Below are 43,326 nucleotides of genomic sequence, written 5' to 3' on the forward strand. Positions count from 1 at the left end.
GCTAAGAACCAGATCCCGTTACGATGCTATTTAGCCGATTCTTTACAATACCAGGCGCTTTTCTATACAAGTTAAGATGTCTCTAAAATCCTCTTGAAATTCGCGGCATATTACTGCTGCAATTTTATCCATAACTTTCTCGCGTGGCAGTCCAACGTGACTAGATATTTCATGAAATTCGTTGTGCTTTCCTGCCTGAAGGCCGTACTCCATCAAGTCTGAAACTTCTTCCTGATCTATAGATAGTGAAGCTCCGATTTTATCGGAAACTTGTTTCGCTTTCTGCAACATCCATACTTCAGGCCACGCTTCCCCGGGAAGATAGCAAACTCTATCAGAAAACCAAGTATCAAGATTGTTTAATGGCACTTCAAACATGCGTCTCGCGACGCCAAGATTATCTCTGATCTTTTCTGATTGATCACCATCGAATACTGCTAAATATTCCCGCTGATCCTCTCTAATTCGTGCCGCTGCAATTTGCCTTGAAATTGCAGCGGCTGATCCAACTATTAAAACTTCAACGCGTGCCCTTAAAGCACTAGAGAGAGCTTCGAGGACTAATGAGCGTGCAACATCGTCCTCTACCATTACATATAGTTCAGCTCTTGCTTCATCGCCCATTTTCCTAAAAGCAAACTCAGGCGAAATACCCTGTGTGACTTTAGTCTTGCCCGCAACGCTTTCCACGAAAAATCTTGCGTCGTCAGGTAAGCTCTCGAAAACGTTTCTTGAATGCGTAGTGCAGATAATCTGTGTAGAGGTTTCTTTGCAAACTTCCTTCAATTTACGCATAAACAATTTCTGAGCTCGGGAATGTAAGCCAAGCTCTATTTCGTCCAGTACAAAAAGTGCTCCCTCGCCCGCAGCGTATATGTTTGAGAAAATTTCAAATAAAGCATTCTCTCCGGCACCCATATTAAAGCCGGAGTAGGTAACTCCCGCGCAGCGTACTACAGGTAAACTATAACGTGAATGCTCCAAATAACGAAAGTCATCGTATTTCTTGCTAAGAATATATCCAACCGATTCAGCGACCTTGTCCTCCCACCCCTTTTTTGCAACATCTTTAAAAACCCTTGAGTATGACCTGGACTGACTTCTTTCGCTGTGAGGAACTATTCTTTCAATTCCAAGAAATAAGACATTTCTGTCAACTCTCTTATGATAATCATTCCATTTTCCGCCTTTCGCTTTTTTTCGGGACTGAGCGCCGATACCCTTGCCATCTGGCATTCGTTGAGTTTTTGCCCACTTGTCGTATGCTATGTTATATAGAATTTCAATTCCTTGAGGAGCAACCTCTTGGGCGTGCTGTATGAAAAAGTCAGAGAATGTATAATAATTGACTTTTCTCCTGGGAAGAGAAAAGCCTTTAGGGGAATTATGAAAAGCACAACATGCCATCGCTAATATTGTTGATTTTCCTGCGCCATTTACACCAGCAAAAGCAACTATCGGGTAGTCAAAGCTGAGGGACAGGTTATTTACTCCTCTAAGAGAGCCTTTATTAAGATGTATTCCTCGCAGTAATGCCTTCGATAAATCGTTTGAAAACCATGACCTCAAGTCTTTATCTATCTTGCTCTCTCTGTACTTCATATATCCCCCTGATTGTTCGAAATAAATTACAAAAAAAGACCCATTGGCGGCTTTTCAAATTCAAATCTGCTAACAGTCAAATTTCCAGTGGAATTGGTGTAAAACGGACAAAACGGAGTCAGATTTACTTACGAAGTTCCTCTGCACTTCGGGAACTGGACGCAGCCTAGGAAGTGCTCGCCGGTGCGCCGGTTCCTTCTCTGCACAAGCGCGCTGCCGCAGCGCGGGCAGCCGGGGGCGGGGATAGCCGCAGAGGCAGTGGACTCCGTGGCAGCAAAGACGGGTTCGACGCGTGCTGCTTGTGGTGCCGGTTGCGATGCGGCGTGTAGTTGCACCGTTCTAATCATTTCCAGCAGCCGCTCGCCACCAATCAACTCAATCGGTTTGCCCTCAGCAAATCGCTCTGCGTCCTTCGTGTAGCTGCCGATGCAAGCGATCTTCACTGCATGCGCCTGGTGATGGGCGAGCAGGCCGAACATTTCGCGCACGACGCTGACGCCGACCTGTTGGCGCTTCCATTGCTTGCATTGCACCAGCGTGCGGCGGCCGTCTTTGCGCAGGATCAGATCGATGCCGCCGTCTGCGCCGCCTAATCCGGTCTCTTCGACGCTGTAGCCCTGGCGACGAAACGCTTCGCCCACCAACTGTTCGAACTGGCGCCAGCCACCGGCTGCCAGACTCTCCAGGGTGGTGCGTGTTTCCAGAAAGCGTCGCCGCCGGCGTACGCCCAGATAGGAACACAGCGCGGCCAGCCAGCAGATGCCGAGCAGCATCCACGCCCATGGCGCGAACATTCCATTCGATTGCTGGGCTATCCCTTGCGACAGCATCCCGCCGTGCTGGGAGAACCACCAGCCGATGCCGTAGCGCACCCCAAGATACGCAACGATTCCCGCAATGAGTCCGAGCGGCCACGGCAACGCGGCCAATGTTTCAAACCCGCTCTGTTTCTTTCTGCGTCCCATGCAAGAACCCCCATCCCAGGTTCGAACATACCCGCTGAAACGCGCGTTGTCAGCAAGCTAAGGATCTGGTTGCGATCTGCAGCCCATCAGATGGCGGAGATGAGGGGCCTCAATGCAACAGGCTTACGCAAACGCCAATGCTTGAGTCCGCTCGCGCATCTCGCTGCTGGTTGCGTTGGTATCCGCGAGCCGGTCGGCGTTAACGGATGAGTGAGTCGCAAGCGTCACAGGCGTTCTGGAAACCGCTCATCGGTTCCCAGGTACGGAAGTCATGTTCGCCAACGAAGTGCGCATGCTTTTGCGCAGCGTGGGCCACCGCCCATCCCGTGCCCGAGACCTTCGTGGCCACAGCCGATCTGTGGAGAGGCGGCGGTGCACGGCGATGCGACTAGCGCTTGATGGCGCGACCGAGCGGGCTAGCCTGCCCGGTCACGCAATGCGCGTCCCCGCGCCAGTCGACGAGGACGCGCAGGTCGACTTACTTGATTTCCACCGCGCCCACGTCGCAAACGGCGGTGCTGCGGGCAACGCCACGCTGGTCGATGTTGCGGCAGGTGTTGCCGAGATTGCGCACCGGGCTGTTGGCCGCGGGCAACTGGGTGAGCGTGGGGCCGCCGTTGGAAGCCGGTGCAGCCAGCAGCGGATCGGTTGCGCGTGCGAGGCCGGAGGTGATGCAACTGTAGCGCAACCCGCCTGCCGCCGAGTATTCGATCAGGTTATTGCCGGTGCTGCTCTGGTCGCTGCAGAAGGTCCGCTCGGTCTTGGAGTACAGGATGCTGTTGCGGATATCGAAGCCGCTACCGAACAACGTAGACCCGGGGGTGTTCTCGGCGAAGGTCACATTGTTGAAGTGCACCGTGGTCTTGCCCTGGTCGCCATTGGACGGCTGCCAACCCACATGCTGGATTGCAGCGCCCACACCCTTTGCGTAGTTGCCGTAGAAGGTGCTGTTGCTGACGTTGCAGGACGGGCCGTAGCAGTCCATATACAAGGCGCCGGCGTTGCTCTTTTCGGCGCGGTTGGAAATGAAGCTGGTTTCTTCGACGTTGATGATGCCCGGCGTGGTGATGGTGGTGCCGGAGTGCGTGGTATCGCCGAAGCCAAGGCTGATGCGCGCGCCGCCGGCCGGGCCGCCGTAGGCGATGTTGTTGGCAAAGGTCGAATAGCGCACGTCGATGGTGTCGGGCGCATAGGCCCACAGCGTCGCGCCGCCGCCGCTGTTGGCTGCCGTGTTGTTGCTTACCACAGCGCCGCAGACCGAGAGCGTGGCGCCGCCGGCCGCCGCGTTGAGGTAGCCGGCGAGCGTGGCGCCGTCGGTGTCGATCGCACCGCTGTTGCCGAACTGGTCGGCATCCGGGAAGCCGGCCGGCGCATTGATGGCCTGGTTGCCGACGAACTCCGAGTTGACGATGGTCAGGCGGCTGAGCTGCGTGTAGAGGGCACCGCCCAACCACGAGGTGTTCTTGGAGAAGGAGCTTTTGACGATGGTCACGTCGGTATCGCTGCCGGCAAAGATGGCGCCACCACCGATGCTGCTGCGGTTGCCCACGAACTGGGTGTTGATCACTTCCAGCTTGCCGCGGTAGTTGACATTGATCGCGCCGCCACCCCAGGTGCCGGGCGCGTACTGGGTGTTGGATGTCGGCTGCACGGAACTGCCATTCTGCAGCGTGAGGTTGCGCACCGATAGCGCGTTGCCGTTGTGCACCTGGAAGATGCGCACGGCCTGGCGGCCGTCCAGGGTGATCTTGCCCTGGCCATCGATCACCGTCGGCGTGCTGGAGCTGACATTGATGGTCTGGTTGACGGCGATGCTGGTCGCACCCGTACCGCAATTGAAGGTGACATAGCCGCCTTGCGCTACCGCAGTGGCGAGTGCGCTGGCGGTACAACTGGCCGCGGTGCCGTTGCCGACGACCACACCGGCGTTGGAATGCACCCAGGGCTGAGGCGTGCCGCATTGCGCCACCGATGGCACGGCGGCGATGGCCGCACTGGTGGTGACGAGGGCAAGAAGTCCTGCCGTCACAGCGGTGACGTGAAGTGTTGAACGCATGGTGATGTTCCTGCTTGAGAAAGGGATCGGGGGAAAGGCGCGCTGTCAGCGCGCTAGGTCAACGGTCTCGATGACACATTTGCTACGAGCCGCGCTGCTGTTATCAGGGCGTTGCATGGTGCGCGATCGCACGCGTCGGTGTTCGAACGTAGCCTCCAGAACACCATGCGTCGATGTGGCGCCATCGCGCGAGCGCACATCGCTTCGTGCAGGCGGACCCTTGCGAGGGCAGCACACACGATGTTGCACTGCTGCATGCGATCACGACGCTGTGGGCAATGCGTCGCGGCATCGCGCGTTACCATGCAGACTTCTCGATTGTGTTGCGCTATTGGTGATACCTCACGCACCCCGCATGCACGATGGCACGCCGGCCAGCCGCTTCCAGTTGCCTGCCGGTCCGTGGGTCTCGGTCTTCGATGCACTGTGCGCGTGTTTTCCGGCGATCGCGGCCGAGCGTTGGCGCGACCGCTTTACACGCGGCCTGGTGCGTGACGCCAACGACCGCGCCTTGGCGCTATCGGCGCCCTATCGCGTGGGCGCGGAAATTCGCTATTTCCGCGAGGTCTGTAACGAGCCGGTCATTCCCTATGTCGAGACAGTGGTGCACGCCGACGCGGAACTGGTCGTCGCCTGCAAGCCGCACTTCCTGCCGGTCGCACCCGCCGGTGCGTACGTGCGCGAAACGCTGCTGACGCGACTGGTGCAGCGGCTGGAGAACTCCGCGCTGGTGCCATTGCACCGCATCGATCGCGAGACCGCGGGGCTGGTACTGTTCTCGGCGAACCCGGCCACGCGCGGTCTCTATCAGGCCTTGTTTCGCGAGCGGCGCATCCGCAAGCACTATCTCGCGGTCGCACCGCCACTCACAGGGCTGAGGTTTCCGTATGTGCACCGCAGCCGGCTGGAGCCGGGCGAGCCGTTCTTCCGCATGCGCGAGGCAATGGGCGAACCGAACAGCGAGACGGTGATCGAGGTGGTCGCACGCAACGCGGACAGCTGGACGTACCGGCTGGAGCCGGTCAGCGGGCGCAAGCACCAGTTGCGCGTGCATATGGCCGCGCTCGGCGCGCCGATCCTGCACGATCGTTTTTATCCCGACCTGGAAGCCCAGCGGCCCGATGACCCGGAACGCCCGCTGCAATTGTTCGCACACGCGCTGGCATTCGATGATCCGATTAGCGGGGAGCCGAGGGAGTTCACCGCGACTGTTGGGCCGATGCACATGAGAGCAGACTGACCGAAGGAGTGGGGCGTGCACCTTGATCCGATGCGCGATGGTGGCGAGGTATCTGCCGGAAAGTCGATTGCCCGCGTGGCATGGGCATTGTCGTGGCTTGCGCTGGCTGTCGCCGCCGCCGAATTTGTGCGCCACGTGTACGTGAAATATGCCGCACTGGACTCGCCAGCGTATGGCATTTCCTCACCCGCCGCGGTTGGCTGTGGTGCCATCTTGGCGGCGGTGCGCTGGGCATTGCGCTCGGCACGTTGCAGTTCGCCACGCAACGCTGGCGCAAACAGGTCTGGGTGCATCGCTGGGTTGGGCGTGCGTATTTCGCCGGCATGCTAGTGGCACTGTTTGGCGCCACTGCGTTGATCGTTACCTCGCCTGCGCCGATGGCGATCCGCGTGGCCTTCGCGGCGACGGAAGCGGCATGGCTCGTGGTGGCGGCCTTGGGCCTGGTGTCCATCCGTCGCGGACATCTCGGTCGGCATCGCCGCTGGATGATGCGGGCGTATCTGGTAACACTGGCGCCGGTCGTGTTTTGCATCGCGCTCTACGCGGCGGTTGTGGCCGGCATGGCGCCGTCGCCTGCCACAACTGCAACGCTGCTCTGGGCCAGCTGGCCGGTGCCGTTGCTGCTACACGCCGTTGCAAGCGGTAGTGCAGATGCCAGAGGCCAGGGCGCGCGTCTGGGTGCTGCCCCGGCCGGTACCGGCATCGCACGGGATGCCGGCTGAAACGGTTCCGGCGCACCGCGCCGGTGGGGCCTCAACGCACCTTGTACAACACCGCCGCGCCGGGCCGGGGCTCGAACATCGGCACGGTCTGCTGCTTGAGCGCGGTGCCCGTGGCGTCCCACACCAGCGTTTCGACCGGGTAGTCGTCCTTGCGGGTCATCGCGCCGATCTGTTGAACGATCACGGTCTTGGCGGCCGGCACTTCCGGGTTCCAGGCGAACACGCCCGGGCGGCCGTAGAACACCGCCGGCGCAGCAGCATCCAGACGGCGGTCGGGGCACATCACCAGGCCCCGTTCCAGCATCACGCGCAGCGCGCCCACGGGCACGGCCTTGACGGTGGGGCTGGTGCGCTCGGTGCTATGGCCGGGGCAGACATTGGCCGAGCGGGTAATCATGTCTTCGGCGACTTGCCGGTCGGATTGGGCCAGCGCCGGCACGGCGGTGGTGGACAGGGCAAGCAGGGCAACAGCGGACGTCCAGTTCATCGGCGACTCCTCATGAGATGGCACTCCAGAAACGGCGGCCCGGGTCCCCCGGCGCCGCCAGCAACGCGCCCAGATGCTAGCAAGCCGTTTGTTAAAGGCTGCCGATGGCAATACCGGCTGACTGACGCAGCGGCTGTCGGGAGACTCCTGATTGAGCGCGGTCAGCCACACCGTTAGCGTGCGCGCTGGACACTGCCGGACTGCACCGTGGAACGCGCCGACCTGATTGATTCACTGCTCATTGGCATGCGCCGGGCCGAAGCCCTGCGTGCGCAACCGTCCAGCTACAGCACTGCGCATAGCGCGCAGATGGCTGTCGATCATGGCAAGGCCGCCGACGCCGAGCTGGTGCTGTCGCTGTTCAACTTCAGTCCCGAGCATCTCAAGTTGCTGGGCAGTGCCGGAATCGAGGCGCTGGGCGAGATCGTCTGCCACGCCTGGGCGCTGCACGGCGGCAATAACGATGCGCTGATCCGCTGGTTTCGCGAACCGATGACCGCGCTGGACGGCCAGACCCCCGCCGCGTCGGTCCGTGTCGGCAGCCTCAAGGTGTTGCTGCTGGTGTTGCGCCAGCAGGTGGCGTGGGAGCTGCCCACGCGCTCGGCGTGAGCCGCTGACAAAACGATTGCGTTCACGCCTGGCGGGCGTGGTCGGTGCTCGGTGCAGGCTCACAGACCGGTGATAGGCGCGTCGTCCATAGCCACCTGACGATTGCTCGCTACGTGTTGTTAGCCGCTCTCAGTGGCGAGGCGATGATGTGCGCGTTGCGTAGTGCCATGCATCTTGCGCGTCTTGCACAGCACGTTGGGCACTGGATTGCAGCAGGCAGTGCGATGCGCCGGGGAGTTGCTGTATGCAGCAGCCTTGCACGATGGCGCTGCTGCGCCTGCGGTGTTGCACCGCAGGCGCCGACGATCGAGTGCATCGGCCCCACGAAACAGCTGCGCGCACCGCCGCGGCGCCACTCGGCGGTGCGAAGGCGTACTTACTGCTTCGGTCGTGCCACTGCGTACATTTCCGCGGCGATCTTCTTCATCAGGGCGTTGCCGTCGTCGCCTTCCTTGTACAGGTCGAAGTGGCTACGGCCTTCCAGATAGCGGAAGTCGCTCTTGGCGCCCAGGCCGTCCAGCACCGCCTGGAATTTACGTGCTGCGCCATCCAGGTAGAACGTGTCGGCGGTGCCCACGATCAGGTGGATCTTGCCGTCCAGATCGGGTTTGAGCGTAGGCCACTGCGCGGCCACGCGCGCAGAAATGTCGTAGTGGGTGCGCCAGTAGGCCACCACGGCCGGGTCGACCTTGCCGGTGTCGCGGTCGAACATCGGCACCGGCCGGCCGTCGGCGCCACGCGGGGAAAACACCCACTCGAAGGACGTGAGCTGGCCGCCGTACGGGCCGAGCACGCGTTCCAACTTGGCGAAGGTTTCCAGCTCGGCCACCACCTTGACCCCATCGCGGACCAGCGGGAACTGGCTACCGTCCGGGCGCCGGTAGACGTTGGTATTGGGCGCATACAAGTCCGGGCCGGTGAAGTCGTGGAAATCGCTGGAATCGGGCGAAGTGGACCAGGTGCCGCCGAACAGCCTGGGGTAGCGCGTCTGCAACCACAGCGTGGCCCAGCCGCCGGACGAGTGCCCGGTCAGGAACCGGCCGCTGGCCTTGCCATCCATCCTGTACTGCTTCTCCAGTGCCGGGATCAGCTCCTCGGTGAGCGCGGTGCCCCACGGGCCGTTGTTGACCGAGTCGGCGAACTCGTGGGTGCCGGTGGGCGTGGCCTGATCCAGGAACACCCAGATCATCGGCGGGATCTGCTTGGCCGCCATCAGGCTCCAGGTGGACGCAATGCTGCCGGCGAAGCGGTTGTAGTTGCCGCCGAAGCCGTGGGTGACATAGACGGTGGGGTAGCGCGTGCGCGCCTTGGCGTCATAGCCGGGTGGGGTGAGTACGCGTGCGCGCAGCGAGACCGGCCGGCCCCAGAACGCGCTCAGCGACGGGCTCACCATCGAGGCATCGCTGGTGTGCAGTTTGGCGTCTGGCACCGCATCGCGCACCGCCTGCGGCGCGCGGGGCGACACCTGCCACGGGTCGTTCGAGACAGGCAGCTGCGTGCTGAGCGTCAGTGCCGGGAGCGCCGCGCCTTTGCCCAGGGTGACCGGCGTCACCGCGCTCAGCAGGTCGCCGCCATCGCGGCCGCTGTAGCCGTAGCTGTGGTCCGGGTCCAGCACGGCCTGGAACAGATAGGCGCCCGCCGGCAGCGCGGAAAACCCGCTGGGGTAGGCGATATTGTCCAGATCGATCTGCACGCTGGCCCCCGGCGCAAGCACGGCGACCTCCTGCGCGGCCACCGCGGTGGCGGTGGGATGGAACGGGTTGGTATCCACCTTCTCCACCTTGCCGTCCTTGGCCTGCGTCTGCGCGTCCTTGGCCAGGGTGGCGAACACCAGCAGGCGCCCGGAGGCGGGCTGGTCGGTGGCGCCGCCCAGGGTGACGCGCAGCAAACGATGCGCGGCCACCGGCGCGGCCGCATGTGCGGCGCAGGCGCACAGCAGGCCAACGGCCAGACTCATGCGAGGGGCGAGAGGGTGCAGGGACATGCGGATCCTTTGGAACGTAGCCGGATGGGGCAGGCGCACACGGCCTAGCGCAGACTGTAACTACTTTCGGGTGCCTTTGGACCTCAAGTGAGAGGAAATTCTACCCATCCGACTTGAGGTACCTAAGGATGCCTTGCTTGTCTAATTCCTCGACTGCAGCTTTGACAAGCTAGCACCGATTCCATCATTTCTTACTTGCCGGTTACTAGTCTCTTTGTGGTCATAAAGAGACTTCTGATAAAGTTGCGAGCAATATCTTCTAAAAAAATTAAAGCGCTTCTATGATTGTTTATCACTATACTAATGCAAGTACATTGCCGCTCATATTAAAAAATAAAACGCTGCGCTTCACTCGTGCTGATTGTTTAGACGATGCGGCTGAGGTGCCATTTGCTAGCAAACACATAGACGCTCGATTTTTCTATGTAAGTTCTTGGTCATTAAAGAGTAAAGAGCACTCGGGTCTATGGCATCGTTACGGTGATATGAGTCGAGGTGTTCGGATTGGGTTTTCAAAGTCCCCATTTGTGTGGTCAACAATAACGGAATGGTTTGGAACAAAATCTTTCACGCATCCAAACGGGAGCATGAGATCTGTGCCGCAGAGCTATGGATTCATGATCCATGCTGTAGAAGCGCCATTTGAGGTAAAAACACTGTTTGGAAATGGGCACATACTTGTTCCGGATCCGTCTGCGAATGCCGAGAAATTCGGAGGGGAAATTTCTTACGTGGATGATCCAGAAGCAGAAGCTTCTAAATTTTCTCGCGGCGATCCAACTTCAACAACATTATTTGGACGTGCCTCTGATATTGCGCGTATCAAATCCAGAGAATGGGAAGATCAAGAGGAGTACCGATACGTATTAATGGCGTTCGAAGGGCCAAAGTTAATTTTTGCCAAAGATCCTTCAAAATATAGAGATGCGGTGCTCAAGATGATGCAGGAGAGAGGGGCTGGACATTCAAATCCACCAGAATCTCTTTACATTGACATTCCAATCTCTGATAAGGCTATTGAGGAAATGGAAATTATACTTGGCCCAAAAATATCAGCCGCAGACAAAGACGCTGTGCGTGAAGCTTTAAATGCTTTTGCCCCGGCCGCACACGTAAAAGAGAGTGCAATAAAAATTCGATGACGCGAGTTCCGTTGTAAGTCAGGATGATGATTTAGATAAAGTTAAATATTTAAGAGGAGTGCTCGAATGGATCCGAATTTTGCCAAGGTTGCCAGGGCAATCATGAATAATTTATGGTCACGCCCTAAAAATCTGACCCATAATCCATCCTAAATCGACTCACCTTGCTTGCGGGTCTCCGTCATTTTGATAGCGTTGCGCGTGTTGACGATGTCTTTCAATTTCTGGAAGGGCCTAGTGGCCGCCCACCTCCATTTCGGGGTTAGGCGTTGTTGCTACCACTGCGGCGGCCTTTGCTGATAACGGTCAAACATCTAATTCAAGCTATGTGATCAGCCGTGTTCGCGTCCAAACTCCACACTGCATCACGCAACGACGTCGTTGAGACGATTTGCCGGGTTTGCGAGGTATGTGTCTTCAACGATGAGTACACCAAGCAGCGTGGCCGGCTAGGTGGCGGAGGTGTGGCGTTGCCCACACACACGCATGTCGTCATCGGACGCAATCGATCATCTGCCGCGTGGCGTTATGCACAGGTGCCGTTGCGACTGTCCATCCAAGGCGCAAGCGGCAGCAGGCGAACAGCCGCTGTCGGAACCTTGCATCACACACTAAGGAGTGATCGAAATGACACAGAAAACCAACTCTCGCGGTGCCATTGTGGCAGGCGGCCTCTCACTCGTCGTGGCCGCGTTGTGTATGGAGGCTGCCATTGCAGCACCGGTCACCGGGAAGGAAACGGTCACGCTGAGCCATGTTTTCGCCACGCTGCAAACCGGCCAGGAAGACAAGAAGCCCGAAGACATTGCGGCGTGTCGCAAGCAGGTCGCGGCAGCTAGTTCCAAATATCTGGGAATGGTGGTCACCACCAAGTATTCCATCGACGCGCAGTCCCTGATCATGAGCGCCTCTTCGTCGCTTCCCTCACCTGTCGCGACACAGCCGCTAATGCTGACGGTGCCGCTATCCCCGTTGGGCTTGTCTGGCGAGTATGCCTTCGGCGCATTTCGACCGAGCGCCTTGCCTAACACCTATGTGCTGTTTTCGATCGGGCTGAATTTCAAGGGCCCCACGTCGTCGGTGCTCGTCCTCAACAGCGACAAACCCTATAACTGTCTGGTCACCAGCAATCCGGCGCCGTTCAATGGAACACTGGGCACGCAGTTGGGCAAAGACCAAGGGCGCTGATCCCTGCGAGATGCTTATTGCTGCCGAACGCGCTGATTAAATAGCCGGCGCGTTCGGTTGCAGTGTGCTCGCGATGCGCAACGTGACCGCGATTTCGGTGGTGGTTTCCGGACAACAGCGGGATTGCCTGCCGACCTGTGTGACAGACACAGGTCCATGCATTACCGATACGGCCCCGGCCCGCGCCACACCGGTTCGCCCTGGCGGTAGACCTCCATCATGTTGATGACCTCGCGGGCATCGCCGATGTTCTTCAATTCCGGCGAGTCCGGCGGCAGCAGGCGGCATTTGCTGGAACCGCGTTTGAGCGCGACATCCAGCGGGCAGACCATGCGTTGCTGGGTGCCGGGCAGGATGATGGCGATTTCCTGCATGCCCTGTTCCTTCCAAGCGCGCAGCTGGGTTTCGCTGCGCACGTCGTAATAGACCTGGAAGCCGCCGATATCCAGGCTGGGCTGAGCGTTGTTGCGGTCGTTGCGGCGGCCCTGGCTGATGGTGGGCGTGTTGGCCATGCCTTCTTCGGCGCCGTCGGCGGGCTCTTCGAGCATGCCCGGCGGGCGACCGGTCCAGGTGTCGGAGCGGCGCTGCGGTGGCGACGACGGTTCGGCCGGTGGCTGCGGCGGGGTGGGGCGCTGCACCGGTTGGGTACGGCGCTGCTCGGTCAAGCTGCCGCGGCGGGTGTTGCCCTGCGGCGGCACCGGGTTCCTGGCGTTCTGGACCAGTGTGGATTGCAGCGGCGAGGCGGCCGGTGGCGGCTGCACCGGCGCGGGGGTCTGCGAGGGCGGTGTGGGCGTCGGGGAGGGCGTGGGTTGCTGCGGCTGATCGGTGTCGCCGACGAAATCCACCTTGATACGTCCACCGCTGGCCGAGCCCTGCGGCGGAGTCATGGTGGGGGTGGAGGCCGACAGCAGGATCAGCAACATCAGCACGTGCAGCAACGCGCTGATCAGCGCGGCAATCCACGGTTCGATGCGTTCGATCAGCGGTTCGCTGCGGGGCAGCCAGTCGCTGGGGGCCAGATGCACGTGCAGCACCTGCAGGGCATCGTCGCGTACGCGATAGACCAACACGTACGGGGTTTGCTTGACCACCCACTCGCGGGTGCCGGCCACGCGGCCAGCGTGACCACGGCCGGGTTGCTCGGCCAGGGTGCGGGTGGCTTCCAGCACCTGCCGTGCCATCGCCGCGGCAATGGTCGGGTTGAGTGCGTGGTAGTGATCCTGGGCGTGTGCAAGCTGCGTGGCGGCCGGGACGGTCCAGTCACGCCGTAACATCAACGCCCCATCTGGCGAACAGTGCGCTCACCTGTGCCGGCGCCGTCACCGCGCCCTGATCTGCAGCGGCAATGCCGTCCTGCACCGCGGCCTGGAAGCTGGCATCGGCCACGACGCGGACCACGTCGGCCCATTCGGCCGTCTCGGGCAGCGTGTCGATCAGCGTATGGGCGTGGTGCTTGATGGCGGACATGGCACTGCGGTGGGGGGAGCACTGCGCGCAAGTCTACCCGCGCAGCTCCTGTTCGCGTGTGGCAGCCGCTGGCGTGCGCTTGCGGCGTTCACCGGCCAGGCGGACAGCGCATCCGCGGCAGCCGCCGCGGTGGCACATCGCCATGCTGCATGGTCGGTTGCCGGGCGACCGGCGGCCCCGCTGCCGCCTGCAGAAAGTGACGCTTGGCATCTTGTTCGGGCCGATGGCTGGTTTCATTCTGCGTCTGTCGCTTCACCTCATCCGCAAAGGACTCGCCATGCCCGCCGCTGCCATCGCACCCCTGACACCGTATCTCTCCATGGCCGCCATCGGCTACCTCTACTACCGGCGCATCCGGCGCAGTTTCGGCCGGCAGCAGTGGAAGCCGGCAAGCACGGCGGTGCGCGGGGTGGTGCTACTGATCGCGGTGGCAGCACTGACGTTCGCGGTGTACGGGTTGCCGCAGGTGCGGCTCGGCATGGCCGCAGGCACGCTGGTCGGCATCGGCTTGGGCGCGCTGTCGCTGCGCCATACGCATGCCGAATGGGTGGATGGCCATGGGTGGTACACGCCCAATCCGTGGATCGGCGGCGGCTTGACGCTGGTGTTGCTGGGACGCCTGGCCTGGCGCTGGGCCGATGGCGCGTTCAATGCGGGTGCGGCGGCGGCCGGTTCGCAGGCCAGCCCGCTGACCCTGGGGATTGCCGCAGCACTGGTGCTGTATTCGCTGGTGCACCTGGGCGGGCTATGGTGGCGTCTGCGCCAGTTGCGCCTGCAGCAGGCCTAACTCACGCAGCGCACCTCGATGCGCCTTTGCTTAGACCTGGGAGCGAAACGGACGCACCAACTTCTCGCCCAGCTTCTGCCGCAGCGGCCGTGCGTGCCAACGTTCCAGCGTGTAGCGCTCGGCCTGCTGCAGGTCGCGCTCGAAGGCCTCGGTCATCTGTGCGGCCAGCGCGCGGTCGTAGACATTCAAGCTGGCCTCGTCGTTGAGGCGGAACGAGCGGATGTCGAAGTTGGTCGATCCCACCGAGACCAATAGGCCATCGATGATCAGCAACTTGGTATGCAGCATGGTGGGCAGGTATTCGTGGATGTCGATGCCGGCCTGCAGCAGCGGCTCCCAGCTGGCCTTGGACGCCAGCCGCACCGAGATCGCATCGATATGCTTGCCAGGCAGCAGCACGCGAATCTTGACGCCGCGGCTGCGGGCTTCCAGCAGCGAACGGGTGATCAACGCATCGGGAACGAAATACGCCGCAGCCAGGTCGATCGAGGTACGCGCGGCAGCGATGGCGATCAGATACATCAGATGCATGCTTTCGCTGCCGCCCGAGGGCGAGGCCACAAATAGCTGCGCGTCGCTGTCGCCTGCCGGTGCCAACTCGGGGTAATACTCGGCGCCGTTGAGCACCCGGCCGGTGGTCTTGATCCAGTTGTCGTTGAAGGCGGTTTGCACCTGCGCCACCACCGGGCCTTCGATGCGGTAATGCGAATCGCGCCAGTGCTCCGGGTCCTGCGCATCGCCCATCCACTGGTCGGCCACGCCCACGCCGCCGGTGAAGCCGATACGGCCATCGATCACCAGCAGCTTGCGGTGGGTACGGTTGTTGACGCGGTGCAGGTTGTACCAGATCAGTGGACGGTAGCGATGCACTTCCACGCCGGCCTCGGTCATGGCCTCCACCAGCGCCGGGTCCATCTTCAGGCTGCCGCCCCAATCGATGGTGACGCGTACCTTGACCCCGGCACGTGCGCGCTCGGACAGCGCCTCACTGACCTCGCGACCGATCTCGCCGGACCAGTAGATATAGGTTTCGAAGCTGATGGTGCGCTGCGCGCCACGGATGGCCGCCAGCATGGCCGGAAAGATCTCGCGGCCGTTATGCAGCACCTCGATCTTGTTGCCGGGCAAAATGGCCGGGCCGAGCAGCACCGACATCTCGCGCTTGAACTGCGGGTCCGAGACGTCGTAACAGTGGCTCGGGATGTGCTCGAGCTTTTTTTCGGGCGTGGCGAAGTTGAGCGCCAACAGGCCGATCGCCAACGTGATGACGATCGTGCCGACGATGATCCAAAGCATGCATCCAGCTCCTGTTTCCCTGCCATTCGCGGCCCCGAGCGGCCAGGATTCTGGCAAGGGCGGCGGCATGGGGGGCGTGAAAGGTGGGCAGCTTACCGGGCCTGCCGCGCGTTGCTCTGGCGGTCGCCGGCTTGTCCCGCCCGCTGGCTCAACGCGGGCGAATCAAGAACGTTGCCGGCACATGCGCGGTGAGCCACACGCCGTTATCGGCCTGGAAAAACCGCATCCCATCGCGGTGCATGCGGCCGGCCTCTACCTGCAAGACGACCGGCACGCCGTCGCGCTGCCCGACCGATGCGGCCGTGTGCACGTTGTTGGACAGATGCACGTGGTGGCGTTGGCCGGGGCGCAGTCCTTCGGCCATGATCGCGTCGAGAAACCATGTGGCAGTGCCGTGATACAGCACCTCCAGGTTCTGGACATGGGAGTCGCCTTTGCGTTGGGAAGAGAAACCACCTTAGGCGTGGGGAATTGATGGGTCTATGCCATAGAATTCGAATGAGTTGATGTGGAATGGCCACCAATGTCCAAGCCCACGTTCAATGACCTGGCTGCGTTCACCAGCGTGGCCGTGCATCGCAGTTTTCGGCACGCGGCCACCGAGATGGGGTTGGCGCCGTCCTCGCTCAGCCATCTGATCAGCGCGCTGGAACGCAACCTCGGCGTGCGCCTGCTGCATCGAACCACGCGCTGCGTCTCGCTGACCGAAGCGGGCGAGCGCTTGTACGCAAAGCTGGTACCGGCGCTGCAGGACGTCGAGCAGGCGTTGAGCGAACTGGATGCCTTCCGTAGCGGGCCGACCGGCACGGTGCGCATCAACGCGCCCGAAATGGTGGTGCGGCTGTTGCTGCAGCAGGTGGTGCCGGACGTGCTGGCACGCTATCCGGCGCTGTCGGTGGACCTGGTGAGCGAAGGGCGGCTGGTGGATATCGTGGCGGCCGGTTTCGATGCCGGCATTCGCCTGGCCGAGTCGGTGCCGCAGGACATGATCGCGGTGCCCTTCGCAGGCCAGACGCGGTTCATCGCCATCGCTGCGCCTGCGTATTTGCAGCGTGCTGGCTGCCCCAAGGCGCCGGACGATCTGCATCGTCATGCGTGCATCCGTCATCGCATGCCCAGCGGAAAGCTGTATCGCTGGGAGTTCGAGCGGCGTGGCCAGGAGCTGGTGATCGACGTGCCGGGACGGCTGACGCTGGACCAGATTCTGACGATGAGCGAAGCCGCTGAAGCCGGTCTTGGCATCGCCTATGTGCCGGAGTACGCGGCGAGTGACGCATTGGCGCGCGGTGCGGTGGTGCGCGTGCTGGAGGAGTGGTGCCCGGATGTGCCGGGATTGGCGCTGTATTACCCGGGACACCGACAGATTTCTCCGGGCCTGCGCGCGTTTATCGAGACGCTCAGGCAGGTGCTGCCTTAGGCAGCGCAACGTATCGAATGCGGGCGCGAGCATGCCTTTCGGCAGACGGTGCGGATGCAGAGCGGACGCAGCGAGCCAGGTGCGCGCGCCGTCGTGTTGTCCGCTGCCTTGCCTGGCAGCATTCGCTGCTATCGTCCGCCGCATGAGCAAGCCTGCTGCCACCATCCGTTGCAAGGCGACGCTGCTGCAACCGGCAGCGCCTGCCGGGGCATCTGGGCGGTTCCTGCTGCTGCCTGCTGCCGCAAGCAAGAAGCTCCCGACGCGCAGCATGGTCGCCGTTGCAGGCATCTTCGCCGGGCATCCAGCGCAGGCGACCTTGCAGCCCGACGGGCAGGGTGGGCATTGGCGCAAGGTGGAGCGCGCGCTGCAGCGCGCGTCCGGGGTTGCTGCTGGCGAGACGGTGACGCTGGCGATTGCGCCTGTCGAAGAAGAGCCCGAGCCGCAGGTGCCGGAAGATCTCCACGCCGCGCTGGCCGACCACCCGAACGCGTGCGACCTGGGACGACATCACCGCAGTGGCGCGGCGCGACTGGATCTTCCGGATCCTGTCGGGGAAAAAGCGCAGACGCGGGTCAAGCGGATGGCGACCACCTGCGACATGCTCGCCTCCGGCAAGCGGCGTGCGTGCTGTTTCGATCGGTCGGGCATGTACGGCAAATCGCTTGCTGCGCCGACGCCGAAAGCGGGCTGAAGCGCGAACAGTGAGCTCAGTGGGCGTCGCTGTGGAGCAACACAAGCAGCCGCTCCGGGTGTCTGCCACCTGACCACACACCGGACGGACTAGCCGCTTGCACGGCGCCTGCCTATGCGCCGAAATGCTTACATGCGTCACACAAGCGCGCACCTATACTCCGGGGCTGCCCCACCGAGAGGTTCTGACCGCATGAGCGCACCCCCATCGTCTCCGATCGCCACCGGGTCTGGCCCAGCTGCCGGTAGCCTTCGCCGCTCGGTGTCCAACACGCTCAAGGGCTCGGCCGGCAACCTGGTCGAGTGGTACGACGTCTACGTCTACTCGGTGTTCGCCACGTACTTCGAGTCGCAGTTCTTTTCCAAGGAAGACAAGAACGCCACGATGTTCGTGTGGGCGATCTTTGCGATGACGTTTTTGATGCGGCCGATCGGTGCGTGGTATTTCGGCCGTTTCGCCGACCGCTACGGCCGGCGCCTGGCGTTGACGATCTCGGTGTCGATGATGGCGCTGTGCTCGTTCGTCATTGCGATCACGCCGACCGTGGCGACGATCGGCATCGCGGCGCCGATCATTTTGTTGATGGCGCGCCTGCTGCAGGGATTTGCCACCGGTGGCGAATACGGCACCAGCGCCACGTACATGTCGGAGGCGGCGATTCCGGGCCGGCGTGGGTTCTTGTCCTCGTTCCATTACGTCACCCTGGTGGGTGGGCATGTGCTGGCGCAGACCACCTTGCTGGTGATGCTGCAGTTCTTCGATGCATCGCAGGTGTCCGAATGGGGCTGGCGCGTGGCGTTCGGTCTGGGCGGCATTGGCGCGTTGGTGGTGTTCTGGCTGCGTCGTACGATGGACGAGTCGCTGAGCTCCGAATCCATCGCCGACTCGCGCACGGGCAAGGCCAAGGCCTCCGGCTCGATGCGCGAATTGTTCGTCAACCAGTGGCGCCCGTTGCTGCTGTGCTTCCTGATTACCGCCGGCGGCACGATTGCGTTCTACACCTATTCGGTCACCGGGCCGAAGATGATCCAGACCGCGTTCGCCGGTGGCGACGTGATGGCCGGCACCATCATCAACCTGGTTGCGCTGACCGTGTTGATGCTGATGCAGCCCGTCGGTGGGTGGTTGTCGGACATCGTCGGGCGCAAGACCTTGCTGGTGTTCTTCGGCATCGGCGGCGTGCTCTACACCTGGTTCCTGGTGATGGAACTGCCCAAGCAGACCGACTGGCTGACCGCGTTCGCGATCCTCACCGTAGGCTTTGTGATCCTGACCGGCTACACCTCGATCAATGCGGTGGTGAAGGCGGAATTGTTTCCCACCCATGTGCGCGCGCTGGGCGTTGGTCTTGGCTATGCGTTGGCGAATTCGGCGTTCGGCGGCACCGCGCCGTTGCTGTATCAGGCCTCGTTGAAGACCGGCCACGTGACCGAGTTCGTGATCTATGCGACCGCAGTGATTGCCGTGTCGTTGGTGGTCTACATGTTCTTCCTGACCAACAAGGGCAGCAATTGGCTGGACGACGAGGCGGCGATGCATCAGCGCAAGCGGTGAGCTGTTGCGCGTGGGCTGAGCCATTGCCTTCTCCCGTCGGGACATTGTCCTCCTGTATGGGGAGAAGGTGCCCGAAGGGGCGGATGAGGGGCGCCTCAGGTGACTGGCCTAACCAGCGATGACAAACGCGTCGCCACGCGCCGGCAAAGCGAAACAATCGGCTGCTGCCGTGCATCGATACAGTCGACCCTCACCCCAACCCCCGCTCCGCGCCCCGGCCCGCGCTTGCGGCGCGGGCGCTCCAAGGCACGCGCGCCAGTGGCGCGCAAGCTGTGCCTTATCGCCCCGAGGGGAGAGGGGCTAAAGCAGACGGCTCGTGCTTGATGTCTTCGCGCCGCTGTACTGTCTCTGCAAACAGGCTGCAACGCAGCCCAATCAACCCCAATAGCGCTGCATCGCGATGCGCGCCAGCTGGCACCTTGCCAACACGTGCCAGCGACACATCCAGACGCTCACGCAGCGCATGCGGGCCCGACAACGGCCGCTTGTGCGCAGCCTGCTGACGGTAATGCTTGGCAACCTCTGCCAAAATCGCGTCCACCGCCTCCTTGCTGGTTTGCGGCAACCCATGCCGCGCGCTGCGCAGTTGCAGGATGTTCAAGCCCACGCGTACTTCGTTGAGCATATCCACCGAAGCCAGGTCGCTGCCTTCCGGCGTCAACGCCAGCCGCGGTGCGAGCAGACCAAGCAGATCCAGCATGCGTGCGGCAAATTGCTGACGGTCCTGCGCACCGCGTCCGTTGGCGGCATCGGCCAGCGTGCGCCAGCCTTGCCGCACCAGGCGGCGTGCGCTCCATTCGGCACCGACCGAGCGGAACAGACGCGTCAGCACCACCGCAAATCCAATCCCCAGCACCATTGCCACCGCTGCATTGACGAAGCTCTGCAGGTTGGCGTTGTAGGTGTTCTGCAGGCTCAGCAGCGCGGTCAGGTTCACCACCAGCGGCAATGCGATCAGCATGCTCTTGGGGCGATGCAGCAGCACGCCCAACGGCAGGAACACCGCCGCAAGCACCACCACCAGCACCGGGAAATCGTGGATGGCCGGGAAGATGCCGAACAGATAGATGCCAGCGACCAGGCTGGCCACCACCGCCCAGGTCAGGAACGACAGCATGCTCGGCGCGGGGTCGTCCTGCGCGGCGAAGAACGCGGCAGTCACGGCGGCCATCATCGCGCCGTTGCCGCCGCCTTCCCAGCCGATGCCGATCCACAGCACGCAATACGCCATCAGCGCGACACCGGCGCTCAGTGCGGAAAACGCGGCCATGCCGAAATCGAGATGGCGCGTGGTGCGGGCGGCTGCAGCACTGTCAGTGGTGGTTGGCGAGGACCAGCGCGATGGCTGCCAGAGCGCTTCACGTGTTGACGTAGGTCGTTCGATATCTTGCGGCGATGCGTCCAGCTGCGCAGGCGAGACCGCAGGCGCAGCGCTACCGCGTTGCCAACCCAGGCGCCGTAGCAGCGACCCAGCCATCGCAGAACGCGCAGCTGCGTTGTCCGATGCATTGTCGGCATGCATCGAGGCCGCAGATGTCGTAGACGGCGTTGCACGCAGCGCAACCGGCGCGGTGCCTTGCACCAGGGACTGCTGCAGCGCGCGGCAGTCTTGCCACAGGTCGAGCAGCTCCTGCAGGCGCAGCAGCAGGCTGTCCAGCAGCAGGCGATCGATGTCCTGGTTCACCACCGGGCGCAAGGCCTGGATGCGCGCACGCACTGCGTCAGCCTTTTGATCGACATCGATAGTGCCGGTGTCCTCGACATGATCCACCCACGCAGCAACATCCTCCAGCAACGCCGCAAGCTCCGACGCGTGCGCCGCGCCATCGCGCTGCAAGGCATCCAGGCGGTCGGCGATCGACGACAACAGCGGCAGCAGCATCAGCATGCGTGCGCGCAGTTGTTCCAGCGTGGAAGCGGCGCCGGCATGGCGTGGGTCATCGTGACGGACGAAGGCGATCAAGGCCTCGAACTGCACCAGATCCGCCGCCAGCCGGTTGCGCGGCGTGTGCGAAGCGCGGCGCTGCAGCACCAAGCGGCACCACTGCGCCGCGTCCTGCATCCAGTGGTCGATGCGTGCGATGAGCATCGGCCGCACCGAGGCGGGGAACACCAGCGAGGCAAACAGCACCGCCATCACCGTGCCCAGGATGATCTCTTCGCTGCGTGCCACCACCGTGTCGAACATGCCTTCGGGCGAGGTGACTGCCGGAAAGCCGATGAAGGCGGTGGTGTAGCCGGCCAGCAAGAAGGCATAGCCGCGCGGGCCGCGATTGAGCAGCGCCAGGAACAGGCAGCCCGACAACCACAGCGCCATTGCCGCGCTCAGCAGCAAGGGCGTCTCCACCAGATTCGGCAGCATCACCAACGTGGCCGCGCCGGCCAGCACGGTGCCGAACACGCGATACACGCCCTTGGCGCGGGTGGGGCCGAGCAGCGGTTGCGAGACGATGTAGACGGTGGCCATCGCCCAGTAAGGTCGCGACAGGTTGCCGGCCAGCGCGACAGACAACGCCGCGATCGATGCAGCGAAGGTCTTGGCCGAAAACAGCCAGGCCTGGCGATCGCGCAGCAATGTATTCATCGCGCGGCAGTGGCCGCAGTGGCGGCGCTACGCGCGTCGGTCTCCCAGCCGCCGCCCAGCGCCAGGAACAGCTGGATCTGATCCTGCGACACCTGCGCCTGTGCATTGGCCAGCGTCATGTCGGCGGTGGCCAAGGTGCGCTCGGCATCGAGGCTCGAGAGGTACGGCGTGCGCCCGCCCTGATACAGCCGGCGGTTCTGCGACGACGCCAGTTCGGCCTGTTGCTGCGCCTGTTCCAGCAGATGCAGGCGCTGCAGATCCTGCGCATAGCGCGACAGCGTCGTCTGCACTTCGCGCAAGGCCTGCAGCACGGTGTTGTCGAACTGCGCCAGCGCGGCGTCGGCGCCGGCTTCGGTGGCGCGCACGCGGGCACGCGCACCGCTGGAGGGCAGCGTCCAGGAGATCAGCGGGCCGAACGACCACGCATGCGTGGCAGGCTCGCCGAAGTCTGCCAGCAGGCCGGTAGCGCCGATCGAGCCGCCCAGGCGGATGTCCGGATACAGCTCGGCGGTGGCCACGCCGATACGCGCGGTAGCCGCGGCCAGCCGGCGCTCGGCCTGGCGCACGTCCGGGCGGCGCGCCAGCAGTGCGCGGCCATCGCCGATCGGGATCGGTTGCCGCAATGCAGGCGCGTGCGCGCAGTCGTCTACACCGGCCGGCACCTCGCCGGGCGTCCTGCCGAGCAATGCTGCCAACTGGTAAACGGCGGCCTGGCGGCGCGCGCGCAGCGGCGGCAGCGACGCTTCCAGCATCGCCACCTGCGCGGTGGCGCGCGCCAGATCCGGCGGCGTGCCGCGACCGGCAGCGATCAGGCGCTGAGTGACCGCGCGGCTGCGCTGTTGCAAGTGCAGCGAATGCTCGGCCACCTGCAGCTCATGGTTGGCGTGGCAAATCTCCACATAACTGCCGGCGACCTGAGCCGCCACACTCACGCGCGCCAGATCGATCGCCGCCTGCGCCACGTGTGTATCGGCGTGCGCGGCTTCGGCGCCGCGTTGCAGCTTGCCGAACAGATCGAACTGGTAGGACACGCCGAACTGGCCATCGGCCAGGTTGAACACCGGCAACTTTTCTTCCTGCAAAAACGCTTCGGCCGAGACCTGCGCGCGGCTGACGCCAGCTTCCACCTCGACATCGAAACCACCCGCATCCATGGCCTGTTCGTACACCGCAGCGGCGCGGCGCAGGTTGGCGCTGGCCACCTTCAACTCGACGTTGTCGCGCAGGGCCTGTTCGATCAGGCCATCCAGCATCGGGTCCCGATACAGCGCCCACCAGCGCGCCGGCAGCGCTGCGCCGGGTTGCACATGGTCGTTGCCGGTGTCCAGAAACGCGGCATTGGCGGCCGGCCGCTGATAGGCCGACTCGGCTGGTACGGCATAGTTCGGGCCGACCGTGCTGCAGGCAATCAGCGTGGTCAGCAGTGCGGCCAATCCCAGCGGGCGACACACGGCGCGGTTCATGGCGCTGCCTTGGCCTGCACACGGGCAGGCGGGGCGACCGCGGGCGCATTCGCCGTGTCGGGCAGGATGCTCACCGTGGCGGTGCGACCGGCGATCAGGTGCACATGCGCAGGCACGCGATCCAGCGCGATGCGCACCGGGATGCGCTGCGCCAGCCGCACCCAGTCGAACGCCGGGGTGACATTGGGCAATGCGCCGGCGCTGCCGCTGCGGTAGCGGTCTTCGATGCCGGCGGCGATGCTTTGTACATGCCCGTGCAGCGTGACCGGCTCACCCATCAGCTGCACGTCCACGCGCTGGCCGGGGTGCACGCCCTGCAGGCGGGTTTCTTCGAAATAGCCGTCGACCCGGAACGAGCCGGTGTTCAGCACCGCCACCACCGGACGCCCGGCAGTGACGTAATCGCCGACGCGCACGGTGCGATCGCTGACATGGCCATCGGCCGGGCTACGCACCTGGGTGCGATCCAGGTTGAGCTGGGCCAGATCCACCGCCGATTGCGCAGTGGCGACGGCAGCCTGCGCCTTTTGCACGTTGGAGCGGCGCACTTCGGCATCTTCGGCGGCGACCAGATCCTGCAGGCTGCGGTCGCGCGCGATCTCGCGGCGCAACTGGGTCAGCGTGGCCTGGCGCTCGGCCAGCGCCGCGTGCGCCTGTTCCAGCGCGATTGCGTAACGCGCGCGGTCCACCACGAACAGCAACTGCCCGCGCGCGACCGGCTGGTTGTCGGCCACCGCCACCGACTCCACCAGCCCAGACACATCCGGCGCCACCTGCACCACATCGGCGCCCACGTGCGCATCGCGCGTCCACGGCGCCTGCATGTAATAGCGCCACAGGTGCTGCAACACCAACGCGGCCACCACCACCATTGCCAGGGTCAGCAGCGCCGGCCCCGCGGTCTTGATCAGCTTTTTCACGATTGCATCCAACGGGTAAGGACAAACAGGTCGCCCAGCAGCGCGATGTACAGCGCCAGGTTGAACAGCGCCGGGTGCCAGATGTAGCGATACGCGCCGGCGCGGGTCAGCAGCGCGGCGAGCGCGCTGTTGAGCAGGTAGGCCAGCGTCATCAACGCCAGCAAGGTGGGCACGAACACACCGTAGAAACTGAATTCACCGTACATCGGGCACATGCTGGGAAACGAACACCAACGCCCGGCACAGCGCGCCGGGGCATCGAAAGGTCACAACGGGCGTCGCGCGCGACGCCGACAGCCGACTCAGTCGGCCTGGCCCAGCCGCGCATGCGCCTGCGCGATCTGCTCCCACAAGGTCAGCACCACCTGCACATCGGCCTCGCTGAGCGTGCCGAACACCTGCGCACGCAGTGCATCCAGGCAGATCTCGATGCGGCCGACCAGCGCCTGGCCTGCATCGGTCAGCCACAGCTGGTTGGCACGACGGTCGCTGCTGTCGGCTTCGCGGCGAAGCAGGCCCTGGGCCGCCAGCTTGTCCAGCAAGCGCACCAGGGAGGGGCCTTCCATGCCCAGTTGCTGGGCCAGCGTCACCTGGCGGATGCCGCCGCCGGAGCGGCCGATCATCAGCAACGGGCCGGTGCTGGCGCTGGACAGCCCAAGGTCGGCAAACGCCTGGTCGGCCAAGCGTTGCCACTGGCGGGCAGCCACCAGCAGACCGTAACTGAGCTGAGCACGGGGAGACAGGGGGATGCGCGTCATAATAGTTAGGATGCTATCAATTCAGAAATGAATCAATAGTCACTGAACCTTTGCAAGCTGATGCAACCGCACCTGGGGGCAGCCGGGCTGTCCTCGGGTACCATGCTCGCCCCCTTTGGGTGCACTTGCATGAGCCAGTCCGACCAGCCCGATTCCACCGTGACCCAGACCCAGGCCGAAGAGGCCGTGCGCACCCTGCTGCGCTGGGCCGGCGAAGACCCCAGCCGCGAAGGCCTGCTCGATACACCGCGCCGGGTGGCAGAAGCCTATGGCGACTGGTTCAGCGGCTACCGCAAAGAACCGCGCGAATACCTGGAACGCACCTTCGAGGAAGTGGCCGGCTACGACGAACTGATCGTGCTGCGCGACATCTCCTACGAAAGCCATTGCGAACACCACATGGCGCCGATCATCGGCAAGGTGCACGTGGGCTACCTGCCGCGCGGCAAGGTGGTGGGCATCAGCAAGCTGGCCCGGGTGGTGGAAGGCTACGCGCGCCGCTTCCAGGTGCAGGAAAAGATGACCGCGCAGATCGCCCAGTGCATCCAGGACGTGCTGCAGCCGCGCGGCGTGGGCGTGGTGGTGGAAGGCGCACACGAGTGCATGACCACCCGCGGCATCCACAAGCGCGGCGTCAGCATGGTGACCTCCATGATGCTGGGCAGCTTCCGCGACGACGCGCGCACCCGAGCCGAATTCCTGCAATTCATCGAAGTGGGCGGCAAGCGTTGAGGCAGTCGCTGCAGCGCCTATGAAGCATCAGGCACGTATCGCCGGCTATCGGCAATTGCGCGAGCAGCCGGTGTGGAAACTGCTCGCCGCCGACCACGCGCCCGAGCTGATCGGCCTGCTGCAGACGGTGCTGATGGATGGCGAACGCCGGCTGCCCTCGGCTGTCTTGCATGAGCGTTTGCAACGCCAGCTGGATGCCTTGCGCGCCGACGAGCTGTCGCGCGAACTGCCGCGCACCGCACAAGCCTATCTGGCGCATTGGTTGGCACAGGGCTGGCTGGAACGCCGCCTGCCCGAAGGCGCGGGCGAAGAAGAATACGAACTCTCGCGTGCCGCGACCCAGGCCATCCGCTTCATCGTGGGCCTGCGCGACAGCGGCAGCAGTGCTACCGAAAGCCGCCTGTCGCTGGTGATCCAGCAGCTGGTGCAGCTGGCCGGCCAGACCGAAGCCGACCCGGAAGTACGCCTGGCCGCCTTGCGCGACGAACGTGCCCGCATCGATGCCGAAATCGAACGGGTGGCCTCGGGCCGCGTGGCGGCGCTGGATGGCAAGCGCGCGCTGGAGCGTGCACGCGACCTGATTCATCTCTCCGACGAACTGGCGGAAGACTTCCATCGCGTACGCGACGATTTCGAGCAACTCAATCGCCAGTTCCGCGAGCGCATCATCGACGACGAAGGCGCGCGCGGCGATGTGCTGGAGCAGTTGTTCAACGGCGTGGACGTGATCGCCGACAGCGAGGCCGGGCGCACCTTCGAGGCGTTCTGGAGTCTGCTCAACGACACCCAGCAAAGCAGCCAGCTCGATCAGGCCCTGGACGCCCTGCTCGCACGCGGGTTCGCGCGCAAGCTCGATCGTCGCGAACGCGCGTTCCTGCGCGGACTCACCGGCACCTTGCTGGAGCGCGGCGGCGAAGTGCATACGGTGATGCAGCACTTCGCGCGCAGCCTGCGTGGGTTCGTGCAGAGCCGCGGGTATCTGGAACAGCGCAGGCTCAATCAGCTGCTCAAGCAGGCCCAGGGCGAAGCCCTGCAGTTGCGCGACAGCCTGCATGCCGCCGCCGCCACCGGCTACACCCAGGCGCTGAGCAGCAGCCGGCTGCGTTCGTTGTCGCAATGGCGGCTGCACGACCCACGGCTGACCCAGGTCGATGGACGCGTGCACGCTGCCGATGCGGCGGATATCTCGCTGGACAGCGTGGGCGACCTGGTCGCGCAATCGGAGATCGATGTGCGCACCTTGCGCAACGATCTGTACGTGCTGCTTGGGCAACAGCCGCGGCTCACCATTGGCGATGCACTGCAGCAGCGCCCGGCCGCGCAGGGGCTGGGCAGCGTGATCGGCTATCTGTCGCTGGGCACGCGCCACGGCATGGTGGTCGACGGACAGATGGAAACGGTGCAATGGGAAGGCGGCGACGGCGCGGTGCGGCGTGCGCGCATTCCCTTGGTGTGGTTTACCCGGGAGAAACGCAATGAACTGGTCTGAGCAGGCGCGGTCCGACATGCACGAGGACGACGAGGACGCCGCCGGCAGCTCGTCGCCGCTGCGCGCCAGCGATGTCGCCGGCGACGCACCGGGCGGTGCGCTGTTTTTGGGCGACACCGGTACGCTGCCGTTCGACGCGCGCCGCGCGCTGTGCCAGTTGCTGGCAGGGCCCAGCATCGATGCGCAGCGGCACGGCGCGTTATGGCCGGCGCTCCTGCGCAACGAGGCGGCGATTCGCCGGGTGTTGTGCGAGCTGTTCCTGGAGCTGGTGCTGGACCGTGACGGCGGGGTGGCGTTCACCCGCCAGGCCGACACCGCCGAGCTGGAATCGCCCTCCCTGCTGCGTAGCGCGCCGCTGACCTTCATCGAGTCGGTGCTGCTGTTGTTTCTGCGCCAGCAGCTGGCCGAGGCCGATACGCGTGGTGAGCGCGCGGTGGTGGACGAGGCGCAGTTGGTGGAGGCGTTGTCGGTGTACGAAAAGAACGTCTCCACCGACAAGGCCGGGTTCACGCGGCGGGTGATGACGGCCATCGGCAAGATGCGCGATAACCAGTTGCTGTCGCGCTTGCGCGGTAGCGAGGAGCGGTACGAGGTGTCGCCGGTGTTGAAGTTGTTGTTCTCTGCAGAGGATGTGCAGGCGTTGGTGTTGGCGTATCGGGAGTTGCGAGAGGGGGAGGTTGCGCTGGATTGATGCCTCTTGCGCCTGGGACAGCATTTCCCTTCTCCCTCGGGGAGAAGGTGCCCGAAGGGCGGATGAGGGTGTGATTGCAGGCAGTGTTTGATTGTTGCGGGCTGTGTTTGAGTAAGGCAGAGCTTTCACGCCCTGTCGGGCGCGAGTCGCTTTTTCTTTGCTTGTGCAAAGAAAAAGTAACCAAAAAGAAAGCACACCCCGTCCTCGCGCCCTGCGCGCCTGCGGCGCTGCGGGTGCGCAAGTCCGGCAGAAATTTTTGTAAGGGACATCCCTGTCCCTTACAAAAACGACGCGCATCCTTGCGCGCCGCCCTGCGGGTTGTATCTGCCGGCCTTGCCGCTGCGGTATGGGGCCCCGAAATGCAAACTGCGGAAGCAACAGCAACAGCAACAGCAACAGCAACAGCAACAGCAACAGCAACAGCATGCATCAGCAACAGCAACAGCATGCATCAGCAGCACGATGTTGAAAGCAGCAAAGCAGCAAAGCAGCAAAGCAGCAAAGCAGCAAAGCAGCAAAGCAGCAAAGCAGCAAAGCAGCAAAGCAGCAAAGCAGCAAAGCAGGATGTAGCGATGCAGTAACGATGAAGGGGCGATGGTGGCCGCGGTCGGCCGACGTGGACAAGGTTGGTGGTGCAGGTGTTCGAAAAATCCGCAACGGTTGTCGCATTCGTGCGCCCTCCACACCAGTTGGTTCAAAGAACCTGCTTTTTTCAGGAGCGAGTCCGGTCGCGAAGCCGCTCACGCATTCCATCCACTGCTCAAACTCGAACCGCATTCCGCATTCCGCACCACAAAGAAATGCTTCACCGTTCGTGATGGTCTGTCCTTGGCGTCCCTGTCGTTCCGTTTTTGGTGAGTGAGCAATGAATTCCCAGTCCAACCTGTCGCCGGCGTCGCCGGGTGCTTCCTTGTTTGCCGAGACGCTGGCCGAGCAGCGTGCGCAGCAGTTCCGCATGCGGCGCTTGCAGGTGCACAACTGGGGCACGTTCAACGGCTTGACCGAGGTGCCGATCGCCGAGAAGGGGTTTCTGTTCGTCGGGCGGTCGGGTTCGGGCAAGTCCACCTTGCTGGATGCGATGTCGGCACTGCTGACACCGCCGAGCATCGTCGACTTCAACGCGGCCGCGCGCGAGGCCGAGCGTAGCGGGCGCGATCGCAGTCTGGTGTCGTACGTGCGCGGTGCCTGGGCCGATCAGCAGGACAGCGCCTCCGGCGAGATCGCCACGCAATACCTGCGCAAGGGCGCCACCTGGACGGCGCTGGTGCTGGAATACCGCAACGCGCAGGGCGAGGCGGTGAGCCTGATTCGCCTGTTCTGGATCGCCGGCAGTGGCAACGCGGCGGCCGACGTGCGCCGCCACTACATGGTGGCCCGGCGCAGCTTCGATGTGGCCAGCGAGCTGGATGGTTTCGACCTGGACCTGCGCAAGCTCAAGGCGCGGCTGGGCGAGGAGGTGGCGCATTTCGACGGGTTCGCCGGCTATGCCGAACGTTTCCGGCACGCGCTGGGCATCGGCAACGAGATGGCGCTGCGGCTGTTGCATAAAACCCAGTCGGCCAAGAATCTGGGCGATCTCAATGCGTTCCTGCGCGGCTTCATGCTGGACGAGCCGCGCACCTTCGAAGCGGCCGATCGGCTGGTGGAGGATTTTGCCGAACTCGATGGCGCGCACCATGCGGTGGTTACCGCGCGGCGCCAGGTGGAAACGCTGACCCCTGCGCGCGAGCACCATGCGGCGCTGATGGCGTTACGCCACAGCGTCGGCGAGTTGCGCGAGCTGCAGTTGGGCGTGGACAGCTACCGCGAGCAGCAGCGGCTGGCCTTGCTGGATGAGCGCTTGCAGGAGCTGGACAACCAGGACCGCGGACTGGCCGGCGAAGAAGGCCAGCGCCGCGAATCGCTGGACAACCACGAACAGAAGCTGGCCGGGCTGGAACGCGAGCAGCGCGCCGCCGGCGGCGAGCAGATCGAAGAACTGGAACGCGAGCGTGCGCGCGTCGAGCGCGAGCGCGACGAACGCCTGCGCCGCCGTGCGCAGATCGAACAGGCCTGCCGCCAGCTCGGGACCGCCCTGGCGGCCGGGGCCAGCGGCTTTGCCGCGCAGATCGCGCATGCGCAAACCGTGCTGGACAACGGCAAGCACGACGCCAGTGCGCTGGACGACGCGATCGCCGAACGCATGGGCGCGCGCCGCGACGACGAGCGCCGCTTTGCCGAGATCCGCGCCGAGCTGGATGCGCTGAAAAAAGCGCCATCGAGCATGCCCGCGCCGATGCAGGCCCTGCGCGCACGGCTGTGCGAAGACACCGGCATTGCCGAGGCCGCGCTGCCGTTCGTTGGCGAGTTGGTGCAGGTACGCGAGGACCAGATGGCCTGGCGCGGTGCGATCGAGCGGGTGTTGCATGGCTTCGCACAATCGCTGCTGGTGGACGAGCGGCATTACGCGCAGGTCAGCGAATGGGTCAACCGCACCCACATCGGCACCCGACTGGTGTACTTCCGTGTGCGTCGCAACGACGAGCTGCACTCGCGGCGGGTCGATCCCGACGCGCTGCCGGGCAAGCTGCAGCTGCGCGGGCATGCCTTCACCGAGTGGCTGCGCAACGAGCTCACCCGCCGCTTCGACTATGCCTGCGTTGAGAACGCCACCGCGCTGCGCAACGCCGACCGCGCCATCACCCGCGAGGGCCAGGTCAAGCATCCCGGCGATCGCTATGAAAAGGACGACCGCCACGCGGTCAATGACCGCAAGCGGTGGTTGCTCGGTCACGACAACCGCGACAAGCTCAAGGTGTTCGAGCGCGAAGCGCAGGCGCTGGCCCAGCGCATCGCCAGCTGCGATGCCGATGTCGCAGCGCTGCGCAAACAGCGCGAACAGGACCAGGAACGCCAACTCGCTGCGCACACGCTGGTAGAGCGCGACTGGGACGAGATCGACGTCGGCCCCAAGCTGCAGCGCCTGACCGATATCGACGAGCAGTTGGTGCAGCTGCGCGAAGGCAACAGCGGTTTGCGCGCGCTCGGCCAGGCCATCGATACCGCACGCACCTTGCGCGACCAGGCCAAGCGCACCTATGACGATGTGCGGCTGGAGCGCGCGCAACTGGCGCGCGAGCGCGTGCGGCTCGAGCAGCAACACGCGGCGTGCGCTGGCCGCGCCGGCACCGCCACGCTCACGCCCACCCAGTTGCAGGGGTTGCGGGAACGTCTTGCCGCATTGACCCCGCTGTCGCTGGACAATCTGGAAGCGCATTTCCGCGTGGTCGAGCGTGGCCTGGCCGAGCAATTGGCCGAAAGCCAGGGCCGCGACAGCCGGCTCAGCGCACAGCTGCTGGAATGCTTCCGCAGGTATTGCCAGCAATGGCCCGAAGACAGCGGCGACTTCACCGTGAGCCTGTCCAGTGCCGACGATTTCCTCGCGCGGCTGGACCGGCTGGAAAGCGACGGCCTGCCGCGGCACGAGCACCGCTTCTTCGACTTGCTGCAGACTCAGAGCAAAAACAACCTGCTCGCCCTGCAACGCCATACCGCCGAGGCCCACAAGGGCATCAAGCAGCGCATGGATGAGGTCAATGCCAGCCTGGAGCAGGTGCCGTTCAACCGCGACACCATCCTGACCATCGAGGTCAGCGACCGCCGCCTGGCCGAAGTGCAGGAATTCCAGCAACAGCTGCGTGCGGTGCTGTCGCATCAGCAGACCGAAGACCGCGCCCTGGCCGAGGCGCAGTTCGCCACCTTGCGCACTTTGGTGGCGCGTCTGGGCGCGCAGGAGCCGGACGCGCGCCGCTGGCGCGAACAGGTGCTGGACGTGCGCCTGCATGTGGAATTCATCGGCGTGGAATTGGACGCGCAGAGCCGTGCGCAGGTGGAGATCTACCGCAGCGGCGCCGGCAAGTCCGGCGGGCAGCGGCAGAAACTGGCCACCACCTGTTTGGCGGCAGCATTGCGCTATCAGCTCGGTGGCGAAGATGGCGAACTGCCGCGCTATTGCGCGGTGGTGCTGGACGAAGCCTTCGACAAGGCCGACAACGAATTCACCGCGCTGGCGATGAACATCTTCGAGAACTTCGGCTTCCAAATGGTGGTGGCCACACCGCTGAAATCGGTGATGACGCTGGAGCCCTTCATCGGCGGTGCGTGTTTCGTGGAGATCAGCGGCCGGCATAACTCCGGCGTGTTGTTGATCGAATACGACGAGCAGGCACAGCGCTTGAAGTTGCCCGAGCGCTCGCGTGGCGACGAGCCGGCGGTTGCCGATGCTACGGACGCTGCGCAATCGATCACGGCTGCGAGCGAGCCTGCAGTAGTGCAGGGCACTGCAAATGCAGATGACATGGGAGCTCGCGGCGTCTCAACGCACCCGACATCGCCTGCGGTCGACGAGACGTCGCTCGCAGTAGAGAAGGCGCGCAGCAACAAGCGTGAACCGTCAGTAGCGACGGAGAACAAGCAGAGCAAGAAAACCAGGACCGCATCGCCTACGCGCGCTGCGGCACAGGCTCAAGCAAGAAAGACCGGCACATCGCCCTCACGCACATCGGCGGTGACCAGCAAGCCGGCATCGGACAAACGCGCAAGGGGTGGGTCGCACGCGCAGGCGGTGCCGTCGGCAGGAACTGTGTCCGCGCCTAACGTGGTCAAGTCCGCGCGTTCTTCAAAAGCGGGCAAGCCGATCGCGGCGCCACGCACATCCAACGTCACATCGAAGAAGGCCGTCTCTGCATCTGCGGCAGCGAAAGCCGCCACCGCCAAGCCGCGTACAACAGCCGTGTCGACGGGGCGACCAGCACGTGGTGCCGGCAAGACACCCTCGGCACGTGCGGCGGCGACACCGTTGCCGGCCAAAAAGCGCGGCGCCAAGGCAGGCACCCCGCAGACACGCGGCAAGCGCTGACACAGTGCACGGGTGGTGCCACCGGCTCAGGTGGCGTCACCGGCTTCGATCAGCGAGCTCCCGTGACTAGTGCAGCAGATCCCAGCCCATCTTGCCGATCAGCACGATCACCAGCACCAGGAACAGTTTGCGGATCAATGGCGTGCCACCGCGTAACGCCATCCGCGTGCCAGCCACCGCGCCGGCCACGTTCGCTGCCGCCATCGGGATGCCGATCGCCAACATCACTTGCCCGCTGGGCAGGAAGAACGACAACGCCGCCAGGTTGGTGGCCAGGTTGACCACCTTGGCTGCCGCCGAGGCGCGCAGGAAATCCAGCCCGAAAAAGCGGATGAACAGGAAGATCAGAAAGCTGCCCGTGCCCGGGCCGAAGAACCCGTCGTAGAAGCCGATTGCCGCCCCCATCGCCAATGCGGTCGCCAGTTCGCGACGGCCGATCTGGCGTGGCCGGTGCAGCGCACCGAAATCCTTCTTGATCAACGTGTAGAGCAGCATCGCGATCAGCAGCACCAGGATCAGCGGCCGCACCGCTTGCTTGGGCATCAGGCTGACCGCCGTCGCGCCCAGGAACGAGAACGTAAATGCTGCCGCCGTTGCATACAGCACCGGCCGCCACGGGAAGCGCACCGTGCGCGCATACCGCCATGCCGACGCACCGGTGCCGAACATTGCGCTGAACTTGTTGGTGCCCAGAATCAACGATGGCGCCTGCTGCGGCAGTGTTGCGAACAGGCCCGGCAACTGGATCAGTCCACCGCCGCCGACCGCCGCATCCACCAGCCCGGCGACGAACGCAATGCACAGCAGCCACGGCAATTCGGTGGGAATCGATTCCAGCAAGGCCACGCTCCGCACGACGGGGGCGACAGCATAGCCGCCGCTTTCCGCTTTCCGCTTTCCGCTTTCCGCTTTCCGCTTTCCGCTTTCCGCTTTCCGCTTTCCAATCCCCAATCCCCAATCCCCAATCCCCAATCCCATCCCGCACAATCCCCGCATGCCGACCTCCACACCTACCGACCCCTGTCCCTGCGGCCGCCCTGCCGATTACGCACGCTGTTGCGGCCGGTACCACGCCGGCGCCGCCGCGCCCGATGCCGAAACCCTGATGCGCGCGCGCTACAGCGCCTATGTGCGTCGCGATCGCGCTTACCTGCTGGCCAGCTGGCACCCGTCCACGCGCCCGGCGGAGCTGTCGCTGGACGAGGGCGGGCGCACCACCTGGCTCGGCCTGACCGTGCAGCGCACCCTGGAGACCGGTCCCGAAACGGCCGACGTGGTCTTTCTGGCGCGCTATCGCATCGGTGGCGGCAGCGCGGTGCGCATGACCGAACACAGCCGTTTCGTGCGCGACGCCGGCCTCTGGTACTACCTCGACGCGCGCTGAGCACTGCGCCGACCGGTCGCCACCGCACCCCAACCGGACGCAGCCAATCAAGGCGCCCGCCTCAACGGGCGGTCCGCGAAGCCCGTTCGGCCCGACGAACGGTATCCACGCACGGAATTTGTCGACGCCACGTTCGCAGCCGATCCCGGAAGCTTGCCGCGCAGGCGAACTCCGCCGCGGCGGGACTTGGATCATGGCAACCTTCAATCTCTGGCAATGGGCGCTGTTGGCGGCGGTCGTGTTCGCGATCGTGTTGCCCGCCTGCGTGGCCACCGCGCTGATTCGGTTCGGCCCGCGCCACGATGCACCGCGCCGTGCTCGCATGCGCCGAATGGCCGAAAGCGCCCCCTCCACGCCGGCGCTATCGCTACTCACCGGGATCACCGGTGACGGCAGCTGAGCCTGTCGGGCCGGCGGCAACTCCGCCCACTCGGCGCCGCAAGCCTCACCGAAGACGCATCAGCCATCGCCATCCTGCACCCCTGTCGCCAACCAGGTTGGCTATGCTCGGCGGCTCGACTTGCCGCGCAGGAGCACTCCACCGCATGACGTCCGCCGACCCGCCGGCCATCGCGCCATGACGCTCCCCCGACGCGCATTGCCGTTGGTGCTGGGACTGCTGCCGCTGGCGGCCTGTGCCGATCCGGCCTTCGATCGCTGCCTGGCGGGCCTGCAGACCCAGGCAGCCAGCAAAGGGGTGGACGCCGCCAGCTTTCAGCGCTTCACCGCCGGGCTGGCGCCGGATCCCAGTGTGCTGCCGCTGTTGGATGCGCAGCCCGAATTCACCACGCCCATCTGGGATTACCTGGCCAGCCTGGTCGACAGCCAGCGCGTGAGCGATGGTCAGGCCATGCTGGTCACCCACCGCGAGTTGCTTAGCCGTTTGTCAGAACAGACCGGCGTGGATCCGGCCACCATCGTGGCGGTGTGGGGCGTGGAGAGCGATTACGGCCGCGTCACCGGCAAGCGCCCGCTGCTGGTGTCGCTGGCCACGCTGTCGTGCGCAGGCCGTCGTCAGCCATTCTTCCGTGGCGAATTCCTGGCCTTGCTCGGCCTGTTGCAACGCGGCGATCTCTCACCGGAGGAGCTCACCGGCTCCTGGGCCGGTGCCTTCGGGCAGACCCAGTTCATGCCCTCGACCTATGCGCGCATCGCGGTGGACGGCGATGGCGACGGCCGCCGCGATCTGGTGGCCAGCATTCCCGACGCCCTGGCCTCCACCGCCAACTACCTGGTCAAGGCCGGCTGGGAACGCGCCCGCCCGTGGGGCAGGGAAGTCACGCTGCCGCGTGGGTTCGATGCCAGCAAGGCCGGGCGCACCCGTCGCCAACCGCTGCAGGCCTGGCGAGCCGCCGGCCTTCGCGGCACCGACGGCAAGCCGCTGGCGCCGACCGGCCTACCCGGCGAAACGCCCGCAGCCCTGCTGCTGCCGGCCGGCGCCACCGGCCCGGCGTTCCTGGTGTTCCGCAACTACGACGCGATCTACGCCTACAACGCCGCCGAAAGCTACGCGCTGTCCATCGCGCTGCTCGCCGATCGCCTGCGTGGCGGCCCTGGCCTGGTCGCGGCCTGGCCAACCGACGACCCCGGTCTGGGCCGGCCCGAACGGCGCGAATTGCAGCAGTTGCTGCTCGCCCGCGGCTACCAGATCGGCGAAGCCGACGGCATGGTCGGCAGCGCCACCCGCCGTGCCATCCAGGTCGAGCAGACCCGCCTGGGCCTGCAACCAGCCGATGGCCGTCCCGGCCAACGCATCCTCACCGCGCTGCGCGCCGCCGCGCCGGTCGCTGCCGCCATCCGCGGCACCGCGTTCAAGCTGCCGGCCGCATACCCCGCGTTCGCCCAATCTCCCAGCGTCCACAAGGCATCCCCCATGTCCGACACCACCGGCCTGACCACAGGCGATTTCCACGGCTTCCCCTCGCTGCTGATCGACACCCCGTTCTCCACCGCCGCCATCAGCCTGTTCGGCGGCCAGTTGCTCTCGTTCGTGCCCAAGGGCGGGCAGGACGTGATGTGGCTGTCGCCCATCGCCCAGCAACCGCCCACTCCGATCCGCGGCGGCGCCCCGGTGTGCTGGCCGTACTTCGGCCGCCAGGACCAGACCGGCGATGTACCTGCACATGGCTTCGTGCGCACCGTGGCGTGGCAACTCACCGAAAGCCGCCGCGAAGACGACGGTACCGTGGTGCTCACCCTCACCCCGCCGCGCTTCGACGACCTGGCGCTGCGCCTGCGCATGACGCTGCACATCGGCCGCACGCTGGAGCAGCGGCTGATCACCGAAAACACCAGCGCCGCCCCGGTCCGTTTCACCCAGGCGCTGCACAACTATTTCCGCGTCGGCGACGCGCTCAAGGTCAGCGTGCAGGGCCTGGACGGGCTGGACTATCTGGATAAATACGAGAACTACGCCACCGCCCACCGCCAGCGAGGCGACTGGAGCCTGCGCGACCCGCGCGATCCCGGCCGCAGCGACCGCATCTACACCAACGCCGGCGGCCGCTACACGCTCACCGACCCGGTGCTAGGCCGCCGCATCGTCATCGCCACCGAAGGCAGCCGCTCGCTGGTGGCCTGGAACCCGGGCGAAGAAGCCGGCAAGAAGATGGCCGACGTGGGCGAGGGCTGGCGCGACTACGTCTGCCTGGAAGCGGCCAACGCCGGCCCGGACGTCATCGAGCTCGCCCCCGGCGCCAGCCACACCCTGAGCCAGACCATCAGCGTCGAGTAACGGCGACACCTTCCGCGACACGAGCGGGGCAGCAGAGCGCAGACGCCAGCGCCCAACCCTTCGCCCCTCGCGACATTGCCCTCCTTCACGGGGGAGAAGGTGCCCCGAAGGGGCGGATGAGGGGACGGGCGCCGCCTCGGGCATCAGGAACGAAATCAGCCCTACGCCTGCACTCACCCCAATTCCCGCTCCAAGCCATGGAGCGCGGGCGCTCCATGCACGCGCGCCAATGGCACGCACGCCGTGTCTTATCGCCCCGAAGGGGAGGGGGCTTCGAGCTAACCACGTTGCTCATTGCGCCAGACCTGTCGTCAGCTAGTCCCGTTTGCTACCGGCACATTGTCCTCCTTCGTAGGGGGAGAAGGTGTCCGAAGGGGCGGATGAGGGGACGGGCGCAGCCTCGTGCAGTTGAATAACAAGCACGTCTCGCCCGTATCGTTGCGTTGCCTCAGCCTCACCCCCTGTCCGGCGCGGAGAAGAGCTTTAACTGCGTCGCGTCGATCTTGTCTCGCCCAACAGACCGAGCGCTTCTCTCGTTACACTCGCCGCTTCGCCCCACTGCGCCGCGCGATGTCTCTCTTTCCTGATTCCGCTCCTGCCCCGGGGCGCCGCCGTGCCGCGCTGATCTTCATCTTCATTACCGTCTTGATCGACGTGCTGTCCTTCGGGGTGATCATTCCGGTGCTGCCGGATCTGGTGCGCCACTTCACCGGCGGCGACTACGTGGTGGCCGCCGGCTGGATCGGCTGGTTCGGTTTCCTGTTCGCCGCCATCCAGTTCGTATGCTCGCCGCTGCAGGGCGCTTTGTCCGACCGCTTCGGACGCCGCCCGGTGATCCTGCTGTCGTGCCTGGGTCTGGGCATGGACTTCATTCTGATGGCCATCGCCCACACCCTGCCGATGCTGCTGCTGGCGCGGGTGATCTCCGGCGTGTGCTCGGCCAGCTTCTCCACCGCCAACGCCTACATCGCCGACGTCACCCCCGCTGACAAGCGCGCCGGCGCATTCGGCATGCTTGGTGCCGCGTTCGGCATTGGCTTTGTCGCCGGCCCGTTGATCGGTGGTTGGCTGGGTAGCATCGGGTTGCGCTGGCCGTTCTGGTTTGCAGCCGGCCTGTCTTTGTTGAATGTGCTGTATGGCTGGTTCGTGCTGCCCGAATCGCTGCCCGCCGAACGCCGCACCGCGCGGCTGGATTGGTCGCACGTCAATCCGCTGGGCGCACTCAAGCTGCTGCGCCGGTATCCGCAGGTATTCGGCCTGGCCTCGGTGGTGTTCCTGGCCAACCTGGCGCACTACGTCTATCCCAGCATCTTCGTGCTGTTTGCCGGCTACCAATACCACTGGGGGCCGCGCGAAGTGAGCTGGGTGCTGGCCGGGGTTGGCGGGTGCAGCATCATCGTCAATGCGTTGCTGGTCGGCCGCTTGGTGCGCTGGCTCGGCGAACGGCGGGCCTTGTTGCTGGGCCTGGGCTGCGGGGTGATCGGCTTTGTCATCTATGGGCTGGCCGACAGCGGCGCCGCGTTCCTGATCGGTGTGCCGATCAGTGCGTTGTGGGCCGTCGCTGCCCCGTCCGCGCAGGCCCTGATCACCCGCGAGGTCGGTGCCGACGCGCAAGGTCGCGTGCAGGGCGCGCTCACCGGTCTGGTCAGCCTGGCCGGCATCGCTGGCCCGCTGTTGTTCGCCAATGTGTTCGCCTGGTTTATCGGCAGCGGTGCACCGCTGCATCTGCCCGGCGCACCGTGGTTGCTGGCCGGCGCGCTGCTCGCCGCAGGCTGGGGCATGGCCTGGAAACGGGCAGGGCGTGGTACCGGCGCCGCGCCCGCAACGCAGGCATAACGCCAACCTATTCAGCTTGTGCTCGTGTCCGCTTTTTCTGATTTGCGCGCGCGCTGCTAGGCTGGTGTCCCTCGTGCCGCGCCACTGCCTTGAGCTCTTATGTCTTCTGATGCCCTGGCAGTTCCGCTATCGGCCGCACTCGCGCTGCGCCATGCGACCCAGGACGCGCATCGCCTGGTCGAGGCAGTCCCGCTGATGCAGGCGTTGGGGCAGGGGCAGGTCGATTCGGCTGCCTATGCGCAGATCCTGCGTCGTCACCATGCGTTGCTGAGCGGCTTCGAAGCGCAACTCAGCGACTGGCTCACCACCCTGGTCGGCAATGGCTGGCATTACCGCCGCCGTGTACCGGCCTTGCGCGAGGATTTGCGCGCGCTCGGCCAGCCACCGGACCTGCCGGTTGCCTTGCCCAGCATCGCCGACGATGCCGCGCGCTGGGGCATATTGTATGTCATCGAAGGCGCGCAACTGGGCGGCCGGATGATCGCGCGCAGCGTGCGCAAGCAGCAGCCCGCGCTGGCTGGCGCCCTGCGCTATTTCGAGCTGGCCGACGACGACCCGGCCGGCTGGCGCCGCTTCCAGACAGCGCTGGATCGACGCCTCGACACCCCCTCCGCGCGCGACGCCGCCATCGACGGCGCGCAGGCCATGTTTTCCCACTTCCATACCTGCCTTGCAGCGGAGCCGCACGCGTGACCCAGACCACCGAACCACTGGACATGGATGTGTGCGCGCGCGAGCCGATCCACATCCCCGGCCTGATCCAGCCCTATGGCGTGCTGCTGGTGATCGAGCCGGCCGACGGCCGCATCGTGCAGGCCAGCAGCACCGCCGCCGACCTGCTCGGTGTGCCGATGGACGCGCTGCTGGGCATGCCTTACACCGAGGTGTTGGAACTCCCCGACGCACAACCGTTCGCCGTGGACGATCAACCGCAGCACCTGCTGCATGCCGATGTGCGTTTTCCGCAACGCAGTGCGCCCACCGATCACCCGTGGGTTGCCGCCTGGCACCTGTATCCGGAGCAATGGCTGATCGAAATCGAGCCGCGCGACGCGCGCCTGATGGATGTCACTCTGCGCGAAGCGTTGCCGCTGTTGCGTAGCATCGAGCGCGATTCGGGCATCGAAGAAGCGGCGGTACGCGCGGCCAAGGGTCTGCGCAGCATGATCGGCTTCGACCGGGTGATGGTGTACCGCTTCGACGAAGAGTGGAACGGCGACGTCATTGCCGAAGCGCGCCAGCCCGAACTGGAGGCCTATCTCGGCCTGCATTACCCAGCCACCGACATTCCCGCGCAGGCGCGCGCGCTGTACCTGCGCAACCGCGTGCGTCAGATCGCCGATGTGCGTTATCGGCCGTCGCCGATTGAACCCACCGTGCATCCGCGCCTGGGCACGCCGGTGGACCTGAGCGATGTCAGCCTGCGCAGCGTCTCGCCGGTGCACCTGGAATACCTCGCGAACATGGGCGTCACCGCCACCCTGGTGTCGTCGATCGTGGTCAACGACGCGCTGTGGGGGCTGATCGCCTGCCATCACTACAGCCCGCACTTCACCAGCCACGCCATGCGCGATGCCACCGATGCGGTCACCCGCGCGCTGGCAGGGCGCATCGGCGCCTTGCAGGCAGTGGCGCGTGCGCGGCTGGAATCGGTACTGCTGACCATCCGCGAAAAGCTGATCACCGATTTCAACGACGCCGAGCACATGACCGTCGAGATGCTGGCCGACATGGCGCCGGACCTGATGGACGTGGTGGATGCCGACGGCGTGGCGATCTTCCACGGCGGCGAGATCAGCCGGCATGGCAGCACTCCGGATGCCGCCGCGCTGCGCCGCATCCGCGACCACATCGAATCCGCACACCACGACGCGCTGCGCGAGGATGCGGTGGGCGCGCTGCATGTGGATGCGATCGGCGAGGTCTTTCCGGAACTGGCCGATCTGGCGCCATTGGCGGCAGGGTTCATCTTTGTCCCGTTGATGCCGCAATCGCGCAGCGCCCTGCTGTGGACCCGCCGCGAACAGGTGCAGCAGATCAAGTGGGCCGGCAACCCGCAGCTGGCCAAGCTGGCGGACATTCCCAACTCACGGCTGTCGCCACGCAAGAGCTTCGACCTCTGGCAGGAAACCGTGCGCGGTCGCGCGCGGCGCTGGTCGCCGCTGCATCTGGAATCGGCGCGCAGCCTGCGCGTGCTGATCGAACTGATGGAGCGCAAGCGCTTCCAGCAGGACTTCAGCTTGCTCGAAGCCTCGCTGTCGCGGCTGCGCGACGGGGTGGCCATCATCGAACGCGGTGCCAACACCGCCGCGCATCGACTGATGTTCGTCAACCCGGCGTTCGCCGAACTCAGCCAGATCGAAGTGGCCGACTTGATCGGCTGCGACATTCTTGCCCTGCTGGCCGACAATGCTGCACGGGGCAAGGTCGAATTGCTTGAAGAGGCGCTGCGTCTGGGCCGCGCCGCCTACGTCACCCTGCCGCTGCGCACCCATGATGGCGCGCCGGTGTATCGCCAGTTCCATCTCGAACCCCTGCCCAGCCCCAGCGGCGTGACCGCGCACTGGTTGCTGCAGTTACGCGACTCTGAGTGAGGCGCCGCACGTCTTGTCGGAGCGATGGCAATGACAGCGCCATCGCTGCCTGGCCGTGATGGCAGGCGCAGGCTGCGCGCCGACGGGCAGGGCATGGTGGTGCGATGCCGCGCGCCGCGCGGTGGTGCCGACTGCCTCAATGCGCCGCAGCCTTCCGCATCAGCCAGCGCACTGCCGGTCTGCACCGACAACATCGGCTCACCGCATTGCCGCAGCAATGCAGCGCGCAGGGCAGGTGATGCGCGCTGCATGCGGCCCCGGCAGTGTCTGCCGCCCAGCTCACCAGATCAGCGCGCAGGGGTGCTACGGCAACACCTTCGGTCGTAATGCCAGCAACGTGATCGTTCCGGCCAACAGGCCCCAGAACGCCGCGCCGATCCCGCCCAGCGTCAGCCCGGAGGCGGTGACCAGAAAGGTGATCAACGCGGCCTCGCGTTCGCTGTCCTCGCGCAGTGCCGCCGCCAAGCTATTGCCGATCGTCCCCAGCAACGCGATCCCGGCAATCGCCATTACCAGCTCGCGTGGGAAGGCCGCAAACACCGCCGCCACGGTCGCACCGAACAAGCCGATCACCACATAGAAAACGCCCGCGCTGACCGCAGCGGTGTAGCGTCGCGCCGGATCTTCGTGCGTTTCGCGGCCCATGCAGATCGCTGCGGTGATCGCCGCCAGGTTCAACGCAAAGCCACCGAACGGTGCCAGCAACGTATTGACCACGCCGATCCAGCCGATCGTCGGCGAGATCGGCACGGCATAGCCGGATGCCCGGATCACCGCCACGCCCGGCACGTTCTGCGATGCCATGGTCACCACAAACAACGGAATCGCCAGGCCAAAGAGCGCTGCCCACGACAGCGACGGGACCATCAGCACCGGTTTGACCAGTTCCAACTGCACCGTCCCGCACTGCAGCAGCCCGCGGCTGGCGGCAATTGCAATGCCGACCAACAGGGTCGCAATGACCGCATAGCGCGCGAACCAGCGCCGCCCGCTCAGATAGGTCGCCAGCATCGCCAATGCCAGCACCACCTGGCTTTGCATGGCCATGAAGATGTCCAGGCCAAAGCGCAACAGCACGCCGGCCAGCATTCCGGAAGCAAGTGAGAGCGGAACGCGCCGGATCGCCCGTTCAAACAACCCCGAAAACCCAGCCGCCATTCCCAACACCGCAGCCACCACAAACGCACCGACCGCCTCGCGCAACGGCACCCCGGCCGCACTGCCAATCAACATCGCCGCACCTGGCGTGGACCAGGCAGTCACCACCGGCACGCGGTAGCGCAGCGACAACCCGATACAGGTCACGCCCATGCCAAGGCCCAGTGCCCACATCCATGATGCGATCTGCGCTTGGTCGGCGCCCAGATGGCGCGCCGCCTCGAACACGATCACCGCAGAGCTGGCAAACCCCACCAGCACGGTGACAAAGCCAGCAGCAATCGCGGGCAGGGACAGATCGCGGAGCAGATTGCGGGAAGCGGGCATGAGGATCGCTCTCTACTACTACGTCCATTTTCACCGAGCCCACCGGCGACCGATACCGTGGCGTTGTTCTGCACGGCCGCCGGTCGCGATGAGAGTGACGGCCTGCAGATGCGGGAGTGGTCATCGCGCACATTCGCATGCAGCACAACCTCCGCTGCAGGTCGATGTCATGCCAGTGTCAAAAAGTGCTTGCACTTCTGTGTGGTCTCGATAAACTGCGCGACCTCGCTCAGGACGGCGGCGCTTCTTCAAGCACCGCAACAACGAACGAGGCGAATCGGAAACATCACACGATGTTGACAAGACGCAAAAGTCGGCTATGATGGTGGGCTCGCTACACGGAAAGCTGCTTTGGCAGAGTGAAGTGCAGCGGCGGCAACGTCCTCTTCACGAGGGGTTGACGAAGGTGAAAAGCCTGCTAATATGGCCGGCTCGCTTCGCAGAAAACCTTCGGGTGGACACGACTAGGCGTCAATCACCTCGGAAACAAGGTGTTGACGGTAAGAAAAAGCCCGCTATAATGGGCGGCTCGCTTCGACGGAAACGACGAGG

At 64.5% G+C, this 43,326-nt stretch carries 34 protein-coding genes and 3 pseudogenes; 20 read left to right on the top strand and 17 right to left on the bottom strand.

Translation table 11 applies throughout. The features are described 5' to 3' along the window. Positions 1-42: 42 nt before the first annotated feature. From XBLMG947_RS21920 to XBLMG947_RS17830, 3 genes are all read right to left on the bottom strand, one after another. Entirely contained in the window at positions 43-1,602 is a 1,560-nt protein-coding gene (locus XBLMG947_RS21920) for an ATP-dependent nuclease (protein WP_083993224.1), read from the bottom strand. Between the two features lie 128 nt (positions 1,603-1,730). Further along, positions 1,731-2,567 (bottom strand): restriction endonuclease, encoded by an 837-nt coding sequence (locus XBLMG947_RS17825; protein ID WP_065469936.1) that lies wholly within the window; start codon positions 2,565-2,567, stop codon positions 1,731-1,733. Between the two features lie 478 nt (positions 2,568-3,045). Next, the gene (locus XBLMG947_RS17830) at positions 3,046-4,596 is read right to left on the bottom strand and encodes a choice-of-anchor Q domain-containing protein (RefSeq protein ID WP_181093306.1); all 1,551 of its coding nucleotides are present in this window, start codon (positions 4,594-4,596) and stop codon (positions 3,046-3,048) included. A 364-nt stretch (positions 4,597-4,960) separates the two neighbouring features. On the opposite strand from XBLMG947_RS17830, the gene XBLMG947_RS17835 reads away from it, so the two are divergent. Both XBLMG947_RS17835 and XBLMG947_RS17840 read left to right on the top strand, forming a co-directional pair. Further along, positions 4,961-5,863: a pseudouridine synthase gene (locus XBLMG947_RS17835; protein WP_065469965.1), complete on the top strand. Its 903-nt coding sequence runs from the start codon at positions 4,961-4,963 to the stop codon at positions 5,861-5,863. Positions 5,864-5,893: 30 nt separating this feature from the next. After that, positions 5,894-6,568 (top strand): annotated as a pseudogene (locus tag XBLMG947_RS17840) (DUF2306 domain-containing protein); the annotation flags it as partial. A 48-nt stretch (positions 6,569-6,616) separates the two neighbouring features. Here XBLMG947_RS17840 and XBLMG947_RS17845 read toward each other — a convergent pair. Next, positions 6,617-7,048, bottom strand: coding sequence for a hypothetical protein (locus tag XBLMG947_RS17845; RefSeq protein ID WP_181093309.1), 432 nt, complete (start codon positions 7,046-7,048; stop codon positions 6,617-6,619). A 231-nt stretch (positions 7,049-7,279) separates the two neighbouring features. On the opposite strand from XBLMG947_RS17845, the gene XBLMG947_RS17850 reads away from it, so the two are divergent. After that, positions 7,280-7,681 (top strand): antitoxin Xre/MbcA/ParS toxin-binding domain-containing protein, encoded by a 402-nt coding sequence (locus tag XBLMG947_RS17850; protein WP_065469939.1) that lies wholly within the window; start codon positions 7,280-7,282, stop codon positions 7,679-7,681. 376 nt (positions 7,682-8,057) lie between these two features. Here the strand turns inward: XBLMG947_RS17850 and XBLMG947_RS17860 are convergent, their stop codons facing one another. Next, positions 8,058-9,665 carry an alpha/beta hydrolase gene (locus XBLMG947_RS17860; RefSeq protein WP_065469941.1) on the bottom strand — a complete coding sequence of 536 codons (1,608 nt, stop codon included), beginning with the start codon at positions 9,663-9,665 and terminating at the stop codon, positions 8,058-8,060. Between the two features lie 281 nt (positions 9,666-9,946). On the opposite strand from XBLMG947_RS17860, the gene XBLMG947_RS21925 reads away from it, so the two are divergent. Further along, positions 9,947-10,807 carry a DUF2971 domain-containing protein gene (locus tag XBLMG947_RS21925; protein WP_083993226.1) on the top strand — a complete coding sequence of 287 codons (861 nt, stop codon included), beginning with the start codon at positions 9,947-9,949 and terminating at the stop codon, positions 10,805-10,807. Between the two features lie 627 nt (positions 10,808-11,434). Next, on the top strand, positions 11,435-11,995 hold the full coding sequence (locus XBLMG947_RS17870; RefSeq protein WP_245228251.1) for a hypothetical protein: 561 nt from the start codon (positions 11,435-11,437) through the stop codon (positions 11,993-11,995). A gap of 161 nt (positions 11,996-12,156) precedes the next feature. Here the strand turns inward: XBLMG947_RS17870 and XBLMG947_RS17875 are convergent, their stop codons facing one another. Then, a complete protein-coding gene (locus tag XBLMG947_RS17875; RefSeq protein ID WP_065469943.1) occupies positions 12,157-13,269 on the bottom strand; it encodes a type II toxin-antitoxin system RelE/ParE family toxin in 1,113 nt (370 codons plus the stop codon). Further along, positions 13,256-13,462, bottom strand: coding sequence for a hypothetical protein (locus tag XBLMG947_RS17880; protein ID WP_065469944.1), 207 nt, complete (start codon positions 13,460-13,462; stop codon positions 13,256-13,258). The genes XBLMG947_RS17875 and XBLMG947_RS17880 overlap by 14 nt, the downstream gene beginning before the upstream one ends. A 277-nt stretch (positions 13,463-13,739) precedes the next feature. On the opposite strand from XBLMG947_RS17880, the gene XBLMG947_RS17885 reads away from it, so the two are divergent. Then, positions 13,740-14,249, top strand: a complete 510-nt coding sequence (locus tag XBLMG947_RS17885) for a CcdC protein domain-containing protein (RefSeq protein WP_065469967.1) — start codon at positions 13,740-13,742, stop codon at positions 14,247-14,249. Positions 14,250-14,279: 30 nt separating this feature from the next. Here the strand turns inward: XBLMG947_RS17885 and XBLMG947_RS17890 are convergent, their stop codons facing one another. Continuing rightward, the gene (locus XBLMG947_RS17890; protein ID WP_065469945.1) at positions 14,280-15,545 is read right to left on the bottom strand and encodes a phospholipase D-like domain-containing protein; all 1,266 of its coding nucleotides are present in this window, start codon (positions 15,543-15,545) and stop codon (positions 14,280-14,282) included. A gap of 148 nt (positions 15,546-15,693) precedes the next feature. Then, a pseudogene (locus XBLMG947_RS17895) lies at positions 15,694-15,951 on the bottom strand (RNA 2'-phosphotransferase); the annotation flags it as partial. A gap of 117 nt (positions 15,952-16,068) precedes the next feature. On the opposite strand from XBLMG947_RS17895, the gene XBLMG947_RS17900 reads away from it, so the two are divergent. The 3 genes and pseudogenes from XBLMG947_RS17900 (at position 16,069) to XBLMG947_RS17910 (ending at position 19,207) form a co-directional block, all read left to right on the top strand. Then, positions 16,069-16,962, top strand: a complete 894-nt coding sequence (locus XBLMG947_RS17900) for a LysR family transcriptional regulator (RefSeq protein ID WP_065469946.1) — start codon at positions 16,069-16,071, stop codon at positions 16,960-16,962. Positions 16,963-17,104: 142 nt separating this feature from the next. Beyond that, positions 17,105-17,653 (top strand): annotated as a pseudogene (locus XBLMG947_RS17905) (YdeI/OmpD-associated family protein). Between the two features lie 192 nt (positions 17,654-17,845). Further along, positions 17,846-19,207: an MFS transporter gene (locus XBLMG947_RS17910; protein ID WP_065469947.1), complete on the top strand. Its 1,362-nt coding sequence runs from the start codon at positions 17,846-17,848 to the stop codon at positions 19,205-19,207. 277 nt (positions 19,208-19,484) lie between these two features. On the opposite strand, the gene XBLMG947_RS17915 is transcribed toward XBLMG947_RS17910, so the two are convergent. The 5 genes from XBLMG947_RS17915 to XBLMG947_RS17935 all read right to left on the bottom strand — a co-directional run bounded on the left by XBLMG947_RS17915 (position 19,485) and on the right by XBLMG947_RS17935 (position 24,932). Further along, on the bottom strand, positions 19,485-21,791 hold the full coding sequence (locus tag XBLMG947_RS17915; RefSeq protein ID WP_065469948.1) for an FUSC family protein: 2,307 nt from the start codon (positions 21,789-21,791) through the stop codon (positions 19,485-19,487). Then, entirely contained in the window at positions 21,788-23,254 is a 1,467-nt protein-coding gene (locus XBLMG947_RS17920; protein ID WP_065469949.1) for an efflux transporter outer membrane subunit, read from the bottom strand. The genes XBLMG947_RS17915 and XBLMG947_RS17920 overlap by 4 nt, the downstream gene beginning before the upstream one ends. Beyond that, positions 23,251-24,174, bottom strand: a complete 924-nt coding sequence (locus XBLMG947_RS17925; protein WP_065469950.1) for an efflux RND transporter periplasmic adaptor subunit — start codon at positions 24,172-24,174, stop codon at positions 23,251-23,253. Before XBLMG947_RS17925 ends, XBLMG947_RS17920 begins: the two co-directional genes overlap by 4 nt. Further along, positions 24,171-24,389, bottom strand: coding sequence for a DUF1656 domain-containing protein (locus XBLMG947_RS17930; RefSeq protein WP_083993229.1), 219 nt, complete (start codon positions 24,387-24,389; stop codon positions 24,171-24,173). The genes XBLMG947_RS17925 and XBLMG947_RS17930 overlap by 4 nt, the downstream gene beginning before the upstream one ends. 87 nt (positions 24,390-24,476) lie before the next feature. After that, on the bottom strand, positions 24,477-24,932 hold the full coding sequence (locus tag XBLMG947_RS17935) for a MarR family winged helix-turn-helix transcriptional regulator (RefSeq protein WP_065469952.1): 456 nt from the start codon (positions 24,930-24,932) through the stop codon (positions 24,477-24,479). A gap of 129 nt (positions 24,933-25,061) precedes the next feature. Between XBLMG947_RS17935 and folE the strand changes: the two genes are divergently transcribed. From folE to XBLMG947_RS17950, 3 genes are read left to right on the top strand one after another with little or no spacing between them, the layout of a single operon-like run. Further along, entirely contained in the window at positions 25,062-25,664 is a 603-nt protein-coding gene (folE, locus tag XBLMG947_RS17940) for a GTP cyclohydrolase I FolE (protein WP_065469953.1), read from the top strand. A gap of 19 nt (positions 25,665-25,683) precedes the next feature. After that, positions 25,684-27,153, top strand: a complete 1,470-nt coding sequence (locus tag XBLMG947_RS17945) for a DUF3375 domain-containing protein (protein WP_065469954.1) — start codon at positions 25,684-25,686, stop codon at positions 27,151-27,153. Beyond that, positions 27,140-27,844 carry a DUF4194 domain-containing protein gene (locus XBLMG947_RS17950; RefSeq protein ID WP_065469955.1) on the top strand — a complete coding sequence of 235 codons (705 nt, stop codon included), beginning with the start codon at positions 27,140-27,142 and terminating at the stop codon, positions 27,842-27,844. Before XBLMG947_RS17945 ends, XBLMG947_RS17950 begins: the two co-directional genes overlap by 14 nt. Positions 27,845-27,969: 125 nt before the next feature. Here the strand turns inward: XBLMG947_RS17950 and XBLMG947_RS23255 are convergent, their stop codons facing one another. Further along, a complete protein-coding gene (locus tag XBLMG947_RS23255) occupies positions 27,970-28,113 on the bottom strand; it encodes a hypothetical protein (protein WP_167352042.1) in 144 nt (47 codons plus the stop codon). A gap of 30 nt (positions 28,114-28,143) precedes the next feature. On the opposite strand from XBLMG947_RS23255, the gene XBLMG947_RS23260 reads away from it, so the two are divergent. Together XBLMG947_RS23260 and XBLMG947_RS17960 are read left to right on the top strand one after the other, a co-directional pair. After that, the gene (locus XBLMG947_RS23260) at positions 28,144-28,425 is read left to right on the top strand and encodes a hypothetical protein (RefSeq protein ID WP_167352043.1); all 282 of its coding nucleotides are present in this window, start codon (positions 28,144-28,146) and stop codon (positions 28,423-28,425) included. 284 nt (positions 28,426-28,709) lie between these two features. Continuing rightward, the gene (locus XBLMG947_RS17960; protein WP_065469956.1) at positions 28,710-32,741 is read left to right on the top strand and encodes an SbcC/MukB-like Walker B domain-containing protein; all 4,032 of its coding nucleotides are present in this window, start codon (positions 28,710-28,712) and stop codon (positions 32,739-32,741) included. A gap of 66 nt (positions 32,742-32,807) precedes the next feature. On the opposite strand, the gene XBLMG947_RS17965 is transcribed toward XBLMG947_RS17960, so the two are convergent. Beyond that, positions 32,808-33,587, bottom strand: a complete 780-nt coding sequence (locus tag XBLMG947_RS17965; protein WP_065469957.1) for a sulfite exporter TauE/SafE family protein — start codon at positions 33,585-33,587, stop codon at positions 32,808-32,810. A gap of 148 nt (positions 33,588-33,735) precedes the next feature. On the opposite strand from XBLMG947_RS17965, the gene XBLMG947_RS17970 reads away from it, so the two are divergent. From XBLMG947_RS17970 to bphP, 6 genes are all read left to right on the top strand, one after another. Next, entirely contained in the window at positions 33,736-34,125 is a 390-nt protein-coding gene (locus XBLMG947_RS17970; protein ID WP_065469958.1) for a YchJ family protein, read from the top strand. 193 nt (positions 34,126-34,318) lie between these two features. Beyond that, positions 34,319-34,525 (top strand): hypothetical protein, encoded by a 207-nt coding sequence (locus XBLMG947_RS17975; protein WP_065469959.1) that lies wholly within the window; start codon positions 34,319-34,321, stop codon positions 34,523-34,525. A 177-nt stretch (positions 34,526-34,702) separates the two neighbouring features. Further along, positions 34,703-36,859 carry a lytic murein transglycosylase gene (locus XBLMG947_RS17980; RefSeq protein ID WP_065469960.1) on the top strand — a complete coding sequence of 719 codons (2,157 nt, stop codon included), beginning with the start codon at positions 34,703-34,705 and terminating at the stop codon, positions 36,857-36,859. Between the two features lie 570 nt (positions 36,860-37,429). After that, the gene (locus XBLMG947_RS17985) at positions 37,430-38,695 is read left to right on the top strand and encodes a TCR/Tet family MFS transporter (protein ID WP_065469961.1); all 1,266 of its coding nucleotides are present in this window, start codon (positions 37,430-37,432) and stop codon (positions 38,693-38,695) included. Between the two features lie 99 nt (positions 38,696-38,794). Beyond that, a complete protein-coding gene (locus XBLMG947_RS17990; protein ID WP_065469962.1) occupies positions 38,795-39,388 on the top strand; it encodes a biliverdin-producing heme oxygenase in 594 nt (197 codons plus the stop codon). Continuing rightward, complete coding sequence (gene bphP / locus XBLMG947_RS17995; RefSeq protein ID WP_065469963.1) at positions 39,385-41,289, top strand: bacteriophytochrome BphP; 1,905 nt, start codon at positions 39,385-39,387, stop codon at positions 41,287-41,289. The genes XBLMG947_RS17990 and bphP overlap by 4 nt, the downstream gene beginning before the upstream one ends. A 303-nt stretch (positions 41,290-41,592) precedes the next feature. Here the strand turns inward: bphP and XBLMG947_RS18000 are convergent, their stop codons facing one another. Further along, positions 41,593-42,774, bottom strand: a complete 1,182-nt coding sequence (locus tag XBLMG947_RS18000) for a benzoate/H(+) symporter BenE family transporter (RefSeq protein ID WP_065469964.1) — start codon at positions 42,772-42,774, stop codon at positions 41,593-41,595. Positions 42,775-43,326 lie beyond the last annotated feature (552 nt).

It is taken from the genome of Xanthomonas bromi (assembly GCF_900092025.1).
GTDB lineage: Bacteria > Pseudomonadota > Gammaproteobacteria > Xanthomonadales > Xanthomonadaceae > Xanthomonas > Xanthomonas bromi.

Excerpts from the sequence above, each read along its gene's own strand:
- XBLMG947_RS17870 (WP_245228251.1), top strand. The coding sequence starts at position 11,435 with ATGACACAGAAAACCAACTCTCGCGGTGCCATTGTGGCAGGCGGCCTC.
- XBLMG947_RS17945 (WP_065469954.1), top strand. The coding sequence starts at position 25,684 with ATGAAGCATCAGGCACGTATCGCCGGCTATCGGCAATTGCGCGAGCAG.
- XBLMG947_RS17920 (WP_065469949.1), bottom strand. The coding sequence starts at position 23,254 with ATGAACCGCGCCGTGTGTCGCCCGCTGGGATTGGCCGCACTGCTGACC.
- XBLMG947_RS17860 (WP_065469941.1), bottom strand. The coding sequence starts at position 9,665 with ATGTCCCTGCACCCTCTCGCCCCTCGCATGAGTCTGGCCGTTGGCCTG.
- XBLMG947_RS17970 (WP_065469958.1), top strand. The coding sequence starts at position 33,736 with ATGCCGACCTCCACACCTACCGACCCCTGTCCCTGCGGCCGCCCTGCC.
- XBLMG947_RS17915 (WP_065469948.1), bottom strand. The coding sequence starts at position 21,791 with ATGAATACATTGCTGCGCGATCGCCAGGCCTGGCTGTTTTCGGCCAAG.
- XBLMG947_RS23255 (WP_167352042.1), bottom strand. The coding sequence starts at position 28,113 with ATGTCCCTTACAAAAATTTCTGCCGGACTTGCGCACCCGCAGCGCCGC.
- XBLMG947_RS17975 (WP_065469959.1), top strand. The coding sequence starts at position 34,319 with ATGGCAACCTTCAATCTCTGGCAATGGGCGCTGTTGGCGGCGGTCGTG.
- XBLMG947_RS17985 (WP_065469961.1), top strand. The coding sequence starts at position 37,430 with ATGTCTCTCTTTCCTGATTCCGCTCCTGCCCCGGGGCGCCGCCGTGCC.
- XBLMG947_RS17900 (WP_065469946.1), top strand. The coding sequence starts at position 16,069 with ATGTCCAAGCCCACGTTCAATGACCTGGCTGCGTTCACCAGCGTGGCC.
- XBLMG947_RS17950 (WP_065469955.1), top strand. The coding sequence starts at position 27,140 with ATGAACTGGTCTGAGCAGGCGCGGTCCGACATGCACGAGGACGACGAG.
- XBLMG947_RS17980 (WP_065469960.1), top strand. The coding sequence starts at position 34,703 with ATGACGCTCCCCCGACGCGCATTGCCGTTGGTGCTGGGACTGCTGCCG.
- XBLMG947_RS17935 (WP_065469952.1), bottom strand. The coding sequence starts at position 24,932 with ATGACGCGCATCCCCCTGTCTCCCCGTGCTCAGCTCAGTTACGGTCTG.
- XBLMG947_RS17890 (WP_065469945.1), bottom strand. The coding sequence starts at position 15,545 with ATGCTTTGGATCATCGTCGGCACGATCGTCATCACGTTGGCGATCGGC.
- XBLMG947_RS21925 (WP_083993226.1), top strand. The coding sequence starts at position 9,947 with ATGATTGTTTATCACTATACTAATGCAAGTACATTGCCGCTCATATTA.
- XBLMG947_RS17960 (WP_065469956.1), top strand. The coding sequence starts at position 28,710 with ATGAATTCCCAGTCCAACCTGTCGCCGGCGTCGCCGGGTGCTTCCTTG.
- folE (WP_065469953.1), top strand. The coding sequence starts at position 25,062 with ATGAGCCAGTCCGACCAGCCCGATTCCACCGTGACCCAGACCCAGGCC.
- XBLMG947_RS17875 (WP_065469943.1), bottom strand. The coding sequence starts at position 13,269 with ATGTTACGGCGTGACTGGACCGTCCCGGCCGCCACGCAGCTTGCACAC.
- XBLMG947_RS17910 (WP_065469947.1), top strand. The coding sequence starts at position 17,846 with ATGAGCGCACCCCCATCGTCTCCGATCGCCACCGGGTCTGGCCCAGCT.
- XBLMG947_RS17825 (WP_065469936.1), bottom strand. The coding sequence starts at position 2,567 with ATGGGACGCAGAAAGAAACAGAGCGGGTTTGAAACATTGGCCGCGTTG.
- XBLMG947_RS17885 (WP_065469967.1), top strand. The coding sequence starts at position 13,740 with ATGCCCGCCGCTGCCATCGCACCCCTGACACCGTATCTCTCCATGGCC.
- XBLMG947_RS17930 (WP_083993229.1), bottom strand. The coding sequence starts at position 24,389 with ATGTGCCCGATGTACGGTGAATTCAGTTTCTACGGTGTGTTCGTGCCC.
- XBLMG947_RS18000 (WP_065469964.1), bottom strand. The coding sequence starts at position 42,774 with ATGCCCGCTTCCCGCAATCTGCTCCGCGATCTGTCCCTGCCCGCGATT.
- XBLMG947_RS17990 (WP_065469962.1), top strand. The coding sequence starts at position 38,795 with ATGTCTTCTGATGCCCTGGCAGTTCCGCTATCGGCCGCACTCGCGCTG.
- XBLMG947_RS21920 (WP_083993224.1), bottom strand. The coding sequence starts at position 1,602 with ATGAAGTACAGAGAGAGCAAGATAGATAAAGACTTGAGGTCATGGTTT.
- XBLMG947_RS17880 (WP_065469944.1), bottom strand. The coding sequence starts at position 13,462 with ATGTCCGCCATCAAGCACCACGCCCATACGCTGATCGACACGCTGCCC.